The following is a 57,671-nucleotide window of genomic DNA, read 5'->3' on the forward strand; positions in this document are numbered from 1 at the left end:
AAACAAGCCGTATTTGATGCCGTGTTAGTGGCAAGTGATCAGATGGCATTAGGGGTTTTACGCGCGCTGCAAGAACTGCAGGTTCCAGTCCCTGATAAGGTTGCGGTCGTCGGCTTTGATGGAATCGAGGACAGTGCGTTTTTTAATCCACCATTGACCACCATCAAACAAGACTTCACCACGATTGGTCGACAAGCTGTGGTACTTGCAGAGAAGCTCAACGCTAACTCACAAGATGCTTTACTGCAGCACCATATCGAAACGGCATTACTCCCAAGAGAAAGCAGCCAACCTAAGGTGACGACTCACTATGAAAAACAAGAGATCGAGCAACTGCTAAAAAGAATTCAGACCCTTTTGCCAGAATCGACATAAAAGAAAAAGCGCTAGGGGGAGCTAGCGCTTTAAGACCAACTAAGTCCGTTTAGCCTGGTAGTTTTTTAAGCTATATCATGAGGATATAACCATTTTTTTACTTAGGTAAATCAAAAAGCCTATTCTTTACGACTGCTTTGAGTCGTAAATTAAGTATAGTCACGTTCTGGTAATTAACCGGATTTTTTTAGGAATAATTTGGACAAACTTAACGACAAATCGCAGCTAATAAATTTACTCACTAATCACAGATGAAATAGCTTTAGCAATCAACTTTCTAAGTAATTTATTTTTATCATCTAGATGCTTTGCCTTGCGGTAGACAAGCTGTATATCAAAATCTGGAACATCAATAGGTGGTTGCACCGCCAGTAAAGTATCTTCGGTATCAATATCATTACGCGCCACGAGCCGAGGAACAATACACAACAACTCTCGACCACGAATTAATCGTTTTACTGTCAAGAAGTTACTTGAAGATATAGCGACTTTCCGACTAAAACCTAGCTCAGCCAATCGAATATCAACACCCGTTTTTAGAGCCCCCGCAGGAGAAACCAATGCATGTTCTACAGACACAAACTGCTCTAAAGACATTGGCTGTTCAATAGATAAAACCGACTGGTCGAACAAACAGACATGTTGCTCTGTATACAAATGCTTTGTTCGATAAGGCTTTGCTACCTCGCCAAAACTACCGATCGCGATATCGAGCTTGGCATCTTCAAACACTCGTTGATAGTTGCTTCGATTGACATTGAATAACGTCACTTGAGAATAAGGCGAAGATTGCTTAATCAGATCAAACAACATTGGAGCGAACATCTGCTCTGCATAATCAGTAAGTCCGATCTTCCAAGTGCCTTTATAAGTTGCTACATCAAACGATTTAGACAACAGTACTTCTGACTGAATGGTATTGAGTAAGGCATCGACGGTGCTTGATAATTCAATCGCTCGGTCGGTCGCTTCCATCTTACTACCGACACGCTCAAACAAAGGGTCATCAAACAGCTTTCTCAGTCTTTGTAAGCTATGACTCATCGCTGATTGGCTGACATAACAACGTTCTGCCGCCTTACTAACACTGTTTGTTTTATACAGAGCTTGCAGTGCAATCAATAAGTTAAGGTCAATTCCTTTCCAGTTAAAATTAGCCACAAATCAATCCCATATTATTCATAGTTATAATTAAAACAATTAATTTGAATCATAGTTCAACTCCACCTAAATTACGCTAAACATTTATCTGGAATCGATCATGCTTTCAATTTTTAAAACCTTTTTCTGGCTTGGCTGGATTAGCTTTGGTGGACCAGCGGCACATATTGGCTACTTCCGTAAAACCTTTGTTGAGAAACTGAATTGGTTATCCGACGAAGAGTACGGGCAAATTGTCGCCCTCAGTCAATTTTTACCGGGCCCAGGCTCAAGTCAGGTTGGCTTCGCGGTTGGTTATAAAAAAGGTGGCTTAACCGGTGCGATTGCCGCATTTGTAGGCTTCACCTCCCCTTCTGTCATCCTAATGTTGATATTGGCCTTAGTGAGCAACCAGTTGTTGGAAGCACCGCTTTTCATTTCAATCATCCACGGACTTAAGCTACTCGCGGTCGTGGTTGTGGCTGACGCCACTTTCGGCATGTACAAAAACTTTTGCCAATCAAAGATAGCAACAGCACTGTGTGTGATAACCGCAATTGTTCTACTTTTGATTCCGGGGATCTGGCCTCAGGTATTAGTTCTATTGTTTGCTGCTATGGTTGGCAGTAAGTCCTTAACCTCACACGAATTAAAAACAACACCTTCGACGCACAAGATATCGTTAACACCACTCGTGATTTTCGTTGCTTTACTGGTTGGTCTGCCTCTATTCAGTGCTTACTCTCAAGGCATTGAAGTATTTGGCTTGTTCTACCAAGCAGGCAGCTTGGTATTCGGTGGCGGCCACGTGGTACTTCCGCTGCTACAAAATGGTATTGGCGATCAACTGTCTCAAGATGCCTTCCTAACAGGCTATGCCGCAGCGCAAGCGGTTCCTGGCCCGATGTTTACGTTAGCCACTTACCTAGGTTATGTATTAATGCCATCAGCACCGATCACAGGGGCACTGCTCGCAACGATTGCGGTGTTCTTACCGGGCTTCTTGCTGCTACTGGGTGTATTGAAGAACTGGCAGGCAATTGCGAGTAAGCCTCTAGTAGCTGGGGCGCTTACAGGTGTGAATGCGGCTGTAGTCGGCTTATTACTTGCGGCTCTATACCAACCCATCTTCACAAGTGCAGTGAGTAGCGGCTTAGACTTCGCTCTGATCATTGTTGGTGTTTGGCTATTGAAAACCGTGAAGATGCCGATTGTAGGTTTAGTGGGGATCTTCATGTTATTGGGTGCGATTACCGGTCTCGCAATCTAAGTAATAATTGAGAGTAAGAGGTAGGGGAGCTAGTCGCCTACTTCTGACTTTAATCAAAATCGTCATCACAGCAGCAACTATACAATTGCAACTCCACCTAGCACTTCAAGCACTTCAAGCACTCGAGTGCAGCTCCCTTGGCCAAAAACCTCTGCCTAATTATTTATCGTCCTTAAATCTTAAAATAGAGAGTATTCTCATCTCTCGCCTACCTCGTGATACGTTATCGAGTATCAAACCGCAGAAAAAAGACATCACAGCGATCAAAGCTATTGAGCTAGACAAAACAGCTGTAGGTAGCCTTGCCACTAAACCCGTGTCAACGAATTCAACAATAACGGGAATACCTAAGCTCAATGAAATAAGACCAAGCAATATCGAGAGCACGCCAAAGAAAAACATTGGTTTTACATCTCTCAATAAGAACAAGATAAAATTTAGTATCTTGAGGCCATCACTCAAGGTGTTCAGTTTACTGGAGGTCCCTTCCGGTCTAGATTGGTATTTAGTTGAGACTTCTTTGATTGGCATATTATGGTGTAACGCATGCACGGTGAGCTCTGTCTCTATTTGGAAGCCATCGCTGAAGATAGGTGCGGTTTTGACAAATCGATGGCTCATAATTCGATAGCCAGAAAATACATCATTCAATTGTGCATTGAATGCTAAGTTAATCAGTGATGAAAACATCTTATTCCCAAGGATATGTCCTTTTGGGTAAGCCATTGAAGTTCGCTCGCGACTGCCAATGATCATATCGAGCTTTTCATTATTTAATTGCTCGATCAACACCGGGCACACTGACGCATCGTAAGTGTCATCGCCATCAGCCATTACATAAACATCAGCCTCAACATCAGAGAACATCCGCCTCACGACTTCCCCTTTACCTTGGCGAGGCTCATGTCGCACAATCGCCCCAGCTTGTAACGCCTCGTTGACCGTGTTGTCGGTCGAATTGTTGTCGTAAACATAAATGGATGCATCTGGTAAGGCTTTTTGAAAAGAGGTAACCGTTTCGCCAATGGCTCCGGCTTCGTTATAACATGGGAGTAATATTGCAATTTTCACACTATTCATGAACTTCCCCTTACCCTAAAAACTCGATAACCACTTTCAATGTCATCGTGTATGACCTCCAACCAAGCAGGCGTATCTGAACTATAGAGTTTATTAATAAGCGCTCCCTCTCCCGCTGATTTTTTTAAAATTAACAAGTGAGGATCGTTGCCAACAACAATAACATCGATGTTTTTGTCTATAATCTTTCGTTCAGCCAACACAAGATCTTCTTCCAACATCACCTCAATCAAAAACTGGTTACCGACAATATTTCGGTGATAAGGCGCAGCAATAATACTGTTGCTGGTTTTCGCTAATACTGGGGCTCCCGTCTCCATACCTGAAAGTATCGTTTGTGAGTTAATGCCATTGTCCTTTAACACATCAAAGAGATTGGGCGGTTTACTACCATTTAATTGAGTTTTAACGTCGTCCATGGGTGACAAAACAAGAATGCTAAATGCAATCGCTAACGGCGTTGCTGAAAAAATAACGATTGCTTTCAATATTGAAAACTTGATGTATTCAGACACTCGAATAGCAACGTAGGCCTGTAAAGGAGCCGCTACAACAAAACATAATCTAATCACCCTGATCTGCCAAAAAACCGCAAGTACGAGATTAAACATAAGAATCAGATACAGAATGGTACAGTGGTGGTTTTTATACCTAAATAATGGATATAAAATTGCAGGAGTGAGTAGCAATACATAATTATCTAAAGACAAAAAACCATTCATTGCAATATATGTTGCGACAGATTTCGCTTCGGCAACTTGATCAAGCCAATACAGCTTAAGTATCGGTGGGTAATCTATTAAGAATGCACTGGTGAGTGATGGGTAAAGAACGGCAACAGGGGCTAAACATAACAAACTAAGGGGAAGTAATAATATTAATCTTTGGGTCGAGTTCTGTTTTTGATTCGACAATCGATTGTATAAGTTAACGAAGGTCCATCCACTAAATAATAGAATAACAAGAATAAATGAGACCTCGTCATACTTAAAAATAAAGAACTCATCGTACGGCCTATTCAATAGGACTGCAAAAGCACCAAAAACTGCACAGGTCAAATATAACCTAGATATATAGATAAAAAACTCACGACAAAAAAAGCAGAAATACACCGTATAAGAAACAAGGAATGCCATAAATAACAATACATTATCCACCCCCGTCCACAAAGATAAAGACAGAAAAACAGACTGAGCATACACTCGCCATGATTGTTTTAGGTTGTTGAACGTAATTGGTGTTATAGATAAGAAGAGAGTTGCTAAAACAAGCTGGATATTATGATGGTCAATAGAACCAGGTAGGAAGTGTATGATAGCAGGAGAAAAAACTGCGAACATCATACTTACAAATCGATACTTCTCTCCAAAGTAATGTTCGCATAGATAAAAGCATGAGAGCGCATACAAGAATAAGTAGAGTAAAGGGACAATGGAAATTGAGATTGCATACGCGATACTGTCATCAACCATAAATAGCAATGGGAAAGCGACTAAAGATAGTATTAGGTCAGGAAATCGAGACCAATGAACAATAATACCATCAGCGGCATTGAAGTTGCTCATCGGCTCTAGATACCAATGGCCGTTCTTCATCCACTCTTGAAACTGAACAAAACGCATATAGTCGTCATTGTCATTCAAGTTGAGTATTGAAACGCTTTCCCACTTATAAAAAAATATCACTGTGGCACAAACTAGCCAAAGAGCAGAAATTGCAATGATATCTCTATTAAAGCTTTCGCGTTTAGGCAATATGAATATCCTTTTCATTGAGCCAAAATCAAATCCCTATTGCTCCATCTCTCTCACTTCCGCTAGTGCTCTGTTTAAGTTTTCATTAGCCACTTTATAGTAAGATGATTTTTTATTGATAGCTTGTTGTAAATAAGGAACTGCCTGATCGGGCTTTCCTTGTAATATCAAGAAGTAGCCGACATTATTTAACGCCTCCGGAGCTTCCATATGCCTCATGAATACGTTGGTTGCTTTTTTTATATCCCCAGATGCTAAATAAATAAGCGCTAGGTTATTTTGAGCTTTTTCATTATTAGGGTCCAACTCTAAAGCTGAACGCGTGTATTGATAGGCTTCCTTGTAGTTACCGTACATGTAATTAGAATAGCCCATATTCAACAAAGCTTTGACTGAACTTTTATCTATCGTCAGTGACTTTTTAAAGTACTCTTGTGCAATCTGATGCTTCCCGTCAACATCTTCCAGTACACCAATCCCCATATAAGCCAATGCTGGAGACATACTATCGACCTTCAAACTGGCCACTTCACTTTGGCTCAACGCTTGGTAATTTTGGATAGTTTCACTGCTTTTTAAACGAACTTGATCTGAATTAATCGCTTTAAAGAAATAACTACGCCCTTCATCTGTACGACGTTGTTTGGTGTATAGAACGCCTAACTGTTCCAAAACTTCTGTGTGGGCGGGGTTAAAATCTAGTGCTGCAAGGTAAGCTTTCTCGGCCAACGCATAGTTACCGCGAGACGAATGTATTTGGCCAATAGTGAACAGGGTTTTATCGTGAAACTCTTTTTCAGGGAAAGACAAAGAGCGTATGTATTCATACAACGCCAAATCTATATTGTTGTCTCGCAGAGCAATGTCACCGCGCATAATTGCTTCTTTTTCATTTAGCGGTGGATCATCACTAGTCAAACTATCGATTGGTTTACCCGAATACAATTCGGCATCAAATTGGTTGGTTGGCTCATCGGAAGAAGCACAACCAAGTAGCAAAATTGGCAATAGTAGTAGAAGAAACTTATTGTATAAAATCATAAACTTGCTCCCGGCGCACTTAATGCGTCCATTACGATCAAGAGTCCAGGGCCAAGTGCAACAATGAAAAAGCAAGGCCAAATAAATATCAACATAGGGAATAACATTTTAGTCGGTATTTTCGCCGCTATTTCTTCAGCGGCTTGCTGACGCTTATCTCTAAAATCTTCAGTATAGTCACGGAGCGTTTGCGCTAAGCTTCCGCCCATTCTCGATGCATGAGAAAGTAAAGAAACCAAACCTTCCAATTCGACTAAACCGGTTCGTTCGATAAGCTGCCTAAGTGCGTCAGGCATGGTGACACCCGCTTGAATTTTAGCAAATACCGTCTCTAGTTCATCCGCGAGTTCAGGCTGAGAGACATAGAGCTCTGATGCAACACGACCAAGAGCCGCATTAAAACCAAGTCCAGACTCAGTACATACAACAAGAAGATCTAATGCATCAGGAACACCGTTTCTTATTTTTTTCTGACGCTCTTTTTGTAGCTTAGATAGAATAATATTAGGTGTGAATGTACCAAGAAAAACACAGATCATGATGAGTAAATTATTGTACTCTCCGCCCAACGCTATGTAATAAACCATAAAAGCAGCGACGATACCTATCAAGCTAGATAGAACCTTCAACGCATAGAAAACCGATAATGAACTCTTTTCATGAAACCCTGCATGCATCAACTTTTCCGAGTAGGTTTCATTATCTTTTTTATTACCTTTACTTAAAAAAGGGCTTAATGATTCGAGCGTATTAGAGAAGTTATAAGGTTTCCTGCCAGTCGGAGATCCGTCTTCTGATATTTGTCTCAGCTTCTTGTCCAAAGGAGAGCGGGCTCCTAAAAAAAGAAATCCAAGCGTTAGTGTTAACAAGACTGTTGTAAGCAAAATCATCGAATAGATAACCATCTGAGAGCTGACCCCAAAGTCTGCTAACATCTGCTTCCAAACTTCAATATTTAATAATTCCATAGGTTAAATCTCTATGCTGATGATCTTTTTAATCCACAAGGCTCCGATAGCCAAAAGAACTATACCGACACTCACCATAGAGAGACCGCGTGGATCTGTGTAAAGTGGCTCGATGTATTCGGGACCAGCTACCCGCATAGCAAAAAACAAACCAAAGGGTGATAACGTTAAGATCCATGCTGACAACCGACTCTCAGCCGAGAGCGTTTTGACTTTCCTTTCCAGTTTAAAACGCGCTCTAAGTACTTCAGATACCTTTTGCAAATTCTCGGATAAATTTCCCCCAGTCTCTTTCTGCAACATTACGGCGCTAGAAAAGGCTAGCATTGAAACGGTTGGGACTCGCTCTGCCATTTGTAAAATTGCCAAACGTAAGTCATAACCATAGTTGAGCAGGTTATAAGTGTTCTTAAACTCGGCACCTATAGGATCAGGGAGCTCTTCGCCAACCTCGTTAAATGATTGAACCAACGGTTGCCCGGCTTGCAATGCTCGTCGGATAACATCTAAAGCCTCGGGAAGCTGTTCCTCAAATCGAGCCATTCGGTTGGTCACTCGATTTTGCACAAATAGATAGGCAACAACCCAAGCAAAAATGAATGCCGCGACACTAATGAACCATACTTGGTTGGTCATTATCGCTATCAACGTGAGCGACACACCACAAAGAGAAACTATGAGTAAAAAGCGGCTCAATGCTAATTTAAAGCCGGCTAGTTCCAACATTTTCTTTAAGCCAGCAAAATATGGAATGACGATTAACTTGCGGTCTACTGGAGATAAATCTTTGTTATAGTGTTCTTTTAGTAATGACAAACTCTCTGCATCGATATTACGTTGCGTCTCTTTCAAGCGTCGAGACAACTCTTTGTGCTTCGCTTTTTTCCCTGCAGCAGGGAGCAACAAAGCTTGAGAGATAAAAAGCACCGCAATGAATAATAGACCTAATGAAACGCTTACATTGTCCATAATATATCCTTAGCCTTTGGTCTCACTAAAGAGCTCGAAAGGCAGGTCGAGTCCACGTTTGACTAACTGGTCATGGTATTGAGGCACAACCCCCGTTGCCGTGAAATAACCGATAATATTGCCGTCTTCATCAATACCTTTACGCTGAAAACGGAATATTTCCGACATCGTAATCACCTCACCTTCCATGCCGTTGATCTCTTGGATACTCACCATACGACGCTTACCATCTTCTTGGCGTTCCATTTGAACAACAAGGTGGATAGCCGAAGCAATTTGAGCTCGTAAATTTTTGGTTGATATGTTCCACCCTGCCATCGAGAACATGTTTTCGACACGACTTAAGGCATCACGAGGGGTATTAGCGTGAATGGTAGCAAGAGATCCATCATGACCGGTATTCATCGCCGCTAGCATGTCAACGGCTTCGCTACCACGCACCTCCCCAACCACGATTCGATCAGGTCGCATACGCAAGGTATTTTTAACCAATTCGCGCTGGCTGATTTCTCCCTTCCCTTCTAGGTTCGCAGGACGGGTTTCTAGGCGAATGACATGTGGTTGTTGCAGTTGTAATTCTGCCGAGTCTTCTATGGTAATAATTCTTTGGTCTCGCGGAATGAAACCAGAAAAGATATTCAGTGTGGTTGTTTTCCCTGACCCCGTCCCTCCTGAAATCAAGATATTCAGCTCACCTTTCACCGCAGCCTCTACAAATTTAGCCATCTGAGGCGAGACTGAGTCGTAACCAATTAAGTTATCCATCGTCAAACGATCGACGGCAAAACGACGAATCGAAACTGAAGGGCCATCGAGTGCGAGAGGCGGGATAATCGCATTAACACGGGAACCATCAACTAAGCGGGCATCTACCATAGGTGATGCTTCATCGATACGACGGCCAACCTGACTGACGATACGATCAATAATGTTTCTTAAATGGCGGTCATCAAGAAAAGTATAGGGCGTTTTTTCGAGTTTACCCCTTCGCTCAACGTAAACACTTTTTGGGCCGTTGACCAATATATCCGACACAGTTTGATCAGCTAATAAGGGCTCCAACGGACCAAGACCAAAAACTTCATCTTCTATCTGTTTGATAACCCGTTTACGACCTTCTGCGCTGAGTGCATGACTACCATCATCAGCCATCAACTGAACGATAGCTTCATGCAAATCTAGCTTGGCGCGCTCTTTCTCCAAGCTAGAAAGTAATCCTAAGTCTAACGTTTCAAGTAACTGCTTGTGAAAGAAGTGTTTGATTGATAATTCTTGCTCCAGTACTTTTCGAGCTTCATCGATCGCTTTCTCCCTTTCAACGCTAGCTTCTGTCCGAGAGTTACTGGACGTCTCAACACTTGATAAACGTTCAACAGGATTGGCATCTTCTGAATCATGCGAAATCTGTTCTACTTTTTTTTCAAACTCTGGATTTACATTTTTTCGTTTAAAGAACATCACAATCCCTCGTGTTTACTTTTCATCAACCCATTATGAAAACAACTTTTTCAGCCACCCTTTCTCTTCCTGCTCTGGTGGTGAAAGAACATGAGATAAGTCGATGATAGAGCGAGTAATAGAGCTTTTTTTTCTCGACTGAACTAACGGCTGCCCCAAGTTGGCACTCTCTAGCGCGACTTTAAAATCATTTGGCATAAGGTGTATGTCGTGGTTGCCCACTGCTTGCTCAATGTCTTTCAACTTAATTGAATGTCGCTTTTCATAACGGTTGAGAATGACCTCTATTGAGTCACTTTGTAAGCCGTACTCAAATTTCAGAGATTTAATTAGTCGGCTTGTGTTCTTTACTGACACTAAGCTCTGTTGCAAAACCAAAAGTACTTTAGTCGCAGGTGATATTGCTGATGCAAATACGTGATCTAAGCCTCTAGATAGGTCAATGATCACATAAGGGTAGAAACGACGCAGAATTGGAAGTAATCTGCCAATTTTCTGAGCCTGCTCGAAATCATCAGCGTTATTTTCATGTTTAAAGCTTAGAACATGAAGACCTGATTCGTGTTTATTTACCAAAGAGCCCAAAGACATTTCATCCAAATCATTAGAACTGTTGATCGCATCAGAAACGCTATAAGTCGGTACTATGTTCAAATAGTCTGGAATCACGCCAAACTGAAGATCGATATCGAGTAAAAGAACTTCATTAGGATGTTGAGTGGCCATCTCAATGGCAGTATTTAACGCCAAGGTGGTTGCCCCCATCCCTCCTTTGGTGTTCAAAAACAAGATAAACTCTCCGTAACTGGAGTTCTCAAGCTTTTCGGAAGCGGTTTTCTTCAATAATGGAAGTAAGTCCGATAGAGTCACATTGTGAGACAGAAAATCTGAAGCCCCTAAGCGAAGTGCGATTTTTAGTGACCCATTATCACTTTCATCACCAAGCACAACTAAAGACAAATCCTTGTCTTCTAAAGACAAATCATACCCTTGCAACTCAACCATTTTTTGAGCCCAATTCCCATTAGCTTCAACGAAAATAAGCTCTGGGACATCTGCACTTTTTAAGTATTCTTCACTCATTGCCGCAAGAGAAAATGACGTTACATGAACATTTCGGCATTTTTTTAGCTCTTGACTCATATGTGAATGAAAGGCGTCAGTGCTATAGACTAACCAAACCTTTAGGTTCGTTCTTAAACGCGTCATATCTTTATCGTTTTCATTAGGCGTTATTTTGATCGCTTCCCCCATACCGCTACTCCTGTAATAAATAACTTATGGACACCGATTCCTTTTTTCAGAGTCCGCCCTAACCACACCCAAGCTTTCAGCTGGTAATATTGTTTCAAACGCAGGGGCAGCAAGAAATCCATTCTCTCCTAGAAAGCTTAGGTTACTGATTAACTGAATGCCATAACCCGTAGCCCTAGCACGTACAAACTTAATACTGCCAAAGTTAGCTTCAAAATCAGAAGCAACCTCTCCCCCGCTCGCGTCTAAGTAAGCCACTTCTAAGTTAGCATTAGTAAATCCAACAAGAGGAATATCATCCACCACCATTCCCGCAATATTGTCTCTATCTAGGACGTAACATACCGTCGCTAACCTAGCCGCCTTCCTAGTCGCTTCACTGACCATTTGCAGCGAAAATATATAGGCACCTAACGCTAAAATGAGGAAGAGCAGCAGAAAAATTAATGATGAGACCAAAGTGAACTCAATAATGGCAAGCCCTTTGGTTCGTCTTTTAAGTCTTATCATCACAGCACCCTCATCACTGAAGTCACACTTAATGGAACAGCAAAACTCTCATTCGAAAAAGGGATAGACAAAAAGAGTGGAACATAATCATACGTCACACTAACTCGTACATAACTGTCGCCTGAAGGCGGGGTTACGGTCACATCCGATGTCGTCAATGAAGATAATACAGCTGTTCCTGCGCTGTTCTGACCATAGACCACGACATTCTGAATTTCAGACGTCGGTGCGATGGTTCCACCAATGGTTCCATACACTTCACTAACCGCATAACGAGCGCCATTCTGCACTGACTTCGATATCACATTGTAATGAACAAGAATATTGCCAAGCTCTAGAACTAAGACTAGAAAAAACAGTAAAACGGGAGTCGCGATGACCATCTCTACGGCAGCAAACCCCTGTTGAAATTGATTAGATGGCTTCATGATCAAGATTCCCCACTATTGGGGTCCTTATACAGAACAATCTTATAAGTCCCTTCCGTTGTCGACGTTGTACTACCAGATCCACCAGCAACACTGCAAGAGTGGATAAACTCACCAAAAACGGCGGGTGTACCTGAGTTGTTAGTTGGAGCTTTTTGTAACAAGAAAAAGCAGCCAATTTTGTTTACGGTAAAGTCAGTTGCACCACCACTTTTACCTGAGCAATCAACCATAGGAATGGGTAAAATACGACGCCAAGCAACACCATTAGATGCACACCCGGAACCACCGTTTGCTATACAGGCGTTGGTATCTGACTCATATTGAGCATAGGTATAACTTCCGTCAGAATCTATCTCTCCCGTACCTGCATCAATCGTTATTTCATTGGTAGGTTCTGTGGTTACATAATCTGAAGGGTAATCGGATGCCGATAAGCCACCACCATAATCGCCAAAACGAGTATTCAAACCATCGCCTGTGGGGCCAACCGTGCCACCAGGTTTCGTCGTGATATCTTCACCAATTTTGACTGGCTGGTCATAGCTACCACCTAAACCTTCTTTGACGGTTTTACCACCGGAACCGAAATCCAACAGATGATAATTACCGTTGCCCATTTCTGACAAGCTACTGTCACCCACCTTCAATGCGTGGACCGTTCCGACTTCATAGCCAAAGACATTAACTATCTCTTCGCCTGTCACATCGTGATAGCCATCTTCTGGGTCAATATCGTTATCCGAAGTGCCATCACCAATACACACCCCAATGGGTACAACGTTATTAACTACATCTTGCCCAGAGCTTGGCCCAGCAACGGCACTTGCCGATACTTCCTTATCAAGACCAAACATATGAATGAAAAATTCATCCATCTCTAGTGCATCTACGCGAACTCGCACATAAACATCATCACTTGCACCGAACGTCGCCGTGCCAGTAAAATCTTGTGGGTCATTCGAATAATCAATGCTTATAGAAGCGGTCGAGAAATCAATTTCTTGGTTCCCTGTTGAAGCCGCCATGGCATTGAGCGCCGTACCGACTTCTGCATCCACCGCGTCTTTATCTTTGCTATTGTCTAATATGGTTGCGGCAGCCAGCGCTGCAGAATCAACCGCATTTTGTAAACGCGTTTTATTTACAACCATATGGTTTATGTCTACAGCTAGCGCTGAGACCGCTAGAAAAACCAACAAGGCAGCAGTAATCATCACCACAACTAAGCCTTGTTGTTTTTTAGGGCTTTGTGATACTCGATACAACATATGAGTACCTCCAGATTTAGTTAAAATCTTCTAAGATCTGGCTACTACTTCCGGACAGATCGTTTTCACCTCTGCCAACATATCTGTCGTAACCAGTCTGCATCCGCTCCCCTGTACCATCAGGTACTTCGAGTAAATTCTCTTGGGTAGCATTAGGGTTATACGTTTGCTCTGTTTTCACTAGTGCTACCGAATGCCCTAAACGAGCATCGTTCGCACAGCCAACTAATAACATTGCGAGAAAGATCATCATTATTTTAGTCATATCTATCCCCTTATAAATCATGCCCAAATGAGCCTTCGCTACCACCATCGGTCGGTGATATATCCTGTGAAGCTTGAGATTGCTCTGAATCAGATTCAGACGGTGCAGCTATGTAAGCACTTCGGCCTAACAAATAGTATTCCAAGTCATTAGGGTCCACAAAGGCATCAGTTGGCAGTGTTACTTTACTTCGATCCACCGGTTTGGCGAGTCGAGGCGTAACAAGAATGACCAGCTCAGTTTCTCCAGACACATACTCTTGACTATTAAAGAGCTGACCTAAAATAGGAACATCACCAATACCCGGCATTTTGTTGCTGACATCTCTGACATTCTCACTGAGTAAACCCGCAATACCGATTGTTTGGCCGTCGGCTAGCTCAAGTGTCGACGAGGCACTTCGTCTAGTGATTGGAGGGATAACATAAGTGGCATTTGTGCTACCAGGATCAATGGTCAATGAGCTGCTATTAGCTATCTCGCTAACATCGACCGCTAGATTTAAGTTGATTTTCTTATCACTGAGTACCGTCGGGATGAACTTTAAACCTACACCGTATTCTTTGTATTCAATGGTAATGCCATCTTCGTCTGGCACAGGGATAGGAAATTCACCACCGGCTAAAAATTCAGCCTTAGAACCACTTAATGCGGTTAAGTTTGGCTCTGCTAATACCTTAGCGACCCCGTTTTGTTTTGCTACGTCCAGTGCGAAAGTAAACAAGGTATTACTATCAATGAAAGAACCTAAAATACCGTAATCAGTAGAGGTAGGAATATTGAAAATTGGGGTTGCACCTAACACACCCGCAGGGACTGAAGACGCTCCCCAAGAAAAATCCGAACCACTTGTTTGGAAGAAATGAAAATTCGCATCAAACTTTCTTACCAAGCTTCTCTGAACCTCTGCAACCGTCACCTCTAACATGACTTGTTGAGCACCACCAATAGACATTAGGTTAATAACACCTGTCGCTGCAGCTTGCTCACTTCCGCTTTCTTTTGATTCATCAGCAGCCTGCCCTGACGAATAGGTTTCTGCGATTCGCATCGCCACATTCATTTGTTGTTGGTTACTCACTTGACCACTTAACAGTAAGCGATTCTGCGCACTATGCACCTCGATAGTTTCATCAGGAAGGAACTCATACAATTTAGCTTTGAGGCTATTTAGGTCATGAGTAACCTCAATATTAATCGACTCAATCAACTGACCTCGTGAATCCCAAGCCATCAAATTTGTTGCCCCTAATTTTTTACCAATTAAGAACAACTCATTAGATTTCAAAATCACAATGTCTAAGACTTCAGGATCACCAAGAGAAACCTTCGCCGCTTTTCCCGACAGCACCACATGCGTAGATTTGTGATGTGGAACCGTGACCGTTTTTCCCGTCTGTAGTGCAGCAACACTGGCTGCCGAAAAACAAATCAGACTAAAAACACACGCTAATAATATTTTCATATCTCACCTCAATCCTTGACGCGCACACTAGATGTTTCTGTACCTTTGATAATGGTGACACTTGGTCTAGGCACATATCGACGAACCACTTTTTTCTCTACTTCGTGTGGGTTTCTCAAGGTCAGCTGAATACTGCCTTTGCTTTTAGCCGTGAGAAGCTTCTCGGCCTCTTTCGGCGTCATCTCAAGAGTTACCGCTCGTACAATAATCGGACTGTTTTCCTTCGTTTTAGCCGTTTGGTCTACAGCCAAAACCTTAATATCTTTAAGAACTGTTTGAGTCGCTGCAGAATTTTTTCCGTAAGAAACGGTATTGAGAATATCAACCTTATTACCCGGTAATAAGAAACCTGCCACACCAATAACATCATCAACTCGTATCGTTACCGCACGTTTATTTTCAGGGATAAGAGCAGCCAATGTTGACCCTTCTCCTGGTACAGTAAATCGTAACTTGTGAAGCACCTCTCCGGCATAGATAGTATTCGCAACAACCTTGCCAATCAGCTCCGCTTTATCTGAATAGTTATTTTCATTAATCCAATCAACTTCCATCAACTTGGTGGTTAAGAACTGATCCTCGATAATGGTTCCGGCTTCAATTTCTTGTGACGCCACAACAACGGGGTGGCGCTCGATCGTTTCAACTTCAACGGTTGGCTGAACTTGATCATCCATCCACTGCTTAGCAAAAAATACAGCCGCTAAGCCGAATACTACGGACAGTAAAAACAGTAGGAAAACTTGACTCTTATTCATTATTCTCTTCCTCGTGTCCATCAGAGGTAAAATAGACTTCCCATGCCATGGAAAGAATATCGAATGTGATAACAGGTGGGAGTTGCTCAAACGAAAGAATGTCTTTACTTATACCAACGAGATCTTTCGGTAAACAAGGGAAAAGTGGCACCTTGAGAAGCGTGTGCATTTGAGACAAACGCTCAAAAAAACCATCTTGAAGCTCTACCTCTTTATCAGCGACGACGCTCATCCATAAAGCTTCATAATCTCGCTGATTCAGCGGCTTGAATTCAATTTTGTAACCTAAACGACGTAAAAATGCAGGATCGCTTATTTTCTTGGGATTTAAGTTGGTTGAAAAGGCAAGCGTTAGAACAAACGGCATCGTGATTTGCTGGCCGTTAGGTAACGATAAATAATCAAAGGAATATTCCATAGGTACAATCCAACGGTTAAGAAGCGCATCCACAGGCATGGGCTGTCGACCAAGATCATCAATGATAAAAATCCCATTATTCGCCATCATTTGCACTGGAGCTAACCAGACACGACTGTTCTCAGAATGATTCACTTCAAGCATATCCATAGTGAGCTCTCCACCCACCTGGATATTTGGCCTTTCACAATTAAGCCAGCGCTTGTCGTATTGATCTTTGAGGGAAATACGTTTATCGCTGCCGTTGTTATCTAACGGTTTATGATGTTGTGCAGAAAACACTTTAATGATGTTGCCTAATGCATAAACGGCATAAGGAATGAAAACAGACGTATGCAGCGCATTGACAATACGTGAAGCTACAAATGTTTTACCCGTCCCCGCATGACCATACAGCAACAAGGCACGCCCAGAATTGATTGCAGGCCCCAATACCGAAATCATTCTATCGACACCATATACATCATTCAGTGCTGCTTCGACATGTGGCCGAGTCACTAACTCTACTCTTAGATCTTGCTGCTTTACCACATCACTATATTGAGTAAGTGAAACAGGTGCGGGGCCTAAATAAGCATCACGTTTAAAGGCAAGATCAGCATCTTCAAGTCCTTTCTCAGAAAGGGAGTAGCGGACGTGGCTATGAGATGTCGATGAGAGAGAAAGGTTAGAGGTTGGTTGAAAAACTTCAATCAATGACTTTGTTCTCAACACAGCCAACGCACTTTCAACAATATGTGTCACAACACACAAATAGTTAGAAAGCTCTAAAACATCCGACTTGGGATAGGCTGATAGGTGCTTCAGCACAAGGTTTTCAATAACGACTTCAGGAACACCCAGCATATCAATAGATGTAGGTACGGCTGGAGCTGAAATTTGAGGCTTCAAAGTTGTTGGAGCAGTACGCCCTATAATATCCATATATTATTCCTCTCCATAAGAACTAGCCAACAACATTTTTAAGTAAAGTAACTATACATAGCCAATCCTATAGCAACAGAAGGTGCAAAAGGCATCGTTACTTTATTTGAATACCTAGCGTGCAAACTCGCACTTTCATCTAATACTGGTGCAACTCCACCAAGCACAATTAACTTGTTTTCAAAATAGCCTTTGATACTAAGATTGTTCGAGTTGGAAAAGTTATATAGCAGGTAGAAAGTCCCAATCACTCCAGAAGAAAGTAAGATAAAGTACGACGCATCAAGTAATTGTCCCCACCCGAGATACATCCCTGCAATACCTAATAGCTTCACATCTCCTGCAGACATAGCTCTTAAAAAATATAAGAGTAATCCAAAACAAAAAAACGCCACGAATCCAACGAAGGACATTAAGAAAACGTCAAAGGTATAATTGCGGTTAAACATTGATAAAAAATACACAAACAAAAACATAATCAATATTTTGTTTGGTATGCGATGTTTCTCAACATCGCATACCGAGACTGCAATTAATAACACCCAAAAAGCAGAAGGTTCATTAATCATATATTCAACTCATATACTAGATAGAACGCTCTGGAGTTTATTGAACAAGGCTGTTCCCATCCCAGAAAAGACTAATACAATAAAAAGAACAAGCGAGGCTGCACCTATCACGTACTCAACAATTGTCAACCCTGCTTGCTTTGTCATGCTTTTAGTATTCATAGCGAAGCCATCCTTCACAGTTACGCGAAGCCACTAGGTACCATCACCAATATTTCCAATAATAGTATTCAGTTTGGCTGAAAGTTGTGTGCCTAAACTTGTAAATACGGTTGTTATAGCGAGAACCAACAACGCTGCACCGATTACATATTCGACAACTGTCAACCCTTCTTCATCATTCATGAATTCTTTACAATTATTCAAAAACTTATCCATGAGAACCTCTCCTTGATTTACGTATCAGGCTTTGTTTACCTGTAAACTAAATCTAGAGGTGAGAGATATATTCGGTTAGGATTTTTTTGCCATTCACTTGCACTTTTTTGTGGTACTTCTAATCTAATTGTTACGTATAGTAATTTAGCTAAATTTAAACCCACATTTAAATATGAAATAGAGTTGGTATTTATATGAAAGTAGTAACACCTTTATTATCAGATAAGGATAGCGACTTTAACGCTGTTATTATCAATAAAATAAGCCACTACTTTCCTATTGAAAACTTTGGACAAGATATATCTATAATCAGTAACTTAGATGTAAGGTTAGTGTTTTTCATATTGAATAAGCCAGATAAACTTCAACTACTTACAATGGCTTTAGCTATTTGCGAGAACCTAAATAAAAGAATAGTTCTTATTTGCTCAGACCCGTTACCTAATATCGTTCGAAATCATAAGAATATATTCTTTATTATCGAAACAAACAGTAAACATCTGACCAGTACATTCGAAGAACTTAAGAGTAAAACACAGCATATCTTCGAGCCTCATTTTGATCTCGACCGAGATACAAACAACAACAATCAATTACCTGCAAAGTTGTTTACCTCTGAAGTCGTTAACTTTGTTATGGACAACATCAACAAAGAAATCAGAGAAACAGAAATCGCAGAAAAGTGTCATTGTTCAACAACCTACTTTTCTAAGAAGTTTCATCTACACTTTGGGGTAAGCTTTAGAGACTTTGTGTGCGATAAACGAATCCTGTTAGCCAAAAAGTTAATCGAAGCCGATACCGAATCAAAAATAGCTGTTATTTCTTACCAATGTGGATACAAGGATGTGTCGTATTTTTCAAGAATCTTTAAGAAAAGGACCGGAGTAACACCCGCAAGTTACAGACGTGCCTGCACGGATAACAGAAAACGCTAATTTTACTCCCTAAAAGAAAAAATCATGGTACATTTAACATGATTTTAACAAAAATAACTTAGCGAAAAACATGGAGTTAGACAATGATTCAGCCTAACGAGTTTAGCCAAGAAAAAGCAACAGCTCTCCCTACACCCAATGACATGATTTTAAAATGGGCAGAAGAACGCCCAGATGAAGTCTATTTAAAACAAATCATCAACCGCCAATTTGTTGAATTTACTTATAAAGAAGTCGCCGACAAAGCACTAAAACTGGCGTCAGCATTAGAAGGACTCGGAGCCCAACCCGGCGATCGAGTCGCTCTCGTTTCAAAAAACTGTGCAGAGTGGTTTATCTGTGATCTTGCCATGATGTTAGGAGATTTTGTCAGCGTCCCAATCTTTCCAACAGCGGGTGCAGACACTATTCAATACTGTATTGAACACAGTGAAAGTAAGATTGTAATTGCAGGTAAGCTTGATGATCCTAAAGCCACTCAAAAAGTACTCGATGATAATCCGAGTCTAATTAGTATCTCGTTACCCTACGATACTGCCGCTAAGTGCCAGCACACTTTTGAGCAACTTATCGAGACACATGAACCCTCAACCAAACGACCTCAGCATCACGATGATAAGCTGATGTCGCTTGTGTATACTTCGGGTACGTCTGGGTTACCGAAAGGCGCAATGCTCACGTATGGTGCCTTTACATGGTCAGTTCAGAGGTTAATCGATCACATTGGTATCCAACCCGGCGATCGCCTGTTTTCTTATCTGCCGCTTGCCCATATAACCGAACGAGTGTACATCTTTGGTTCTTCAGTGATGGGTGGGGTGGTTACTGCTTTCCCTGAATCTTTAGACACATTTATTGATGATGTAAAAATGCATCGTCCAACTTTGTTTATTTCAGTTCCTCGTTTATGGACTCTATTCCAACAACGAATCCAAGATAAGCTTCCACAGAAAAAACTGAACTTCTTACTTAAAATTCCGTTCGTGAATAACCTCATTAAGAAGAAACTGGCTGATGGTCTGGGGTTAGACCAAGCTCGCGTTCTTGGCTGTGGCTCAGCTCCGGTATCACCAGCTCTACTTGCATGGTATGAGAGTGTTGGCCTACACATTACCGAAGCTTGGGGAATGACTGAGTCTTTCGCCTACAGCACGATTAACCACCCGTTTAGAGCAGACAAAATTGGCACTGTAGGTAATGCTGGTCCGGGCATTGAACTCAAAATTGCAGAAGACGAAGAGATTTTAGTTCGAAGCAAAGGCATGTTCTCTGGTTATTACAAAAATGACATTGCAACTCAAGAATCTTTTAACTCAGAAGGTTGGCTTCATACGGGCGATATTGGTGATATCGACAGCGAGGGCTATTTAACGATTCGTGGGCGTAAGAAAGATACCTTTAAAACCGCGAAAGGCAAGTTTGTCGCTCCTGTACCAATCGAAAATAAACTCTTTGAGTACAGTCGTGTCGAAATGATGTGTTTGATAGGCTTAGGCTTACCTGGCCCTATCCTGCTCGTGGTACCGCATGACTTCCCTAATTTTGATCGGGCTCGTTACGAAAGAACAAGCAAACGCGTCATTGAAAAAATGAACGAACAGTTAGCTTCGCACGAGAAGATCAAAGGCGTACTGATGATTAAGGAACCATGGAGCATCGATAATGGTGTTCTTACTCCAACTCTCAAGATAAAGCGACACATCCTTGAGCAGAAATACCATGAAGTCGGTCATAACTGGCCGAAAGATAAATTGGTAGTTTGGGAAGAGTAATCAAAATAGAGAAGGAGCCTGTACGGCTCCTTTTTTGTAAGCTCAACTTATAGGTATTTAGTGTAATCAGCCGCATCATTGCTCCCATAGTCCAGACCGATGTCCTCCCTCATTCGACTGCTCAGCGTTTCCGAACTAATAACTTGTCTCGATTTAGCCGTCTTACTCATCTTGGTTATATCATTAACTTTAAGCATCTGATTAACAAATCTGCCGACCCAACAGGTTATTGTTTTCATTTACTCTCTCTTGTATTCCTTGTTTATTTGTCGCTATTATGGAAATAACCTGTTCGATAAGCGAACAACCATTGTTAACAAGGACTATAAGCTGAGATTATGGACAGTAGACTGCGCCACCTTTCTGGTCTCCGTTATTTTGAAGTTGCAGCACGCTTAAATAGCTACAGTAAAGCTGCTGAAGAACTGTTTGTTAGCCAAGCAGCCGTCAGCCAAAAGATCCGCCAGCTAGAAGAACAGCTTGGATGTAAGCTTTTTATTCGTAAAGGACGCGTAATGGCCTTAACACAAGAAGGACGTACCCTTTTTAGGCATGTCTCGGACGGGTTCGAAGAGGTAATCGTAGGATTAAATAAGATCCAATCAGAGCCCCTTCAAGGCGTTCTTGTTGTTAGCAGCCCTCCTTCATTTGCTTCCCGCTGGCTGCTGCCGAGGCTTTGGAAATTCTCAGTCAAACACCCTGAGATTCCAATTAAGGTGCTAACAGCGTCTGATACCCCAAATTTAAAACATGGTGAGATTGATGTGGCTATTCTGCAAGGCGAGGACCTATGTGTTGAGGAAGGCTTGAGTCTTGAGATGCTAATCAACGAACCCATCTATCCTTTTTGTTCACCTGAACTGGCCAACTCTTTAAAGTTCACGTCACCTGAACAATTACTCAAATGTTGGTTAATTCAATTTAATAGCGGATGCTTCCCTTGGGAAGAGTGGTTCAAACAAGCCAACATATCCACTCAAGGCAAAACAATGCAATGGATGGAAGTAGGTACCTTCGATATGGGGTTAACGACTGTCATGGCTGGACATGGGGTCTGCCTTGCTACAGATAGCTTGGCTGGTGATTTTATCGAACGTAACCTACTCGTTAAGCCATTCAATATTGGGATGACACCCGGTGTTCAGGTCAATCTCTGCTTTGATCCTAGCTCTCCAAGAAAAGAGCGAGTGACTGCGTTTACTCATTGGTTACATGAAGAAGTAAACGAGGTATTGGAGAACTAGCTCTGCCTATCAGCTTCTGAAATAAACAGTTCCCCAATAACTAAATACAGAATAGCAACGTAACTCTTCTACGCCGACAAAGCTATGTTGAGTAAAAACTATGTAGGGTAAAAACAGCGTTAAATAAAATCCACCTTGAGTAAAAGCTACGCTGCCCTGACTCACTCCCAAAACGATTTCTTCAGTTCTTGATCGACTTGATCCTGCGTAATCCCGACATCTATTAATAAATACTCTGGTAACTCAGACAGCTGCTTTCTGGTTCTACGATTCTGAAGATAACGCTCAAAGTTAGAATAGAATTTCTTAACTGATAACGATGACAAAAATGAATGGTTGGTATTTTCGGTTGCTGTGATCGTATTCATAGCCTTTCTCCTGTTGATCTTTCGCTTTGTTATGGTCAATAATCGACCAACAGAGCAACATCGACAAACGATAGATACTGACATTCAGTTAAGGAAAACTAATGTGAGAGAACGAACCCCACCATTTCAAGGGATCTATTACTTTTACACTGCAGCTGAAACTGGCAGTTTTAAACTCGCGGCTGAAAAGCTGTTTGTCACGGCAGCCGCCGTCAGCCAACAAGTTCGCCAACTTGAAGAGTGGTTAGGTGCAGACTTGTTTATTCGCCAGCACCGAAAAATAGTACTCACTCACGAAGGTGAAGTACTTTACCTGCAAGCTAAGAAAGGCTTTGCCCACATTCAAGATGGTGTGAGGCGAATTAACCAAGACCCAAACCCTACTCAACTTTCTATTTCAACCGTGCCATCATTTGCCCAACATTGGTTGGTTCCTAGAATTGGTGACTTTCGCGATCGCCACCCTGACCTATCCATGCTGATTGAACCGACCAATAAGCTAGTCACGTTTGAAGATTCTAATGTCGATGTCTGCGTTCGGTATGGTCACGGTAACTACCCAAATATCGAGTCTCGTTGGTTAATGGACGAGGTGGTTTACCCAGTTTGTCACCCGATTTATCAAGAGAAGCATGGGATCCATGACATTGACGATCTGCATAAAGCTGAATTGATTGAAGATCGATGGCCAGATATGGATTGGAATCTATGGCTAGACATTGTTGGAGCGAAGGCTGGACGCTCATCATTGCAATTTGATGGCTCGCATTTTGTTTTAGAAGGTGCATTATCCGTACAAGGCGTTGCTCTTGTGAAGCACAGTTTGGTGTATCGGTATTTGCAGGAAAAGAAACTCGTTCGAATCGGTAACATCGCACTTAAGCCCAAATACAATTACTTCCTATGTGCGCCAGCTGGATACTTTCATCGCGAGAAAATCAAACGCTTTGAAGCTTGGATGCAAAGTCAGGTTCAGTTATTTGGAAATAAAGGTCGAGAAGAACTAACTATTATCGAGACAGATTACCAACTTAAATGGTCTGATAATTCATAAAGCGAAACTGGTATACTGAGCTCAAATAAATGGCGAGAACATCTCATGACACAAGAAAATAACCCGCTTCACGGCATAACACTGCAGAAGCTACTGACTGAATTGGTTGAGCATTACGGTTGGGAAGAGTTGAGTTATATGGTGAATATCAACTGCTTTAAAAAAGACCCAAGCATTAAATCTAGCTTAAAGTTTTTGCGTAAAACAGACTGGGCTCGAGTGAAGGTTGAATCGATTTACATTGAGCTAAAACAGAACCCTTAAGTCTTAGTCTTAGTCTTAGTCTTAGTCTTCCAAGAGTAAGATAACAAAAAGCCCCGCAAGCTTTCACTTGCGGGGCTTTTTTAGTTAATTTAGAAAAGAGCTAATTACTTACCAGCTTCTTTTTCTGCTTTAACTTTAGCGATTACTTCTTCTGCCACGTTCATTGGACATGGAGAGTACTGTGCGAATTCCATAGAGAATTGGCCACGGCCTGAAGTAATTGTACGTAGGTGACCGATGTAACCAAACATTTCTGAAAGTGGTACGTCAGCTTTAATACGAACGCCAGTTACGCCAGCTTGTTGATCTTTGATCATGCCACGACGACGGTTAAGGTCACCGATAACATCACCAACGTGATCTTCTGGAGTAAATACGTCAACGTTCATGATTGGCTCAAGAAGTTGCGCGCCAGCTTTAGGCATAGATTGACGGAATGCACCTTTCGCTGCGATTTCAAATGCGATTGCAGATGAATCGACTGCGTGGAAACCACCATCGTAAAGTTCAACTTCAACGTCTAGCGTAGGGAAGCCAGCTAGTACGCCGTTTTCCATCATGCCACCAAAGCCTTTCTCAACAGCAGGCCAGAATTCTTTAGGTACGTTACCGCCAACAACTTTTGAAGAGAACGTAAAGCCAGAACCAGGTTCGCCAGGCTTGATACGGTAATCGATCTTACCGAATTGACCAGAACCACCAGACTGTTTCTTATGCGTGTAGCTATCTTCAATTGCTTGAGTGATAGTTTCACGGTAAGCAACTTGAGGAGCACCAACTGTTAGGTCAACGCCGTAAGTACGCTTAAGGATATCTACCTTGATGTCTAGGTGAAGCTCACCCATACCTTTCAGGATAGTTTCGCCAGTTTCTTCGTCAGTTTCAACTTGGAAAGATGGATCTTCTGCAACCATTTTACCGATAGCGATACCCATTTTCTCAGAACCGCCTTTATCTTTTGGAGATACAGCGATAGAGATTACTGGAGTTGGGAATACCATTGGCTCAAGCGTTACTTGATCTTTAGGATCACATAGAGTGTGACCTGTTTGCACGTTCTTCATGCCAACGATCGCAATGATGTCACCAGCTTGTGCGCTAGTTAGTTCGTTACGGTCATCAGCTTGCATCTCAACCATACGGCCAACACGCTCAGTTTTACCTGTGAATGAGTTAAGAATCGTGTCGCCTTTGTTCAATTTACCAGAGTAAATACGAACGAAAGTTAGAGCACCGAAACGGTCATCCATGATTTTGAATGCAAGCGCTTTAAACGTTTCTTCAGTAGAAACGATAGCGTGGTTGCCAGTTTCTTCGCCGTTCTCGTCCATTAGAGGTTGAGGATCAACTTCAGTTGGAGAAGGTAGGTAATCTACAACAGCGTCAAGAATGATTTGAACACCCTTGTTCTTGAATGCAGAACCACAGTAAGTTGGGAAGAACGCTAGGTCACGAGTACCTTTACGGATACAACGCTTGATGTCTTCGATAGAAGGCTCTTCACCTTCCATGTAAGCTTCCATTAGGTCATCGTCTTGCTCTACAGCAGTTTCGATTAGCTCTTCACGGTATTGCTCTACGTCGTCTACCATGTCCGCAGGAACATCTAGAATTTCGTAGTTTTCAGGAAGACCAGTGTCATCCCAAACGTATGCTTTACGGCTTAGAAGGTCTACAACACCCACGAATTCATCTTCGCGGCCGATTGGTAGAACCATAACTAGAGGAGTTGCACCTAGAACGTTTTTAACTTGGTCAACAACGTTGTAGAAATCTGCACCCATACGGTCTAGTTTGTTAACGAAGATCAGACGAGATACTTCTGATTCGTTAGCGTAGCGCCAGTTAGTTTCTGATTGTGGTTCAACACCACCAGAACCACAGAATACACCGATACCGCCATCAAGTACTTTAAGAGAACGGTATACTTCAACTGTGAAGTCAACGTGTCCAGGAGTATCGATAACGTTTAGACGGTGACCGTTCCAGAAACAGCTTACAGCTGCTGATTGGATAGTAATTCCGCGCTCAGCTTCCTGTTCCATGAAGTCAGTAGTTGATTCGCCATCATGTACTTCACCAGTCTTGTGGATCTGACCAGTTAGCTTAAGGATACGCTCAGTGGTAGTTGTTTTACCCGCATCAACGTGCGCGAAAATACCAATGTTTCTGTATTTCGATAAATCTGCCATTGTCTTACTCTGTTAATAGGATATAAAATGCGCGCAGAGTATATCACAATCTGTGAAGACTGATAGCTTTGCATGCATTTGGGACTAAAAAACTTTGCCTTTTTCTAACATATAGAAAAAGGCAATCTGTAGAAACAATCTAAATGATTGTTAAGTTTAGTGCTAACTTAAAGCGAAAATAGCGTTTAAGTTAGACTGAATTTCTGCTGTATAGAGTAGCTGAAGTGAGCTCAATTACAACTCATCAAAAGCATTAATTGCTTCTGATAATTTTTTCACACCGTGGATCTGCATTCCTGGAATGCCCCCTTTTGGCATGTTGGCCGCCGGAACAATCGCTCTCTTAAAGCCATGTTTAAATGCCTCATTTAAGCGTTCTTGCCCGCTCGGTACAGGTCGAATCTCACCCGCGAGGCCTACTTCGCCAAAAACCACCACATCTTTTGGCAATGCACGGTCTCTGAAACTCGAAAGTAAAGCGATCACTAATGCAAGATCGGCACTGGTTTCGGTTACTTTAACACCACCGACGACATTCACAAACACATCTTGGTCAGCCATTTGTAAGCCACCATGTTTATGCAGCACGGCTAATAACAGTGAAAGCCTGTTTTGCTCTAGACCAACAGCAACACGACGTGGATTAGCGAGCTGGGAATAGTCCACCAGCGCTTGGATTTCAACAAGAAGTGGACGTGTCCCTTCCCACACAACCATGACCGAACTGCCCGAGGTTTCTTCTTCACCGCGAGACAAGAAAATAGCCGATGGGTTGCTGACTTCTTTTAGTCCTTGGCCTGTCATCGCAAACACACCAAGCTCATTCACTGCACCAAAACGATTTTTATGGCTACGCAGGGTTCTAAAACGACTATCCGTTCCGCCATCCAACAACACAGAGCAATCAATAATGTGTTCCAGTACTTTTGGCCCCGCTAATGTGCCGTCTTTAGTTACGTGTCCCACTAAGAACACCGCAACGTTGTTCTGTTTCGCATAGCGCGTTAATGCGGTTGCCGATTCGCGCACCTGCGCCACACTGCCCGGAGACGATTGAACATCAGCGACATGCATAACTTGGATTGAGTCGATAACCATGATTTTAGGTTGCTCTTTTTCGGCAATCTGACAGATCTTATCAACATTGGTTTCAGAGAGCATTTTGAGATGTTCTTTCGGTAAACCGAGTCGAGAAGCTCGCATCGCGACTTGTTGCAGTGATTCTTCACCAGTGACATAAAGTGTTGGCAACTGAGAAGAGAGCTGACACATGGTCTGCAATAACAGCGTTGATTTACCGGCACCAGGGTTACCACCAATCAGAATTGCAGCGCCAGGTACGACACCACCACCGAGCACGCGGTCGAGTTCTTTGAAACCACTGCTAAAGCGAGGGACTTCTTGCAGGTTAATTTCCGATAATGTCTGAACGCTCGATTCTGTTGCCCCACCCGCGTAACCACCACTGAGTCGTTCATTACGCGCAACTTGAGGTGAAGCCGCTAACCTAACTTCGGTAATCGTGTTCCAAGCACCACATGCATTGCATTGCCCCTGCCAACGTGGAAAGTCAGCACCACAGTCATTACACACATAAGCTCGTTTTGCCTTAGCCATAAAACCTCAATAATTTACTCTGTTACACAATGATGTTGTCAATTTGTGACTTATTTGACCGTACGGGTGAAAATAAAAGTTGCAGTCATACCAGTTATACTTAAAGATCGATTTAAACTAGTCGATAACATAAACGTACCGTCCATTCTAACAAGAAAAGTATGCAGCAATCTGAAATTCTATCTGTAGCAGAGCGACTCATCCCAGCCTACCACGCTGAGGATTTCGACTTCCTTCTTTCTCAAATGACAGAAGGTGAATCCCCGTCTCTGAAATTGCTCGTTAAAATGGAACTGAATCGTATCATGGCTCCGTGCACAAAGAGCATTGATTTACGCGGACGTATTGACACTGAATGCCGTCAATTTACGTTAGATGGTCGTAAACACTGGCTTGATGATATTGCTTTGAACGCGTATCAACGTGGTACTAAAAAGTTTAAAGGCTATACAGAGGGCGCGTGGGAGTTAGTGATGACTCCGCGAACTCAACCACTTCGTAATATCGTTAAAACCTCGTCTCAACATAATCAAGATCTCACTAACGCTAATAGCCCGTATGAAGCGGAAGCCATTAACCTCGGTTACGACTTAAAGCGTCAAGAAAACAGACTCAAGATTAGCTCACAGGTTGAGGTCACCACATCTAAAGGCCAAAGCCTACACGGTGTGACGGTTGATATTTCCCCGTCGGGTGCAAAATTCAAGGTACCGAGCGCCTTTAAGTACAACCTCGGTGAGATCATCAGCGTTAAGTTCACAGAGCTTATCGAAAAGTCGCAAGAAAACGATGTTTACCAAGCGGTCGAATTCCGCGTTCTGGGCATTGATGAGTCTTACGAGAATAATGCCGTCAAATTCTTAAGAACCATCAAGGTAAGCAATAACAATATTGTAGCCCGCTTGCTTGATGAGTCTTTGAATAGCTCAAGCAAGAAAACCAGCCATGAGAATCAAGATAGAATCATTCGAACTCGTACTCGAGGTATCGAACACACCTATCTCAAACACACCTGTAATCTTCCTCTTTTCTTTAGCGGCGGTGAGCTAAAGCTTGCTCTACTTACGGATAACAACCATCCGCTGTGGCAATACTGGCACGATGAGCGAAACCAACAAGCACTGGGTACCCTGTTCAACGAACAACGAATGAACTTGCTGGCTAAACCTGGCGTAAAGGGAACCAGTAACGTTATTTACTCGTTTACTCATGAGCATCAAGACAAGACCTTGTTCTACTCAATGATGCTTCCTGAAGCCTCTCGTGAGCAAAGACAGTTGTTCTGGCACATCGGTGGTAAACGTAAAAGCTGGAAGGCGTTCAAGTTCTCGGTGTTCGAACTTTCAGACACCGAGAGACAAGCCTTAGCCAAGCACTCGGATACGTTAGCTCAAAGCTCAGCACAACTGACGCATTGTGGAATCTTGCAAGAGATTGGCGATCACGAAAGTGCGGCTGACTATCTATTGAGTGAAAAACCTCGTATTCCAAGCAGTGAACTGAACCGCTTCCGTCATCCGCGCTCTGTAGTGGGGAATATTCAAAGTATCTACTTCGACTCTCAAACTCGTCGCAAAGAACCGAGGTATCAATTTAAGTCGCCGTTACAACTCACCTCACAAGATGGCGCCGCGGCTAACGGACATACCTTAGATATCTCTAAACGTGGACTCAGCATTTCCCTTGAGCATCCGATGGTACTCAAGATTAATGACCCGGTATTAGTAAACTTCAATGAACTGCAGCTCTACGACAAAAACCTGCCATTAAGCACCGTGCCTTACCACGTGATTCGAGTCAGCCCGAATGGTCGCAACGTACAGTTGGTTATCGCCGAGAACACAAAGACAATGCGTACTATCGCCTTTCTCAATGGGCTTATCGATCAAAACCAAAGCAAGTTGATTAAGAAGAAAGAGATACTGCCAACACATTCTCTGCTCGAGTCTCTACACAACATTTTGCTGAGCAAGATGGTCAGCAACCCAATATTCATTGATAAACCGGGCTCAACACTGCGTTGTAAGATCATTGGCGTAAACTTCCCGCTGAATAAACACTTAGCACTGCTCGCTAAGCTTGGCCACAACCAAAAGTTCTCACTCGAACCTATTTTCAAAGGGCACTCTAACTCGCTGTTGGCTGAACCACTGAAAAGAATTGAAGGTGCTGAACCTAAACACCATGACGTCTATATTGCTGCGGTTAAGTTTGGCGACAAGATCCAATCCGTACACACGAAGTTGGTCAAAGACTTCGCCTCGGCAAAGGAACGCATCTTATTCATCAAGAAAGCTCAGCATTTAGGTGACGTGTATGTACTACGAGTCACTACTGCACCTATTTTTAATCCGCTAACGAGTTTATTCCAGTCTGATTTAGAAGAGCTCTCACGCATCAGCATGCACCAAGCTAAGAAGCTAGAGAATGAGGTCACGGCTTTTATTGGTTATGGTGAGATAGAAGATATTACCGATGAAGTGTTGATTCGATTGGAGCTGACACGCTAGACTACAGCGGCGTCTTAACTTGAACATGAAATAGAAAAAGCAGGCTGATAGCCTGCTTTTTTGTACTCGTTATACCGCCCTAAATATGACTAAGGCTTCGCTTGCCAGCTGATTTTTTGCTGCTTAGCTAACACACCCGACAAGATGCAAAGTACCCCGCCTAAACCGGCATAACGCACAGCAGTTTGAGCTTGTTGCTCTACTTTTGGCTTCGCATGGTAGGCGATGCCTAAACCTGCAGAGCCCATCATAACCAAGTCATTAGCACCATCACCAACGGCAACAGTGTTATGCAATTCCAATTCGTACTCTTCAGCCAACTCTACCAAGATATCCGCTTTAGTCTGCGCCGAAACAACATCGCCTAAGACTTCACCCGTCAACTTACCATTGATGATTTCAAGCGTGTTTGACTGAGCGTGGTCAAGATCAAGCGTATCTTTCAGATAGTCAGAGAAGTAAGTAAAGCCACCTGAAGCAATTGCCGTCTTCCAACCAAGCTTATTCAGAGTATTCACTAGCTCAACCAAGTCTGGCATGAATGGCAATGATTGACGCACTTGCTCCAAAATAGATTCATCCGCACCTTTCAGTGCGCCTACTCGTTGACGTAGGCTCTGTTCAAAGTCGAGCTCACCTTGCATTGCTCGCTCGGTGATTTCAGAGACTAATTCCCCCACTCCAGCTAGCTTTGCAATCTCATCGATACATTCAATTTGAATCGCTGTGGAATCCATATCCATTACAATCAAACCTGGCTTAGATAGGTCTGGGACCTCGCTAAGGCAAGCATAATCAAGCTTTAAGGCCTGTAGGATTTCTTCGTGTGCTGGTGTTAGGTTGCCTGACATCAAAGCCACTTCATAATGCCCTACCTTCCACGTATCAAGAATGGTGTTGTAAGTGCCTGTGAAAAAATCGATGTCATCGAATGATTGTGGTGATAGATACTCACCGAATACAATCCAGTTGGCTTTGGCTTTAGCGAGTTGAGAAGCGAAACGAGTCTCGGGGAGTCGAGTTAATAATGTCGTATGCCTTTTAATCGGCAGATATTTCTGAGCGTCCATGTGTATGATTCCTAATTAACTATGCTAAACGTTAACCTATTGCAATTTGAAAACGCAAGTCTCAATATGTCTTAATCATAACATTTGTTTATTTCAGGCTTCGTGAAACATGAATGAATCATTGTTCTCAATACGTAACGCTTTACGAATGCTAGCCCTCATTTTGTTGGCTACTATGTTCGTTGTAACGATTAAAAATACAGTCGTGATCAGTAAAGGTAACGAGAAGATCCAAGCAAAGCAGCTAGAAACGCTGACTAAGTTGCTTATCTCTCAGGCATCACTTTCTGCCAGTAAAGCGATCACACAACAAGACCAAGAGCGACTGCTTGATCTCACCAATCAGCTGTCTCAAGATCGCTTGGTATTCGATACCACGATATACGATGCAGAGGGGATTCGACTGGCTTCGAGTGAAAAAGCACTCTCAGTACGCGAAGTTCTAGGCTTAGATACGCCACTTTCAACAGCAAGTATCGGCAGACAGCAATTAGTTGAACCTATCTACTCTCCAGAGAAAGCGATCATTGGATTCATTCGTGTGACCTTTGAAACAGGTAAGATGACGGCGATTTCTGATCACCATTATCGTAAAAGTGATCGCTACATGATCGGCATGGTGTTGATGGGGTTTGTCAGTGGCGTGCTGTTTGTCATGCTCATTCGTAGAAGAAAAACCAAGTCTGGTGAGAACTTGCTGCTTAAGAATGCAAACTCATAAGCTTTGTCATAGGGTCTTGGGTCTTGAAATCACTAAATAAAAACCTCGGATTAGGCAAGATGAATTATTTCGATTGAAATCACATAGCCTTCAGAATCCAAGAAATAGCGCTCAGTAATACATCATTACCAATAAAAAGCCCCGACGCTCAGGCAGCGACGGGGCTTTTTGTTATCTGTTAGTTTGGCTAGCTATAGGTATTCGAGAGCTAGAAACGACTTAAACCACAAAGTAACTCTTACTCTTGATCACCAAGAAGCACAGAGTCTAGTGCGATAACCATCATGTCGTTGAAGGTCGTTTGACGCTCATCTGATGTGGTTTGCTCACCAGTTTTGATGTGATCAGAAACAGTACAAATAGTCAGAGCTTTTGCGCCGTATTCAGCACACACACCATAGATACCTGCCGCTTCCATCTCGACGCCAACAATGCCGTATTTGTCCATCACTTCGAACATCTCTGGATCTGGCGTGTAGAACAACTCCGCCGAGAACAGGTTACCCACTTTTACGTCTACACCACGCGCTTTTGCTGCATCTTCTGCCGCACGCACCATTTTGTAATCTGCGATAGCCGCGAAGTCATGGCCTTTAAAGCGAATACGGTTCACTTTTGAGTCAGTACACGCGCCCATGCCAATCACCACATCACGCACTTTGATATCTTCACTCACTGCACCACAACTGCCGACACGAATGATCTTTTTCACACCAAAGTCTTTGATCAGTTCAGTCGCGTAAATAGAACAAGATGGAATGCCCATACCGTGCCCCATAACCGAAACCTTACGACCTTTGTAAGTACCCGTGTAACCAAACATATTACGAACATCACACACCTGAACCACTTCTTCTAAGAAGGTTTCAGCGATGTATTTAGCGCGTAGCGGATCGCCTGGCATTAGAACTACATCAGCGAAATCACCCATTTCAGCATTAATATGTGGAGTAGCCATTGAAAATATCCTTAATCTCAAAACAAAAAAGAAGAGAGAGGTTTCCCTCTCTCTTAGTTAACCATTACAGAAAGCTTGTACCGTATCCCATTGGCGATGTGCCAAAGTATGACGCTAAGCTTTGACCGATATCAGCGAAAGTATCACGACGGCCTAGAGAGCCTGCTGGAACCTTGTTACCGTAAACAATCACAGGGATATGTTCACGAGTATGGTCTGAACCCGGCCATGTTGGATCACAACCGTGGTCTGCAGTTAGGATAAGCACGTCATCTTCTTTCATCATATCGATGATTTCATTGATACGGCCATCGAAGTACTCAAGCGCAGCTGCGTAACCGGCAACATCACGACGGTGGCCGTATGCTGAGTCGAAATCAACGAAGTTAGTGAACACGATAGTGTTGTCGCCCGCTTCAGTGATCGCTTCTTTGGTTGCTTCAAATAGCGCTGGAATACCTGTTGCTTTGATTTTCTGAGTGATACCACAACCTGCGTAGATATCAGAGATCTTACCGATTGAGTGAACGTTGCCGCCCTTCTCATCAACCAGCTTCTGAAGTACCGTCGCCGCTGGTGGCTCAACAGAAAGGTCACGACGGTTACCAGTACGTTCGAATTGACCTTTACCTGCACCAATAAACGGACGAGCGATAACACGACCAATGTTGTAGTCAGCTAGCTCTTCACGAGCAATCTGACAAAGGTCTAATAGGTTTTGTAGGCCGAATGTCTCTTCATGACATGCGATCTGGAAAACAGAGTCTGCAGAAGTGTAGAAGATTGGCAGACCAGTCTTCATGTGTTCTTCACCTAGGTTATCTAGGATTTCTGTACCCGATGAGTGGCAGTTACCTAAGAAGTCAGATAGACCAGCACGCTCAAGGATGCGATCTGTCAGTTCTTTTGGAAAGCTGTTCTCTTTGTCAGTGAAGTAGCCCCAGTCAAACAATACCGGTACACCTGCGATTTCCCAGTGACCTGATGGCGTGTCTTTACCAGAAGACAGCTCAGCAGCATGACCGTAAGCGCCAATGATCTCAGCGTCTGCGTCCATACCAGGAGCAAAGCGACCTGTCGACTCTTTGTGAGCCATCGCTAAACCTAGCTTAGACAGGTTTGGCAGCGTTAGTGGACCTTTACGATCCGCGTTGTCTGCAAGGCCTTGATCACAATGGTCAGCAATGTGACCCATTGTATCCGAACCTACATCGCCGAATGTGTCAGCATCCGCTGTTTCACCGATACCGAATGAATCTAAAACTAAAATAAATGCTCTTTTCATTTTCTTCACCAACTTATTGCTCTTTGCACCAGAACTCTGTTTATCGGTATACACGAGGTATACCGATATCTGTTATTTACACGTCTTCAGAACGAATCTGACGGTAAACATCTGGCGTTGCTGTATATTCTCCGCCCACAGTGATTGCATTTTGTAATGCCGTCGCAGCTTCTTGCCACTGTTGTTCATTGCGAGCATGAATCATTGCTAATGGTTTATCGTCGCTTGCTACTTCGCCAAGGCGAATGAAGCTATCAAAACCGACTGCGTAATCAATGCTGTCTGTTGCTACGCGGCGACCACCGCCCATACCAACGACAGCCATACCAATTGCACGCGTATCCATCGCAGATACTACACCGCTTTCGATGGCGTACACTGGTTTAACAATTTCTGCTTTTTCTAGGTAGTTATCGTAGTTCGTTACGAAATCTACTGGACCACCAAGGCCCGCTACCATCTTACCGAAGCACTCTGCTGCTTTACCGTTATCCAGTACTGCCATCAGTTTTTCACGCGCTTCATCTGAATCTTTTGCTAGGTTACCCAGCACCAACATTTCCGCACACGACGCTAGCGTGATTTCCAACAAACGTGGATTACGGTATTCGCCTGTTAGGAATTGAACCGCTTCACGGACTTCAACTGCGTTACCCGCTGAAGAAGCCAGAACTTGGTTCATGTCCGTTAGGATTGCTGTTGTTTTAGTGCCTGCACCGTTTGCTACTGCAACGATAGATTTTGCTAACTCTTCAGATGCTTCATACGTTGGCATGAATGCGCCTGAACCGACTTTTACGTCCATTACTAGAGAATCAAGACCAGCGGCCAGTTTCTTAGATAGGATTGAAGCGGTGATCAGTGAGATGTTGTCTACTGTTGCTGTGATATCACGAGTCGCATAAACACGCTTGTCAGCAGGTGCTAGGTCACCGGTTTGACCGATGATAGCCACGCCAGCTTCTTTGGTTACGGCACCAAACACATCGTTGGTTGGTGTAATGTTGTAACCAGGGATAGATTCTAGCTTGTCTAGCGTACCGCCAGTGTGGCCTAAACCGCGACCAGAGATCATTGGAACGAAACCGCCACATGCTGCCACCATAGGGCCAAGCATCAGAGAGGTTACGTCGCCAACACCACCAGTAGAGTGTTTATCAACGATTGGGCCATCAAAGTTCATGTGGCTCCAGTCAATCACCATGCCTGAATCACGCATTGCACATGTTAGTGCGATACGTTCTGGCATCGTCATTTCATTAAAAAAGATAGCCATTGCGAATGCGGCAATTTGGCCTTCAGAAACCGTGTTTTTAGCGACACCTTGGATGAAAAAGTTAATTTCTTCTGTGGTCAGTACTTCGTTATCACGTTTTCTGCGAATAATTTCTTGAGGTAGATACATTAGTGCCTCCCAAACTCTAGTGAGTATGGTGTGTAGGGAAAGAGGTAATATGGAGTGACTTAACGCCACTCCATCAAACAGACTTAATTTTTATATACCCGAATGGGTAAATTAGTATGCTGCTGGATCAGCAGTCTGGTCTGTCACTTCTAATGTATTAAGAAGGTTAGTCAGTAGGCTTGAAGCACCAAAACGGTAGTGCATGTTGTCTGCCCACTCAGCGCCTAGTAGCTCATCAGCCATTGCTAGGTAAGCTTGAGCATCTTCAGCTGTACGTACGCCACCAGCTGGTTTGAAACCAACAGTTTTAGCCACGCCCATGTCACGAATAACTTCAAGCATCATGCGCGCGAACTCAGGAGTCGCGTTTACTGGCACTTTACCTGTTGAAGTTTTGATGAAGTCTGCACCTGCTTCGATACAGATCTGAGAAGCTTTCTTGATAAGTGCTTCTTCTTTTAGCTCACCAGTTTCGATGATCACTTTAAGCGTGATGTCACCACAAGCGGCTTTACATTGCTTAACTAGCTCAAAGCCAACTTCTTCGTTGCCAGCAATAAGAGCACGGTATGGGAATACTACGTCAACTTCGTCTGCGCCGTACGCTACCGCTGCTTTCGTTTCTGCAACAGCAATTTCGATGTCGTCATTACCATGAGGGAAGTTAGTTACAGTCGCGATGCGTACTTCTGGAGTACCTTGCTCACGCAACGCCTTCTTAGCGGCTGGGATGAAGCGAGGGTAAATACAGATTGCAGCGGTGTTACCAACTGCAGTCTTCGCGTCATGACAAAGCGCCACTACTTTTTCAGTAGTATCGTCATCATTTAGCGTAGTTAGGTCCATAAGTTTAAGTGCACGTAGAGCTGCTGCTTTTAAATCGCTCATTTCTATCTCCGATCAATATATTCAAATAGTTAACTACTTCGCCACCCATCCAGTATAGATGGATATTTTAGTAATGCTCAGTAGTCACAAATGAACGGACTTGGTTCCCTGAAGACTTGATAACTTTCGCTATCAATTGCAATCCTTGTCACCGCACAGTACCAGTTTGGTCTATGGCACAACAAATCAGTCATGTTGTGTCTAACATCTATAGCGTATCGCTAAGTTTGGCTTAATCCCAGAAGAATAACCTTTAGATAAATCCAAGCAGTTACTTTCTTGCCAACAAGAGACATCCTGTCCCTTAAGCTTATACATTATAGGTATCCATCAATAAATTGTAGTGCTCCTTAGAACGCAAACGGTTTGTATCTCAAAAAAACATTCTAGACCCATTTTCGACTCCAAGCATTCACTCATGCTAATGCTCAAAATCACTAGGCCCAAAAACAAAAAAGCCCCGCAGCAATTTCTTGCTACGGGGCGATATTATTATGGCGTCTATATATCGATTTCTAACTGATTAGAAAGACAGGAAGAAGCCAGCAATTGTTGCTGCCATCAGGTTAGATAGAGTACCAGCTACAACCGCTTTAACACCCATACGTGCGATGTCGTGACGACGGTTTGGAGCAATACCACCTAGACCACCTAGAAGAATCGCAATTGAAGAAAGGTTTGCGAAACCACATAGAGCGAACGAGATAATTGCTTGAGTCTTAACAGACATTACTTGACCAGTCGCTTCAACGATTTGAGCGTTGTCACCGATGTATGGTACGAAGTTTAGGTATGCAACGAATTCGTTAACAACTGTCTTCTGACCAATGAAAGAACCAGCAATAGTTGCTTCTTCCCATGGAACACCAATGATGAATGCTAACGGTGCGAAGATCCAACCTAGAAGAAGTTCTAGAGTTAGGTTTTCCATACCGAACCAACCACCGATGCCACCTAGGATACCGTTGATAAGAGCGATTAGACCGATGAATGCTAGTAGCATTGCACCAACGTTAAGTGCTAGTTGTAGACCAACTGACGCACCGCCAGCAGCTGCATCGATAACGTTAGCAGGCTTGTCGTCGCCACCGTCGATGTCTGAACCTAGGTTCTCGTCAACTTCATCAGTTTCAGGCTTGATGATTTTAGCGAATAGTAGACCACCAGGTGCTGCCATGAATGACGCTGCTACTAGGTACTCTAGAGGTACACCCATAGATGCGTAACCCGCTAGTACACCACCAGCAACAGATGCTAAACCACCACACATTACTGCGAATAGTTCAGAGTTAGTCATTTTAGGAACAAATGGACGAACTACTAAAGGTGCTTCAGTTTGACCAACGAAAATGTTTGCTGCTGCAGACATTGACTCGGCGCGAGAAGTACCTAGAGCTTTCTGAAGACCACCACCAAGAACCTTGATTACAACTTGCATCGCACCAATGTAGTAAAGTACAGAGATAAGAGCAGAGAAGAAGATTAGTGTTGGTAGAACTTGGAATGCAAAGATGAAACCGATACCGTCAACTGAGAAGTTAACAAGGCTACCAAATAGGAAGCCAGTACCATCTTTACCGTAGTCGATCACGTTTGCTACACCAGCAGAGAAACCTGCAAGTAGATCACGACCCCAAGGGATGTAAAGTACGAATGCACCAAGTGCGAATTGGATAGCGAAAGCGCCACCCACTGTTCTGATATTAATTGCTTTGCGGTTGTCGGATAGTAGTACTGCGATTGCAATCAGTGCAACCATTCCGACGAGGCTCATAAACAGGCTCATAGTTTATGACTTCCTTATTAGTTATTTATTGGCGTGTTACAAAATGGGGCTATAAAGCGGAAGCAATTATACTCATGCGACCACTAATAAAGTAATGCCGTCCTCACACTTTCGTACAAGATTCATGTACCATTCACACGCAAATGTGAACCAAATCACAAGCTCGGTGCAATTTACGCAAACGATAAACAAAAACCTTCGATTTTATTCACATATACCGAATGCTCGATGGCTATTTTGCCAAATTTGCGCTGCAACCGATTGCTTTGGCTCTTTTCTAAGCAAAAATAGTTCATTTAAGATCGTAACTAAATGTTTGGAATGATTAACATTTCCTTGATTTCCATACATGGGCATGTCCGGTGCATCCGTTTCTAATACCAGGCATTCAAGAGGCAGTTTTGCGATGGTTGTGCGTGTTTTTTGTGCTCTGGGGTAAGTAATCGTTCCACCGACACCAATATAGAAACCGAGCTTGATCCACGCCAAAGCTTGCTGTTCACTCCCTGAAAAACCGTGAATCACCCCACCAAAAGTGAACTTGTGCTGCTTTAATAGTTCAATGAGTCGGTTATAAGACTTCCTCTCATGGATGATCAAAGGCAGCTCAAATGCCTTCGCAAGCTCCATTTGTTGGATGAAAAAGCGTTCTTGTTTCTCCCGCTCGACATCGACAAAAAAGTCGAGACCACACTCTCCTATCGCAACGCATTGACTGTTTTTTGATGAGAGTAATTGGCGAAGCTCTGAGAATTGCTCGCCATTGGCTTGCTCTAAAAAGTAAGGGTGAAAACCTAAGGCGTAGTAAACATTAGGGTAAGATTTGGCGATTTTATCGAGCTTCGACCAGTTACTTTGGCCAATAGAAGGAATAAGAATCTTCTCGACTTGAGCTTGTTTCGCTTCTTTAAGATAGCTATCAATACTTTGATCCGGTGTAGCTCCCTGATCAATTACAATATTTTGCTCAAACGCCTTAAAATCCGCATGGCAATGAGTATCAAACAGCGGAAAGTCACTTATTTGCTGTGTCATCTTCCCTACTCTCTGTTTGTTTCCCTTGGGGATCACGACGATAAGCCACGCAGCTGCGCTTGTTCTCAGGCGTTAAACCAAGCTCCTCGCACCACTTATCGTATTTCTTAATCCAAGCTTTTATCCAACTGAACATCATTGCCTCTAACCTCAGCCTCTAAGCCTTAAATAAAACGCATTAAAAAACGCCTATTGCAGAACAATAGACGTTTTTGTTTAACTCGAATAGAGCGCGGAGAAATTAGTGCTCGCGCGTCGCTCGGAACTGAACGTCAGGGAAACGTTCAGAAGCTAGGTTCAAGTTCACCATTGTAGGTGCGATGTAAGACAGGTTATCACCACCATCTAACGCTAGGTTAGCTTGGTTCTTACGTTTGAACTCTTCTAGTTTCTTCGCGTCATCACATTCAATCCAGCGAGCTGTTGCAACGTTAACACCTTCGTAGATAGCTTCTACGTTGTATTCCGCTTTCAAGCGCGCTACAACCACGTCGAACTGAAGTACACCAACCGCACCAACGATCAGGTCGTTGTTCTGCATAGGACGGAATACTTGTACTGCGCCCTCTTCAGAAAGCTGAACCAAACCTTTTAGAAGTTGCTTCTGCTTTAGTGGATCGCGTAGACGAATACGACGGAATAGCTCAGGCGCGAAGTTGGGAATACCAGCGAACTTCAAGCTTTCGCCTTGAGTAAAGGTATCACCAATCTGGATTGTGCCATGGTTATGCAAGCCAATGATGTCACCAGCATACGCTTTTTCAGCTCGCGCACGGTCGCCCGCCATGAAAGTTACCGCATCCGAAATACTTACGTTCTTGCCAGTACGAACATGATTCATCTTCATACCTTGGTTGTAAGTACCCGAAACGATACGCATGAATGCGATACGGTCACGATGTTTTGGATCCATGTTTGCTTGGATCTTAAAGACGAAGCCAGAGAACTTCTCTTCTGTCGCTTCAACATCACGCTCGTTAGCTTGACGAGTTTGAGGACCCGGAGCCCACTTAGTCAAACCATCTAGCATGTGGTCAACACCAAAGTTACCCAATGCTGTACCGAAGTAAACAGGCGTTAGTTCACCAGCAAGGAACAAATCGAGATCAAACTCAGGACATGCGCCAATAACCAATTCAAGCTCTTCACGAACACTGCTCGCCAGATCTTCGCCAACAGCTTCGTCTAGTTCAGGGTTATCTAAACCTTTAATGATGCGAACTTCTTGGATCTCATGGCCATGGCCAGATTCGTACAAGATCGTTTCATCACGATGAATGTGATAAACACCTTTAAACTCTTTACCACAACCGATTGGCCATGAGATTGGAGCACAAGCCATACCTAGCTCGCTTTCCACTTCATCAAGCACTTCCATTGGGTCACGAACGTCACGGTCAAGTTTGTTCATAAACGTTACGATTGGAGTATCACGTAGACGCGTTACTTCCATCAATTTACGAGTACGATCCTCGACACCTTTCGCAGCATCGATAACCATCAAACAAGAGTCAACCGCTGTTAGTGTACGGTACGTATCTTCCGAGAAATCTTCGTGTCCTGGAGTATCGAGTAGGTTTACTAGGCAATCATTGTATGGGAATTGCATTACCGACGTAGTTACCGAGATACCACGTTCTTTTTCCATCTCCATCCAGTCAGATTTAGCGTGCTGGTTAGAGCCACGGCCTTTTACGGTACCCGCTTTTTGAATCGCGTTTCCGAATAAAAGAACTTTTTCAGTAATCGTGGTTTTACCCGCATCCGGGTGAGAGATAATTGCAAACGTTCTACGTTTGCTCACTTCTTGTTGGAAAGACATAGTCGCCCTTTGCTGATCTAAAGCGTAAAAAGGGCAAGTAGATAATACTTGCCCTTGAATTCTGTGTGCGGATTATACAGAAAGCGAATCACTTTCTAAAGGGTCAGTTTGCACCCTATTTATCGCTGATTCTGTGGTTAGCTATTTAGGGTTAGCTAAAAGACATAATATGATTAGCTAAACGACATGAAAAGATAGCTCATAATGATCGCATCTTCGTTGCCTTGCTTGGTTGGGTAATAGTTACGACGGCGATCGACTTCATTAAAGCCAGCCTTCTCGTAAAGATTAAAAGCATTCACATTACTTTCGCGAACTTCCAGCCAAGCACTTTCAGCGTCAGCCTGTTCACACATATCGAGAAAGTGCTCAACCAAAGCTTTGCCGTAACCTTTACCTTGCTGCTTGGGGTCAACCGCTATCGTCAGCAAAGTCACTTCACCGACAATGTTCTGAGCATAGAAATAGCCGACAACCTCTCCATCCACCTCAAGAACACGATGGCTGCCTCCGCGGCTATTAAGATCACGGATCATGTTTTCAGACCAAGGATGAGAATGCGCGGTCTGCTCAATTTGCCAAATAGCGTCGAGGTGTTGTTCTGAAGTCGGTAATAATTGATTAGTCATAAGCACAAATTTGTTGCCATAAGTCGCGGCGATGTTGGTTATTACCGTTAATGTCAGACAGTAATGGAGATTGAAGTGTTTTTGCCTTCAGTTCATAGGCAGATTCACAACCAGCAAACCATACCCATTCAACCGAACCTAAATCCACAGCAGACAAGTGTTGTGGTTGAAGGTGTAAAGCCTGAGATAAGTCGAGCTTGATACTTTTAAGTACGCGTTCAAACATCACGGCGAGATCTTCCTGAGGTTTTTCAGGCGAAACCAGTAGCAACTTGCAGTCGCTCGATAGTGGAATCAATTCAGATTCGTAGCCAACCAAACGCTCTGGGTGACTAAGCTCCCATTGGCTGATGCCCATCTCTTGCAGGTATTGTGCGTGTGTTTGTGACATATCTAGCGGTGTAACCTTAGGTTTGTTGGTATTGCTCTTCTTAGAGCGAACTGAAAAGGAGCTCATTGGGGCTGATACTAACAAAAAATAAAGGAGCATCAAGCTCCTTTATTTAGACTAAATCAGTTTGTATCGGATTACGTGGTAAATCAGCTTATAAGTCGTTGAACTCTGGGCTGTAAGCAATCTCACCAGAATGCCCAGCAAACACACCGTCTACCAACTCAATCGCTTGGAAAGCACCTTCAGGTACATCCCAAACACAACTCAGGCCAAACTCGCTCGCAGCCTTAAAACCAAAGCGGCCGTAGTAAGCAGGATCACCAAGCACAACACAAGCTGGGTAACCGAAATCTACTAATGTAGAAAATGCGTCTTCAACCAGTGATTTGGCAATACCTTGATTGCGGTACTCTTCTTTCACTGCGAGAGGCGCAAGTCCCTGCCAGTTATGATCGTCACCATGGAGAGTGATAGGGCTAAACATCAGGTGACCAACCACCTCGCCCTCATCAGAACAAGCCACCAGCGATAGCGTTAAATGGCTATTCTCACGCAAGCTCATAACCAAATTAGCTTCTGCATCTGTTTCAAAAACAGATTTCAATAAACGATCAATGACAAGTATATCTGCCGGTGCTTCAGTTCGAATAAGCATTCATTACCTCACTTTGTGTATCTGGGGATTGTACTCCCTTCTGCACAAAATCAGCTAATTGATTTAACAAAGTTTTCATAGGAGTCGGCAATACATCTAAATCTACGCTATCCATCAAGTTTTTGACTTCTAAACCAAGCTCTGTATCGCCCTCAATCGACAGTCTACGTTGAAAGAAAAGCGTATCTGGGTCTTCTTTACGCCCGGCAATCAGCACAAGATCGTTAAGGTTTCCGCTAAAGCTTACATCTTCAACAACCTCGTTATCAGCTACAACTAGTTGCTCATTTTGATAGCTAATACACCAACTTAACCCCATATCTTTTATTGAGACTTTAAGCCACTTGTCTTCTAAGAATTCAAAGTCACCGTCCTCTAAAGCTTCCTTAAAGACATTCTTAAGCGCCTCCAATAAGGCTCTTTTTTGTACTGTTTTAGGCAATAACTGGACTGGAGATCGCAAAATTGATGCGGCATTTTGAACTAGTTGAGTGCGAATCTTGTTTATCACGTGACTTATCCGTAACTTTGTCAATAATATGGAATGCATCATAGATGATGTTGAAATCTCAGTTACTGTTATGTATCAAATTAACTTCGGTTTGATACTCGACCTTTAATATCCTGAAAATCACAGTTATAGTAACTCAGGTCATGAGAATTACAGCGGATCGCTGCACTCACAGGTAAATATCGATAGCCACACAAAAAGTAATAAATATTTATCGATAGTGAATATTCAAGCTCTTGGAGAATTGGTAGTACTTTGATGCCTCCCCAGCAACTACAACATTGGTTTACCCAGCTAACAGCAAACAGTCCGTTCTTTTTTGCGGTACTTGACGCCCAACATAACTATTTTATGGTTAATGAGCGTTACTGCGATATTGCTGGTTTGAGTAAAACCGAGCTTGCTGGCATGAATGACCGCCAAACATTAGGTGAGCAATTCTACCAACACCTTAAGCCTTACTATGAGCGTGCATTCAATGGTGAAACGATTGAGGCCGAAGTCACGCTCAACGAAACTGACCTCGATACCAGCCTTCATTTCAGCCTATCTCCGCTGACGAATGGCAACAAAACCGACTACATTGTCTTTCATGCCTTCGACACATCAGAAAACCAAGTACTTGCTCGTTCTTTAGAAGAATCCGAAGCGAAATTCCACAAGCTATCTCACCTACTCCCTGACGGATTACTGTTAGTTGAAAGTGACTACATCTTGTCATCAAACCCAGCAGCAGCACGCTTGCTCGGCTTTAACTCCACCACCGAGTTAATTGGCGAAGAGTTGGGACGATTATTCATCGATGAACAAACCAAAACAGTCTTCAATAATAACCTCAGTTCTATTATTTCTGAGTCTGGTTTGGTTTGCTTAACGGGTGCCCGATGCGGCTTTGAACGTAAAGTTCAACTCAACATCGACTCCACCACTATTCTTGGAAGTAACACTCAGCTTGTGCTTATCCAAGATGCACAAGAGGCCACAAAGCAGTATACGCCTGCAAACAGTGAAGATGCCTACATCGATGCACTGACCAAGCTCTACAACCGAGTTGGGTTCACCAAACGTCTTGAGCAGTTCATTCAAAACGATACGCCAGTGGTAATGCTCTACTTAGATATTGATAACTTTAAGAATATCAATGATTCACTAGGTCATCACATTGGCGATAAAGTGATTAAAGAGGTTGCTTCACGCCTAAAACGTTTACTACCTCGCCAGGCCGTTATTGGTCATTTAGGCGGGGATGAGTTTGGTATTATCCTGCCAGAACCTGAACATCAGCGAACGCCTGAAATGCTCGCTGAAAAGATCATTTCCCTGATCAATCAACCCTTCGATCTTCACCACTTTAGTAAGCGCTTAGCCTGCTCGATTGGCAGCGTGAGCTTTCCTCAAGATGGCACCGATGCTCGTATCTTGCTGCAAAATGCAGACACCGCAATGTATGAAGCGAAAGATCGTGGACGTAACCGCCTGATCAAGTTCAACGAACAGATGAACAAAGAAGCCCGCATGCGATTGTGGCTGGAGATAGAGTTACAAAAAGCACTGCAACAGAATGGACTTGAGGTTTGGTATCAACCTAAGGTCAACGCGCGTGATTTCACCATCAACGGTGCAGAAGCGTTAGTACGCTGGAAGCACCCAGTAGAAGGCTACATCAGCCCTGCGGCATTCATCCCTGTAGCGGAACGAGCGGGCCTTATTGAACAACTTGGCCGAGTGGTGATGCGTGAAGTATTTGCGACGGTTAAGCGTTGGAAGATGCAAGGTATCCTGCCAGGTCGAGTGGCTATCAACTTGTCTCCAGAGCAATTTGGTAACCCGAAACTGATTGATTACGTTGAAAAGTTACTTCGTTCAACAGAGCTTGACCCTAGTGCTATTACGTTTGAGCTGACAGAAAGCGCGGTGATGAGTGATAGTGAACACACACTTCAAATGCTTAACGCTATAAAGAAACTCGGCTTTGCTTTATCTATCGATGATTTTGGTACGGGCTACTCTTCTCTGTCTTATTTGGCTCGCTTCCCAATTGATGAGCTTAAGATTGACCGTGCTTTCATCTCTGATATCGATACGCTACCAAAGCAAATCACTGTGATTGAAAACATCATCAACCTGGGTAAATCTCTCGATTTAACTGTAGTGGCAGAAGGCGTCGAAACCAGTGAACAAGCGACCCTGCTTTCTAACCTCAACTGCAGTTCAATCCAAGGCTTCCACTTCTATCGCCCACAACCGAAACAAGACGTCGAAGAGCTGTTTGCCCAAAATCGTCGCCATAAGAACTAGTACACGATTCAACTATCCCCCAGTCAAAAGCCACACCAAAGAACAAAAGCCTTACTAGTCAGTACCCCAAACGGAGTAAAAGCAGATTTATCCATCTAAACCTGCCTTACATCAATTCCGTCATTCATAATTCTTCATAAAATACTCGCTTCAATTTCATTCTACTGGTAGTGAGCAAATGGAACTCTTATGCCCAGCGGGTAACTTACCTGCTTTGAAAACCGCTATTGATTGTGGTGCGGATGCTGTCTATATCGGATTCAAAGACGATACCAATGCCCGACACTTTGCAGGCCTTAACTTTGCGGGTAAAAAGCTCGATCGTGCTGTGCAATATGTGCATGACCGCAACAAGAAAATTCACGTTGCCTTAAATACTTTTGCTCACCCAAATGGCTTCGAACGCTGGACAAATGCCGTAGACAACGCCGCAGCACTAGGTGTTGACGCGCTGATCATTGCTGATATCGCAGTGCTTGAGTACGCAGCAAACAAATATCCAGAACTAGAATTGCATCTATCGGTTCAAGCTTCTGCGACCAATGCGGCTGCAATCGACTTCTACCACAAGAACTTCAATGTAAAGCGTGTGGTATTGCCTCGCGTATTGTCGATTCATCAGGTCAAACAGCTTTCTCGTAATATCACTTCTGACGTTGACCTTGAAGTATTCGCTTTTGGTAGCTTGTGCATCATGGCAGAAGGTCGTTGTTACCTCTCTTCATACATGACAGGCGAATCACCAAATACCGTTGGTGCTTGTTCTCCAGCAAAATACGTTCGCTGGCAAGAAACAGAAACCGGTCTAGAGTCACGCTTGAATGAGATTCTTATCGACAAGTACGTAGCTGGCGAAAACGCGGGTTACCCAACGCTGTGTAAAGGCCGCTTTGAAGCAGAGATCGATGGTGAACGTAAACGCTATCACGCACTTGAAGAGCCAACTAGCCTCAACACGCTGTCTATGCTGCCTGAGCTATTTGCTGCCAACGTTGCCTCAGTGAAAATTGAAGGTCGCCAGCGTAGCCCTGCTTATGTCGAGCAAGTGACTCGTACTTGGCGCGCTGCTATCGACCGTTACTTAGCGAACCCAGAACAATACCAAGTGGAACAAGCTTGGAATGCGACACTGGCGAATGTATCTGAAGGTACACAAACCACGCTTGGCGCTTATCACCGTAAATGGCAATAGAGCCAAATGGAGAACTCAATGAAATACGCATTAGGCCCTCTTCTTTATTTTTGGCCAAAACAAGACGTTGAAAGCTTCTATGAGGAAGCGAAATCAAGCTCTGCTGATATCATCTACCTAGGTGAAGCCGTGTGTTCAAAGCGTCGTGAGATGAAAGCAAAACACTGGATGGATATTGCCAAAGAGCTGTCGGCTTCAGGTAAGCAAGTCGTACTTTCCACCATGGCATTGCTAGAAGCACCAAGCGAAGTCAACATCATGAAGAAGTACATTGATAACGGTGACTTTGCGATTGAAGCCAACGACGTATCTGCCATTCAATTAGCCAGCGAAAGCAAAGTACCGTTCGTGGTTGGCCCTGCAGTTAACACCTACAATGCACGTACTCTGAACCTGTTCTTGAAACAAGGTATGACGCGTTGGTGTATGCCTGTTGAGCTTTCTCGCGAATGGCTAAACAACGTAATGACACAGTGCGAAGAGCTTAATATCCGTAATAAGTTCGAAGTAGAAGTATTTAGCCACGGCTACCTACCACTTGCTTACTCAGCACGATGCTTTACCGCTCGCGCAGAAAACAAAGCCAAAGACGATTGCGAAACCTGCTGCATCAAATACCCTACCGGCCTACAAGTCGATAGCCAAGAAGGCCAGTCTGTCTTTAACCTTAACGGTATTCAAACTCAATCAGGTTACTGTTACAACCTAGTCAATGATCTACCTAGCATGCATGACTTGGTTGATGTGGTTCGTTTAAGCCCATTGGGCATCGATACCTTCTCTGAGATCAACAACTTCAAAGCCAATGAGCATGGCCAAAAACCAATGACCATTGAAAGCCGCCAATGCAACGGTTACTGGCACCAACTTGCAGGTTTAGACGTTAAGAACATCTAACTCCTCATTGAATCAATCAGTAACAGATACAAAAAAGGTCTAGCATTCGCTAGACCTTTTATCATTCAGTTTAAGAAAAGCGACCTACGCCGTCGCGGTTTCCAGCGGCGTAACATCGAGCTTCTTTACGTCTTTGTAGAGCATGATCATAACAACTACGCTTAACGCGATATTGGACAATGGATAGGCAATCCAAATCCCCGGCACACCGTACAATTTAGGCATGATGTACAAGAAAGGTAATTGGATAAGCATATTACCTATCGTCACAAACATTGCCTTACTGCCCTTGTTCACTGCCTGATAATAAGCACCAGCCACAACCAAGAAACCATCTAGAGCCAATGCAAACATATGAAGTCGAATACCCAGTACCGTGTATTCAATCAGTTGTGGTTCATCAGAACTAAACACTGAGACAAACTCTCTCGGGAATAGGTTCAAGAGCAACACAAAAGCGATACCAATCAATACTGAACTCACCATCGCAATCTTTAACAACTTACGAATATTGGCTTGATTACGAGCACCATGATTGTAGCTTACTAATGGCTGCATCCCGTTCGCGATACCTTCAGCTGTGAGGTAATAAACCGTCACGATGTAGCCTAATATAGCGTACGCACCAATCATCAATTGGTTACCATACTGTGCAAATAAAGCATTATGCAGAGCGACCATCATCGAGCCATAGGCATACATAAAGAAGCTTGAAGTACCGATTGCAAAAATTTGAGGAATCACATCGAGCTTCAGTCTTAGTTCGCTCCAACGTAAACGAAGATTTGCTCTACGAGAGAAGAAATACGCTAAGCCTAAACCTGTTACCACAAATTGAGCAATGGCAGTCGCCACTGCTGCGCCCATCAACTCCCAACCAAACAATGCGATAAACAAGTAATCAAGAACGATGTTAATCACCGCACCGACGATCATCAGTATTGTAGCTAAGTTGGGGCTGTCATCGTTTCGCAGCAAAAACGGCATAGCGATAGAGCCTAAGGTAAATACACTCGCTCCAATAAGAATGTGTAGATACTGCAACCCAAGATCAAACACCCTGCCTTCAGCACCCTGCCATAACAGGAAATTATCAGCAAACAAGAACAGCACTATAGATACAATTGGTGTTATCGCTAACAACAAAGTTAAACCCGTCGCTAAGATTTGCTTAGCACCTTGGGTGTCCTTTTCTCCTTGACGAATAGAGACAAGCGCACCAGTACCAACACCCACGAGCATGCCAATACCCAAGATCGAACCAATCACAGGCCACGCGACATTAATACCCGCAAGTCCATCGGCACCAACATAACGACCAATGAAAATACCATCCACCACTTGGTAGAGGCCATTCACTAACATAGCCGCAACAGTAGGAATTGTGTATCGCCAAAACTGACGACTAATTGAGTTACTCATTTCTTACTCTACTTTCATCTGTGAGCCACCTATCATTAAGATGCGGCTCGAAAATTAGTTAACAAGGCTAACTAAATATCTAAATTGTTTACTTCAAAGCTTTATCTAACAGCTGGTTTAATTGTAAGGATTCCTGCTCAGACAAACGACTTTCTAATATTTGTGCCATTACCTGATAGATCTTACTTTCTTCTTCCAACCCCACTTCTGCCTTATCGGTCAAAATTACCAATTTGGATCTAGCATCTTCTAGAGAAGCTTTACGTTCAACGAGACCTTTTCTTTCTAACCTTTGAACCATGGTAGTCGCTGAAGGCTTAGTCACTTGCATCTCAATGGCAAGGTCGGTCAACCTAATTGGCTCTGGCGCAGCCTGAATGACCTTCAAATAATCATACTCATTGAAACTCAACTGGCAGATAGGATCTTCATTAGTTTGAGTTCGCCATATCTTAGAAGCAAAGCGTTCAATTTTTTCTAGATTTTGGTCCAGCATAGATTTCCAACCACAGAATTCACATTTAGTTAGCAAGGCTAACTATTTTAATGTTGTTTAAATAAAAAGCAATCAAAAACGATCTCCCCGTTTATAAAAAAGGAGCATAAAAAAGGGCCATAAAAAAACCGCTGACAGGCAGCGGCTTTTCGGAATCAAAATGTATCGCTTTACTTAGCGTTAGCTTCTGCCAATTTAGCGGCCGCTAATTTAGATTGCGCCAAATGTTCGGCTTTAAGCGTAGTGAAGATACGGCTTAACTCTAAGAAAGAGTAACGGTGTTCTACGTATTCATACACGTTAAAAGAAACCGCTAACTTGTACAAAGAGATCGCATTCGCGTAATCACCATTCATGTGGTGACGCTTAGCAAGGTAGAAGTACGTTTCCGTCAGACGTTGAGCTAGGAGCGTATTGTCACGAGTCCCGGTTAGGATAGCTTTGAATGCCTGCTCTTCGGTAATATCGTCAAGCATGATCGCAACTAATACCCAGCCCCACTGTTCGTCACGGCTCTCGTAACGCTTTTGAAGATCAAGCTTTGCTTGTTCTGGCGTGAGTTCATGCTGAATGATGTAAAGCCACAGAGCGCGAAACGGATCGCTAGGATCATCAGCGTAGTGCTTCATCATCTCTTCGTTAGCTAAGTCATAACGCTCGCCATAGTAGAGAGCGATAGAGCGATTTCTTTCTGCATATGAGTTTGCAGGATCAAGCTCTAACGTAGAATCAAAAGATTCATAAGCGGCATCAAACTCCCCTACCTGCGTAAAGTAAACACCCAAAAGATTGAAGATATCAGGTTGAGCGGGGTTCAATGAAAGAGACTGATTGAAATCAAGACGCGCTAAATCGCGCAAGCCAACGCTGTCGTAATAATTACCACGCTCGAACAACATTTTAGCTCGAACTTCATCGTTCAAATCTGGGCGTTGTAATAGCTGACTAAGACGCGCTATTTGCACTTCTTGCTGAACACTTGGTTGAAGCGGCACAGCCATTGGTGGATAAACCCAACGAGAGGTGTTATCTGATGTTGTCGCACAACCAGTTAGTACAAGCAGTAAACACATACTCGCGGTTTGAAACCATTTCACAAATAATTACTCCTGTTATGACCGCAATAAAAAAGGGGAGCGATATGCTCCCCTTTATAACATGCTTTTTTACCAATGGGTTAGAAATCACTAAAAAGCGATAGTCCCATTAATAGGCTAAGAATCACTCAGCAGCAGGTGCTTCGCCTTCAGCTGGCGTTTCAACTGCTTCTTTCATGCTCAAACGTACACGGCCTTGACGGTCAATTTCAAGAACCTTAACTGGTACTTCTTGACCTTCAGTTAGGTAGTCAGACACTTTCTCAACACGCTTGTCAGCGATTTGAGAGATGTGTACTAGACCATCTTTACCTGGAAGGATAGTAACGAATGCACCGAAGTCAGCTAGACGAGCAACTTTACCTTGGTAAATGCGGCCAACTTCAACTTCAGCAGTGATCTCTTCGATACGACGGATAGCTTCTTGAGCAGCTGCGCCTTCAGTAGCAGCAATCTTGATTGTGCCATCGTCTTCGATTTCGATTGTAGTACCTGTTTCTTCACAAAGAGCACGGATAACTGCGCCGCCTTTACCGATAACATCTTTGATCTTATCAGAGCTGATTTTCATTGTGTGGATACGTGGAGCGAATTCAGAGATATCTTCACGAGCACCAGAGATAGCTTCATCCATTACAGAAAGGATGTGCTTACGTGCACCTTGCGCTTGGTTAAGAGCAATTTGCATGATCTCTTTAGTGATACCTTCGATCTTGATGTCCATTTGAAGTGCAGTGATACCAGCGTTAGTACCTGCTACTTTAAAGTCCATGTCACCTAGGTGATCTTCGTCGCCAAGGATGTCAGAAAGAACAACGAAATCGTCGCCTTCTTTAACAAGACCCATTGCGATACCTGCAACAGAAGCTTTGATTGGAACACCAGCATCCATAAGCGCTAGAGATGTACCACATACAGAAGCCATTGAAGAAGAACCGTTAGATTCTGTGATCTCCGATACAACGCGAACTGTGTATGGGAATTCGTCAACAGAAGGCATTACTGCTTGGATACCACGTTTAGCAAGCTTACCGTGACCAATTTCACGACGCTTAGGAGAACCAACGAAACCAGTCTCACCTACACAGTATGGAGGGAAGTTGTAGTGTAGAAGGAAGTTGTCTTTCTTCTCACCCATTAGGCTGTCGATGATTTGAGCATCACGTTGTGTACCAAGCGTTGCAGTAACAAGTGCTTGAGTTTCACCACGAGTGAATAGAGAAGAACCGTGTGTACGTGGAAGAACACCAGTACGTACGTCTAGCGCACGAACCATGTCTTTTTCGCGGCCATCGATACGTGGGTTGCCAGCAATGATGCGGCTACGTACTACGTTTTTCTCTAGAGAACCAAGCATGCCGCGGATTTCGCGCTCATCTAGGTTTTCGTCTTGTGCAATTAGAGCTTCAACAGTGTCGTTCTTGATTGCGCCAACTTGCTCGTAACGAGCCATTTTCTCAGTGATCTGGTACGCGTCAGATAGACGAGTTTCAGCTTGCTCAGCAACTTTAGCTTTAAGCTCAGTGTTAACTGCTGGCGCTTCCCAGTTCCAAGATGGAGTTGCAACTTCAGCAGCAAACTCGTTGATTGCTTTGATTACAACTTGTTGTTGGTCGTGACCGTAAACAACAGCTGAAAGCATTTCTTCTTCAGATAGGTTATCTGCTTCAGATTCAACCATAAGTACTGCGCCTTCTGTACCAGACACAACTAGGTCTAGTTTAGAGTTTTCAAGCTCAGTATTTGATGGGTTAAGAACAAGTTCGCCGTCGATGTGACCAACACGTGCAGCACCGATAGGACCATTGAATGGAGCACCAGAGATAGCAAGCGCAGCAGACGTTGCGATCATAGTGATCATGTCTGGGTTTACGTCAGGGTTGATAGAAACAACCGTAGCGATAACTTGAACTTCGTTTTTAAACGCACTTGGGAAAAGTGGACGAATTGGACGGTCAATCAGACGAGCTGTTAGCGTTTCGCCTTCAGAAGGACGACCTTCACGCTTGAAGAAACCACCAGGGATTTTACCCGCAGCGTATGTACGCTCTTGGTAGTTAACTGTTAGAGGGAAGAAATCTTGGCCTGCAACAGCTTCTTTCTTAGCAACAACAGAAACGAATACTGATGTATCGTCCATAGTCGCCATTACAGCAGCAGTAGCTTGACGTGCCATTACGCCCGTTTCTAGAGTAACGGTGTGGTTACCGTACTGGAACGATTTTACAACTGGTTTTTCAAACATTGTATATCCTTAGCTCTAAAGTCATGACTTTAGATTAAGTGAAGATTGACTCAAGATATTACCAATCGCGACTAGTGAAAAGAGACTTGGGAATGATGCTTCTTTGTATGAGTTCATACGCCGAATTAAGACCAAATCCGCCTTTGAATAGTCGCGACCTATTGGCCGACATCTGTGACTGTAACGTCTTGAGAGGTTGATTGCCCAGCGTTGAAAACGCATAGGCGGGCGTAGTATAAACTATTTTTATTAGGAGAGATATTTCCTATCAGAAAAAGCCAGATGATATTCTGTGCATCCGGCCAAACATTTTCTTACAGGCACAAAAAAAGGAGCATAAATGCTCCTTTTCTTCAAACTGTCTTTGCAGACATCGCTATTAGCGACGTAGGCCTAGACGCTTGATTAGGTCTTGGTAACGAGTAAGGTTTTTGCCTTTCAAGTAATCAAGAAGCTTACGACGGCTAGAAACCATACGTAATAGACCACGACGGCTGTGGTGATCGTGTTTGTGCGCTTTGAAGTGACCTTGTAGGTGGTTGATAGAAGCAGTAAGTAGTGCTACTTGTACTTCTGGTGAACCTGTGTCGCCTTCAGATTGTGCGTATTCTGCAACGATTGCTGCTTTAGTTTCTGCATTCAGAGACATAAATCTCTCCTGATAAGAGTAAGTTTATATTTGTAGCAGCCAATCTCTGATTCAGCCGCTACGCGAGCCGAGGATTATAGGGAAGTTTACGAGTTGGTGCAATAACAATCGAACTGATGGAAAACGAAAAAAGCGAACCATTAAAATTAAGGGCTCGCTTTCTATATTATTTACTCGTCTTTCACGACTCAGCGCTAATATCTGACTCGATTTAAACGTTACGCTTGTGGCTCTTCATCTCTGAAAACAACCAAACGTTTCGGTGCAACTCGGCCATCTTCAGCAATTTGAGCAACCCCAACAAACAGCTTCTCTTCACCGCTTGTCATGCGAACGGTACCTTCAGCAGGAGCGCCTGCGACTTGAACGGGCATACCGTGCTGAACAAGATCAGTCAGTTCCGCATTCAAGTTAACTTCAGGTAAGTCTTCTACAGCGGTGTCCATTGGCATTAACAATGGATCAAGCAACTCTTTAGGTGCAATCTCTTGCGCTTGTGCTTGCTCTAGAATTTCGTTCAGCTGTTCCAAGGTAACCATGCGTTCATACGGGTACTTTGCAACACCAGTACGACGAAGCATTGTCACGTGAGCACCACAACCTAGCATTTCACCAAGATCGTCGGTAATTGTGCGGATGTAAGTACCTTTAGAACAATGTACTTCCATCTCAACTTCATCACCTTCAAAGCGAAGTAGCTCAATAGAATACACAGTGATCTTGCGAGACTCACGAGGCACTTCGATACCTGCACGTGCATATTCATACAAAGGCTTACCTTGATACTTCAATGCTGAGAACATTGATGGAATCTGGTCGGTTTCACCTTTGAAGCTTGCAATGCAGCGTTCAAGTTGCTCTTGAGTAACGTTGATTTCACGCGTTTCAACCACTTCACCATCAGAATCTGAGGTGTTGGTACGCTCACCAAGCTTCGCGACAACAACGTAGCGCTTATCAGAATCTAGAAGAAACTGAGAGAACTTCGTTGCTTCACCAAGACAAATTGGCAGCATGCCAGTCGCAAGAGGATCCAGAGCACCGGTGTGCCCTGCCTTCTCTGCAAAGTAAATACGCTTTACTTTTTGCAGTGCATCATTAGATGAAATGCCTGTTGGCTTATCTAATAGAATTACCCCATTTATAGGGCGACCTTTACGACGGCGAGCCATTACTCTTCATCCTTAGACTGAGTTTCGTCAGTGCGGCCAGATTCTTCTTGCTTACGCTTGTCATCGTTCAGTACTTCACTTACTAGGTTAGACATACGCATGCCTTCTACCAATGTGTTGTCGTAAGTAAAACGAACTTCAGGTGTTAGACGGTGACGAATACGCTTGCCAAGAGCCATACGAACTGGCACTTCATGCTCTTTAAGAGCAGCAAGACATGATTCAGGTGTTTGCTCACCGATACATAGGAAAGTCACGAACACTTTTGCGTATGCAAGGTCACGAGACACTTCGACATCTGAAATAGTTACCATACCAATGCGTGAGTCACGAACTTCACGTTGGAGGATAAGTGCGAGCTCTTTTTGAAGCTGCTGAGACACACGTTGTGTGCGGCTAAATTCTTTTGACATTTTCTTTTCTCACTTAGAAAGATGGGGGGCTTGGTAATTACCAGCCCCCCATGGTGTATTCAACAACCGATTACTTATTACCTTTACAGGTAATGTTAGTAACCTTAGTCAATATGTCGAGTCGTACTGACTGATTAGTCTAGAGTACGTTTAACTTCAACAATTTCGAATACTTCGATCTGGTCACCAACGCGAACGTCGTTGTAGTTCTTAACGCCGATACCACACTCGTAACCATTTTTAACTTCTTGAACGTCATCTTTAAAGCGACGAAGTGACTCTAGTTCACCTTCGTAGATAACAACGTTTTCGCGAAGTACGCGGATTGGGCTGCTACGCTTAATCGTACCTTCAGTAACGATACAACCAGCGATTGCACCAAGTTTAGGCGACTTAAATACGTCACGAACTTGAGCAAGACCAATGATCTCTTGACGGAATTCAGGAGCAAGCATACCGCCCATCGCCTGTTTCACTTCGTCGATCAGTTGGTAAATGATTGAGTAGTAACGTAGATCTAGGTTTTCATTCTGAACAGTACCACGCGCAGTTGCGTCAGCACGAACGTTGAAACCAAGGATGATAGCGTTAGAAGCGGCTGCAAGAGTTGCATCAGTTTCCGTAATACCACCAACACCAGAACCTACGATGTTAACTTTAACTTCGTCAGTTGACAGTTTCAGTAGAGAGTCAGCAATTGCTTCTACAGAACCTTGAACGTCAGCTTTAAGTACAACGTTAAGTTCAGCAACTTCACCAGCCGTCATATTCGCGAACATGTTCTCTAGTTTCGCTTTTTGTTGGCGAGCTAGTTTAACATCACGGAATTTACCTTGACGGTAGTTCGCAACTTCACGCGCTTTACGTTCATCGCGTACAACCGTTGCTTCATCACCTGAAGCAGGAACGCCAGAAAGACCTAGAATTTCTACAGGGATAGATGGACCTGCAGTTTCGATGTCTTTACCGTTTTCATCACGCATTGCACGAACACGGCCGTACTCTTGACCACAAAGAACGATGTCGCCTTTGTTTAGAGTACCAGACTGTACTAGTACTGTTGCAACTGGACCGCGACCTTTATCAAGACGAGATTCAACAACAACACCAGATGCCATGCCTTCTTTAACCGCTGTAAGCTCAAGAACTTCAGACTGAAGAAGGATAGCTTCTAGAAGACCATCGATGTTTGTACCTTGTTTTGCAGAGATGTGAACGAAGATGTTCTCACCGCCCCATTCTTCAGGGATAACGTCGTATTGAGCTAGCTCATTCTTAACGTTGTCTGGGTTTGCACCCTCTTTGTCGATCTTGTTCACAGCAACAATCAGAGGAACACCTGCCGCTTTCGCGTGCTGGATAGCTTCGATTGTTTGTGGCATTACGCCATCATCAGCGGCAACAACAAGTACAACGATATCGGTCGCTTGAGCACCACGAGCACGCATAGCTGTAAACGCCGCGTGTCCAGGAGTATCAAGGAACGTGATCATGCCGTTGTCAGTATCTACGTGGTAAGCACCAATGTGCTGTGTGATACCGCCAGCTTCGCCAGACGCAACGTGTGCTTTACGAATGTAATCAAGTGTAGAAGTTTTACCGTGGTCAACGTGACCCATGATAGTAACAACAGGAGCACGACCTTCTGCGACAGCATCGCTATCACGGTCAGCTAGCACTGCTTCTTCTAGTTCGTTTTCTTTACGTAGGATAACCTTGTGGCCCATTTCTTCAGCAACAAGTTGTGCTGTTTCTTGGTCGATCACTTGGTTGATAGTCGCCATAGCGCCCATCTTCATCATTACTTTGATAACTTCAGTTGCTTTAACTGACATTTTGCTAGCCAGTTCAGAAACAACGATAGTTTCGCCAATAGCAACATCAGATTTAGCAACAGTTGCTGACTTATCGAAGCCTTGCTGCATTGAAGTTGGTTTAGCAAGCTTACCTTTACCGCCACGACCACGTTGGTTACGACCACCACGGTTGTTGCCAGGTTGAGCTGCTGGAGCAGGTTTCTTCTTGCGACGACGAGGAGCTTTCTCATCTTTTTTATCAGCCGCATCTTCTGCTTCACGAGCATAAGTAGAAGTAGTCACATGGTAATCCGCAGATTTCTCTTGCTCTTTCTTCTTCTTCTCTTCTTCAGACCAACGTTCTTGGTTTTCTTCTGCTAACTTACGAGCTTCCTCAACAAGCTTAGCTGCTTCAGCTTCGGCTTTACGAGTTGCTTCTTGCTCTTGACGAGTTTTAAGTTCATCCGCTTCTTTTTTCGCTTGTGCGTTAGCGTCTGCATTTTTTGAATTCATGTCTTTTTTAGCCTTTTCAGCTTGTGCGCGTTGAGCCTTCTCTTCAGAATCACGTTTTGCATCCGCTT

53 protein-coding genes (2 of these 53 running past the window's edge) are annotated in these 57,671 nt (G+C 43.4%); 12 read left to right on the forward strand and 41 right to left on the reverse strand.

From position 1 onward, the window contains the following. Positions 1-375 carry the end of a LacI family DNA-binding transcriptional regulator gene (locus AC3CID_RS12435; RefSeq protein WP_488526627.1) on the forward strand. Its footprint begins 699 nt before the window's first position, so 375 of the gene's 1,074 nt are visible here — the last part of the coding sequence; its start codon lies off the left edge, out of view; the stop codon is at positions 373-375. A 234-nt stretch (positions 376-609) separates the two neighbouring features. Here the strand turns inward: AC3CID_RS12435 and AC3CID_RS12440 are convergent, their stop codons facing one another. Then, a complete protein-coding gene (locus tag AC3CID_RS12440) occupies positions 610-1,536 on the reverse strand; it encodes a LysR family transcriptional regulator (RefSeq protein WP_488526628.1) in 927 nt (308 codons plus the stop codon). Positions 1,537-1,636: 100 nt separating this feature from the next. Here AC3CID_RS12440 and chrA point away from each other — a divergent pair, with 100 nt between their 5' ends. After that, a complete protein-coding gene (chrA, locus tag AC3CID_RS12445; protein ID WP_488526629.1) occupies positions 1,637-2,785 on the forward strand; it encodes a chromate efflux transporter in 1,149 nt (382 codons plus the stop codon). A 159-nt stretch (positions 2,786-2,944) separates the two neighbouring features. Here chrA and AC3CID_RS12450 read toward each other — a convergent pair whose 3' ends face one another. The 16 genes from AC3CID_RS12450 to AC3CID_RS12525 form a co-directional block, all read right to left on the reverse strand. Further along, a complete protein-coding gene (locus AC3CID_RS12450) occupies positions 2,945-3,865 on the reverse strand; it encodes a glycosyltransferase family 2 protein (RefSeq protein ID WP_488526630.1) in 921 nt (306 codons plus the stop codon). Continuing rightward, positions 3,862-5,637, reverse strand: coding sequence for a hypothetical protein (locus AC3CID_RS12455; RefSeq protein WP_488526631.1), 1,776 nt, complete (start codon positions 5,635-5,637; stop codon positions 3,862-3,864). The genes AC3CID_RS12450 and AC3CID_RS12455 overlap by 4 nt, the downstream gene beginning before the upstream one ends. 18 nt (positions 5,638-5,655) lie before the next feature. Continuing rightward, positions 5,656-6,660 carry a tetratricopeptide repeat protein gene (locus AC3CID_RS12460; protein WP_488526632.1) on the reverse strand — a complete coding sequence of 335 codons (1,005 nt, stop codon included), beginning with the start codon at positions 6,658-6,660 and terminating at the stop codon, positions 5,656-5,658. After that, the gene (locus AC3CID_RS12465; protein WP_017084215.1) at positions 6,657-7,628 is read right to left on the reverse strand and encodes a type II secretion system F family protein; all 972 of its coding nucleotides are present in this window, start codon (positions 7,626-7,628) and stop codon (positions 6,657-6,659) included. The genes AC3CID_RS12460 and AC3CID_RS12465 overlap by 4 nt, the downstream gene beginning before the upstream one ends. A gap of 3 nt (positions 7,629-7,631) precedes the next feature. Further along, on the reverse strand, positions 7,632-8,597 hold the full coding sequence (locus AC3CID_RS12470) for a type II secretion system F family protein (RefSeq protein ID WP_017084216.1): 966 nt from the start codon (positions 8,595-8,597) through the stop codon (positions 7,632-7,634). 9 nt (positions 8,598-8,606) lie between these two features. Then, complete coding sequence (locus tag AC3CID_RS12475) at positions 8,607-10,055, reverse strand: TadA family conjugal transfer-associated ATPase (protein ID WP_029224627.1); 1,449 nt, start codon at positions 10,053-10,055, stop codon at positions 8,607-8,609. Between the two features lie 33 nt (positions 10,056-10,088). Continuing rightward, on the reverse strand, positions 10,089-11,309 hold the full coding sequence (locus AC3CID_RS12480) for an AAA family ATPase (RefSeq protein ID WP_017084218.1): 1,221 nt from the start codon (positions 11,307-11,309) through the stop codon (positions 10,089-10,091). 24 nt (positions 11,310-11,333) lie between these two features. Further along, positions 11,334-11,819 (reverse strand): TadE/TadG family type IV pilus assembly protein, encoded by a 486-nt coding sequence (locus AC3CID_RS12485; protein ID WP_029224628.1) that lies wholly within the window; start codon positions 11,817-11,819, stop codon positions 11,334-11,336. Then, positions 11,819-12,247, reverse strand: coding sequence for a TadE/TadG family type IV pilus assembly protein (locus AC3CID_RS12490; protein ID WP_029224629.1), 429 nt, complete (start codon positions 12,245-12,247; stop codon positions 11,819-11,821). The genes AC3CID_RS12485 and AC3CID_RS12490 overlap by 1 nt, the downstream gene beginning before the upstream one ends. Before the next feature lie 2 nt (positions 12,248-12,249). Beyond that, the gene (locus AC3CID_RS12495) at positions 12,250-13,518 is read right to left on the reverse strand and encodes a TadE/TadG family type IV pilus assembly protein (RefSeq protein WP_017084221.1); all 1,269 of its coding nucleotides are present in this window, start codon (positions 13,516-13,518) and stop codon (positions 12,250-12,252) included. 16 nt (positions 13,519-13,534) lie between these two features. Continuing rightward, positions 13,535-13,831 (reverse strand): hypothetical protein, encoded by a 297-nt coding sequence (locus AC3CID_RS12500; RefSeq protein WP_017084222.1) that lies wholly within the window; start codon positions 13,829-13,831, stop codon positions 13,535-13,537. Continuing rightward, the gene (locus AC3CID_RS12505) at positions 13,794-15,248 is read right to left on the reverse strand and encodes a type II and III secretion system protein family protein (RefSeq protein WP_017084223.1); all 1,455 of its coding nucleotides are present in this window, start codon (positions 15,246-15,248) and stop codon (positions 13,794-13,796) included. The genes AC3CID_RS12500 and AC3CID_RS12505 overlap by 38 nt, the downstream gene beginning before the upstream one ends. 8 nt (positions 15,249-15,256) lie before the next feature. Further along, positions 15,257-16,006 carry a Flp pilus assembly protein CpaB gene (cpaB, locus tag AC3CID_RS12510; RefSeq protein WP_372157841.1) on the reverse strand — a complete coding sequence of 250 codons (750 nt, stop codon included), beginning with the start codon at positions 16,004-16,006 and terminating at the stop codon, positions 15,257-15,259. Beyond that, entirely contained in the window at positions 15,999-17,348 is a 1,350-nt protein-coding gene (locus tag AC3CID_RS12515; protein ID WP_488526633.1) for a P-loop NTPase family protein, read from the reverse strand. The genes cpaB and AC3CID_RS12515 overlap by 8 nt, the downstream gene beginning before the upstream one ends. A gap of 38 nt (positions 17,349-17,386) precedes the next feature. After that, positions 17,387-17,917: an A24 family peptidase gene (locus tag AC3CID_RS12520; RefSeq protein ID WP_488526634.1), complete on the reverse strand. Its 531-nt coding sequence runs from the start codon at positions 17,915-17,917 to the stop codon at positions 17,387-17,389. Between the two features lie 195 nt (positions 17,918-18,112). Then, entirely contained in the window at positions 18,113-18,295 is a 183-nt protein-coding gene (locus AC3CID_RS12525; RefSeq protein WP_488526635.1) for a Flp family type IVb pilin, read from the reverse strand. Positions 18,296-18,489: 194 nt separating this feature from the next. Here AC3CID_RS12525 and AC3CID_RS12530 point away from each other — a divergent pair, with 194 nt between their 5' ends. The 3 genes from AC3CID_RS12530 to AC3CID_RS12540 all read left to right on the forward strand — a co-directional run bounded on the left by AC3CID_RS12530 (position 18,490) and on the right by AC3CID_RS12540 (position 22,249). Further along, positions 18,490-19,233 (forward strand): AraC family transcriptional regulator, encoded by a 744-nt coding sequence (locus tag AC3CID_RS12530; protein WP_114633962.1) that lies wholly within the window; start codon positions 18,490-18,492, stop codon positions 19,231-19,233. Positions 19,234-19,316: 83 nt separating this feature from the next. Continuing rightward, positions 19,317-21,005 carry an AMP-binding protein gene (locus AC3CID_RS12535; protein WP_017084229.1) on the forward strand — a complete coding sequence of 563 codons (1,689 nt, stop codon included), beginning with the start codon at positions 19,317-19,319 and terminating at the stop codon, positions 21,003-21,005. A 338-nt stretch (positions 21,006-21,343) separates the two neighbouring features. Then, entirely contained in the window at positions 21,344-22,249 is a 906-nt protein-coding gene (locus tag AC3CID_RS12540) for a LysR substrate-binding domain-containing protein (protein ID WP_488526636.1), read from the forward strand. 161 nt (positions 22,250-22,410) lie between these two features. Here the strand turns inward: AC3CID_RS12540 and AC3CID_RS12545 are convergent, their stop codons facing one another. Next, positions 22,411-22,617: a DUF1127 domain-containing protein gene (locus AC3CID_RS12545; RefSeq protein WP_054547531.1), complete on the reverse strand. Its 207-nt coding sequence runs from the start codon at positions 22,615-22,617 to the stop codon at positions 22,411-22,413. A gap of 103 nt (positions 22,618-22,720) precedes the next feature. On the opposite strand from AC3CID_RS12545, the gene AC3CID_RS12550 reads away from it, so the two are divergent. Further along, positions 22,721-23,671 carry a LysR substrate-binding domain-containing protein gene (locus AC3CID_RS12550; protein WP_054547530.1) on the forward strand — a complete coding sequence of 317 codons (951 nt, stop codon included), beginning with the start codon at positions 22,721-22,723 and terminating at the stop codon, positions 23,669-23,671. A 45-nt stretch (positions 23,672-23,716) separates the two neighbouring features. Beyond that, positions 23,717-23,935 carry a VF530 family protein gene (locus AC3CID_RS12555; RefSeq protein WP_488526637.1) on the forward strand — a complete coding sequence of 73 codons (219 nt, stop codon included), beginning with the start codon at positions 23,717-23,719 and terminating at the stop codon, positions 23,933-23,935. Between the two features lie 104 nt (positions 23,936-24,039). Here the strand turns inward: AC3CID_RS12555 and fusA are convergent, their stop codons facing one another. Next, positions 24,040-26,127: an elongation factor G gene (gene fusA, locus AC3CID_RS12560; protein ID WP_004734469.1), complete on the reverse strand. Its 2,088-nt coding sequence runs from the start codon at positions 26,125-26,127 to the stop codon at positions 24,040-24,042. Between the two features lie 234 nt (positions 26,128-26,361). Then, positions 26,362-27,744, reverse strand: a complete 1,383-nt coding sequence (gene radA / locus AC3CID_RS12565) for a DNA repair protein RadA (RefSeq protein WP_017090138.1) — start codon at positions 27,742-27,744, stop codon at positions 26,362-26,364. 161 nt (positions 27,745-27,905) lie between these two features. Between radA and AC3CID_RS12570 the strand changes: the two genes are divergently transcribed. Continuing rightward, positions 27,906-30,254 carry a PilZ domain-containing protein gene (locus AC3CID_RS12570; RefSeq protein WP_488526638.1) on the forward strand — a complete coding sequence of 783 codons (2,349 nt, stop codon included), beginning with the start codon at positions 27,906-27,908 and terminating at the stop codon, positions 30,252-30,254. Between the two features lie 89 nt (positions 30,255-30,343). On the opposite strand, the gene serB is transcribed toward AC3CID_RS12570, so the two are convergent. Further along, positions 30,344-31,324: a phosphoserine phosphatase gene (serB, locus tag AC3CID_RS12575; RefSeq protein ID WP_004734472.1), complete on the reverse strand. Its 981-nt coding sequence runs from the start codon at positions 31,322-31,324 to the stop codon at positions 30,344-30,346. A 109-nt stretch (positions 31,325-31,433) separates the two neighbouring features. Here serB and AC3CID_RS12580 point away from each other — a divergent pair, with 109 nt between their 5' ends. Further along, on the forward strand, positions 31,434-32,045 hold the full coding sequence (locus AC3CID_RS12580; RefSeq protein ID WP_017080011.1) for a YtjB family periplasmic protein: 612 nt from the start codon (positions 31,434-31,436) through the stop codon (positions 32,043-32,045). A gap of 238 nt (positions 32,046-32,283) precedes the next feature. Here AC3CID_RS12580 and deoD read toward each other — a convergent pair whose 3' ends face one another. From deoD to ubiT, 12 genes are all read right to left on the reverse strand, one after another. Continuing rightward, on the reverse strand, positions 32,284-33,003 hold the full coding sequence (deoD, locus tag AC3CID_RS12585; protein WP_004734474.1) for a purine-nucleoside phosphorylase: 720 nt from the start codon (positions 33,001-33,003) through the stop codon (positions 32,284-32,286). Between the two features lie 64 nt (positions 33,004-33,067). Beyond that, on the reverse strand, positions 33,068-34,288 hold the full coding sequence (locus AC3CID_RS12590; protein WP_488526639.1) for a phosphopentomutase: 1,221 nt from the start codon (positions 34,286-34,288) through the stop codon (positions 33,068-33,070). 76 nt (positions 34,289-34,364) lie between these two features. Further along, the gene (gene deoA / locus AC3CID_RS12595; RefSeq protein ID WP_102534921.1) at positions 34,365-35,693 is read right to left on the reverse strand and encodes a thymidine phosphorylase; all 1,329 of its coding nucleotides are present in this window, start codon (positions 35,691-35,693) and stop codon (positions 34,365-34,367) included. Between the two features lie 111 nt (positions 35,694-35,804). Further along, a complete protein-coding gene (gene deoC / locus AC3CID_RS12600; RefSeq protein ID WP_004734477.1) occupies positions 35,805-36,581 on the reverse strand; it encodes a deoxyribose-phosphate aldolase in 777 nt (258 codons plus the stop codon). Between the two features lie 523 nt (positions 36,582-37,104). Further along, positions 37,105-38,367: a NupC/NupG family nucleoside CNT transporter gene (locus AC3CID_RS12605; RefSeq protein WP_004734478.1), complete on the reverse strand. Its 1,263-nt coding sequence runs from the start codon at positions 38,365-38,367 to the stop codon at positions 37,105-37,107. 204 nt (positions 38,368-38,571) lie between these two features. Further along, positions 38,572-39,402 (reverse strand): TatD family hydrolase, encoded by an 831-nt coding sequence (locus AC3CID_RS12610; RefSeq protein ID WP_488526640.1) that lies wholly within the window; start codon positions 39,400-39,402, stop codon positions 38,572-38,574. Beyond that, positions 39,383-39,538, reverse strand: a complete 156-nt coding sequence (locus tag AC3CID_RS12615) for a DUF5363 family protein (protein ID WP_157936365.1) — start codon at positions 39,536-39,538, stop codon at positions 39,383-39,385. The genes AC3CID_RS12610 and AC3CID_RS12615 overlap by 20 nt, the downstream gene beginning before the upstream one ends. Before the next feature lie 105 nt (positions 39,539-39,643). After that, entirely contained in the window at positions 39,644-41,224 is a 1,581-nt protein-coding gene (gene prfC / locus AC3CID_RS12620) for a peptide chain release factor 3 (protein ID WP_237290382.1), read from the reverse strand. A gap of 173 nt (positions 41,225-41,397) precedes the next feature. Next, positions 41,398-41,853, reverse strand: coding sequence for a ribosomal protein S18-alanine N-acetyltransferase (gene rimI, locus AC3CID_RS12625; protein WP_029222296.1), 456 nt, complete (start codon positions 41,851-41,853; stop codon positions 41,398-41,400). Beyond that, the gene (locus tag AC3CID_RS12630) at positions 41,846-42,244 is read right to left on the reverse strand and encodes a DNA polymerase III subunit psi (protein ID WP_488527294.1); all 399 of its coding nucleotides are present in this window, start codon (positions 42,242-42,244) and stop codon (positions 41,846-41,848) included. The genes rimI and AC3CID_RS12630 overlap by 8 nt, the downstream gene beginning before the upstream one ends. Positions 42,245-42,398: 154 nt before the next feature. Then, positions 42,399-42,902, reverse strand: coding sequence for a GNAT family N-acetyltransferase (locus tag AC3CID_RS12635; protein ID WP_102487626.1), 504 nt, complete (start codon positions 42,900-42,902; stop codon positions 42,399-42,401). Further along, positions 42,886-43,413: a ubiquinone anaerobic biosynthesis accessory factor UbiT gene (ubiT, locus tag AC3CID_RS12640; protein ID WP_004734485.1), complete on the reverse strand. Its 528-nt coding sequence runs from the start codon at positions 43,411-43,413 to the stop codon at positions 42,886-42,888. The genes AC3CID_RS12635 and ubiT overlap by 17 nt, the downstream gene beginning before the upstream one ends. Positions 43,414-43,671: 258 nt before the next feature. Here ubiT and AC3CID_RS12645 point away from each other — a divergent pair, with 258 nt between their 5' ends. The 3 genes from AC3CID_RS12645 (at position 43,672) to AC3CID_RS12655 (ending at position 47,800) form a co-directional block, all read left to right on the forward strand. Continuing rightward, the gene (locus AC3CID_RS12645; protein WP_171311791.1) at positions 43,672-45,711 is read left to right on the forward strand and encodes a sensor domain-containing protein; all 2,040 of its coding nucleotides are present in this window, start codon (positions 43,672-43,674) and stop codon (positions 45,709-45,711) included. Between the two features lie 178 nt (positions 45,712-45,889). After that, on the forward strand, positions 45,890-46,903 hold the full coding sequence (gene ubiU, locus AC3CID_RS12650; protein ID WP_004734487.1) for a ubiquinone anaerobic biosynthesis protein UbiU: 1,014 nt from the start codon (positions 45,890-45,892) through the stop codon (positions 46,901-46,903). An 18-nt stretch (positions 46,904-46,921) separates the two neighbouring features. After that, the gene (locus tag AC3CID_RS12655) at positions 46,922-47,800 is read left to right on the forward strand and encodes a U32 family peptidase (protein WP_488526641.1); all 879 of its coding nucleotides are present in this window, start codon (positions 46,922-46,924) and stop codon (positions 47,798-47,800) included. Between the two features lie 84 nt (positions 47,801-47,884). Here AC3CID_RS12655 and AC3CID_RS12660 read toward each other — a convergent pair whose 3' ends face one another. The 8 genes from AC3CID_RS12660 to infB form a co-directional block, all read right to left on the reverse strand. Further along, the gene (locus tag AC3CID_RS12660; protein WP_488526642.1) at positions 47,885-49,222 is read right to left on the reverse strand and encodes an MATE family efflux transporter; all 1,338 of its coding nucleotides are present in this window, start codon (positions 49,220-49,222) and stop codon (positions 47,885-47,887) included. An 88-nt stretch (positions 49,223-49,310) separates the two neighbouring features. Further along, complete coding sequence (locus tag AC3CID_RS12665; RefSeq protein ID WP_029224732.1) at positions 49,311-49,718, reverse strand: MarR family winged helix-turn-helix transcriptional regulator; 408 nt, start codon at positions 49,716-49,718, stop codon at positions 49,311-49,313. 170 nt (positions 49,719-49,888) lie between these two features. Then, positions 49,889-50,815: a lipoprotein NlpI gene (gene nlpI, locus AC3CID_RS12670; RefSeq protein ID WP_488526643.1), complete on the reverse strand. Its 927-nt coding sequence runs from the start codon at positions 50,813-50,815 to the stop codon at positions 49,889-49,891. Positions 50,816-50,939: 124 nt separating this feature from the next. After that, the gene (gene pnp / locus AC3CID_RS12675; protein WP_086048817.1) at positions 50,940-53,060 is read right to left on the reverse strand and encodes a polyribonucleotide nucleotidyltransferase; all 2,121 of its coding nucleotides are present in this window, start codon (positions 53,058-53,060) and stop codon (positions 50,940-50,942) included. A 379-nt stretch (positions 53,061-53,439) separates the two neighbouring features. Further along, entirely contained in the window at positions 53,440-53,709 is a 270-nt protein-coding gene (rpsO, locus tag AC3CID_RS12680; RefSeq protein ID WP_004734493.1) for a 30S ribosomal protein S15, read from the reverse strand. A 218-nt stretch (positions 53,710-53,927) separates the two neighbouring features. Then, positions 53,928-54,881, reverse strand: a complete 954-nt coding sequence (gene truB, locus AC3CID_RS12685; protein ID WP_004734494.1) for a tRNA pseudouridine(55) synthase TruB — start codon at positions 54,879-54,881, stop codon at positions 53,928-53,930. Beyond that, positions 54,881-55,294 (reverse strand): 30S ribosome-binding factor RbfA, encoded by a 414-nt coding sequence (gene rbfA / locus AC3CID_RS12690; RefSeq protein WP_004734495.1) that lies wholly within the window; start codon positions 55,292-55,294, stop codon positions 54,881-54,883. The genes truB and rbfA overlap by 1 nt, the downstream gene beginning before the upstream one ends. 134 nt (positions 55,295-55,428) lie before the next feature. Next, a protein-coding gene (gene infB / locus AC3CID_RS12695; RefSeq protein WP_004734497.1) for a translation initiation factor IF-2 crosses the window boundary here: on the reverse strand, positions 55,429-57,671 show its 3' portion. The gene runs 448 nt beyond the window's last position; the window shows 2,243 of its 2,691 coding nt (coding positions 449-2,691); its start codon lies beyond the right edge, outside the window; it ends in the stop codon at positions 55,429-55,431.

Source organism: Vibrio sp. QJM3NY_21, from assembly GCF_057785975.1.

Coding starts and splice junctions, on each gene's coding strand:
- chrA (WP_488526629.1), top strand. CDS start 1,637: ATGCTTTCAATTTTTAAAACCTTTTTCTGGCTTGGCTGGATTAGCTTT.
- AC3CID_RS12450 (WP_488526630.1), bottom strand. CDS start 3,865: ATGAATAGTGTGAAAATTGCAATATTACTCCCATGTTATAACGAAGCC.
- AC3CID_RS12455 (WP_488526631.1), bottom strand. CDS start 5,637: ATGAAAAGGATATTCATATTGCCTAAACGCGAAAGCTTTAATAGAGAT.
- AC3CID_RS12460 (WP_488526632.1), bottom strand. CDS start 6,660: ATGATTTTATACAATAAGTTTCTTCTACTACTATTGCCAATTTTGCTA.
- AC3CID_RS12465 (WP_017084215.1), bottom strand. CDS start 7,628: ATGGAATTATTAAATATTGAAGTTTGGAAGCAGATGTTAGCAGACTTT.
- AC3CID_RS12470 (WP_017084216.1), bottom strand. CDS start 8,597: ATGGACAATGTAAGCGTTTCATTAGGTCTATTATTCATTGCGGTGCTT.
- AC3CID_RS12475 (WP_029224627.1), bottom strand. CDS start 10,055: ATGTTCTTTAAACGAAAAAATGTAAATCCAGAGTTTGAAAAAAAAGTA.
- AC3CID_RS12480 (WP_017084218.1), bottom strand. CDS start 11,309: ATGGGGGAAGCGATCAAAATAACGCCTAATGAAAACGATAAAGATATG.
- AC3CID_RS12485 (WP_029224628.1), bottom strand. CDS start 11,819: ATGATAAGACTTAAAAGACGAACCAAAGGGCTTGCCATTATTGAGTTC.
- AC3CID_RS12490 (WP_029224629.1), bottom strand. CDS start 12,247: ATGAAGCCATCTAATCAATTTCAACAGGGGTTTGCTGCCGTAGAGATG.
- AC3CID_RS12495 (WP_017084221.1), bottom strand. CDS start 13,518: ATGTTGTATCGAGTATCACAAAGCCCTAAAAAACAACAAGGCTTAGTT.
- AC3CID_RS12500 (WP_017084222.1), bottom strand. CDS start 13,831: ATGGTGGTAGCGAAGGCTCATTTGGGCATGATTTATAAGGGGATAGAT.
- AC3CID_RS12505 (WP_017084223.1), bottom strand. CDS start 15,248: ATGAAAATATTATTAGCGTGTGTTTTTAGTCTGATTTGTTTTTCGGCA.
- cpaB (WP_372157841.1), bottom strand. CDS start 16,006: ATGAATAAGAGTCAAGTTTTCCTACTGTTTTTACTGTCCGTAGTATTC.
- AC3CID_RS12515 (WP_488526633.1), bottom strand. CDS start 17,348: ATGGATATTATAGGGCGTACTGCTCCAACAACTTTGAAGCCTCAAATT.
- AC3CID_RS12520 (WP_488526634.1), bottom strand. CDS start 17,917: ATGATTAATGAACCTTCTGCTTTTTGGGTGTTATTAATTGCAGTCTCG.
- AC3CID_RS12525 (WP_488526635.1), bottom strand. CDS start 18,295: ATGGATAAGTTTTTGAATAATTGTAAAGAATTCATGAATGATGAAGAA.
- AC3CID_RS12530 (WP_114633962.1), top strand. CDS start 18,490: ATGAAAGTAGTAACACCTTTATTATCAGATAAGGATAGCGACTTTAAC.
- AC3CID_RS12535 (WP_017084229.1), top strand. CDS start 19,317: ATGATTCAGCCTAACGAGTTTAGCCAAGAAAAAGCAACAGCTCTCCCT.
- AC3CID_RS12540 (WP_488526636.1), top strand. CDS start 21,344: ATGGACAGTAGACTGCGCCACCTTTCTGGTCTCCGTTATTTTGAAGTT.
- AC3CID_RS12545 (WP_054547531.1), bottom strand. CDS start 22,617: ATGAATACGATCACAGCAACCGAAAATACCAACCATTCATTTTTGTCA.
- AC3CID_RS12555 (WP_488526637.1), top strand. CDS start 23,717: ATGACACAAGAAAATAACCCGCTTCACGGCATAACACTGCAGAAGCTA.
- fusA (WP_004734469.1), bottom strand. CDS start 26,127: ATGGCAGATTTATCGAAATACAGAAACATTGGTATTTTCGCGCACGTT.
- radA (WP_017090138.1), bottom strand. CDS start 27,744: ATGGCTAAGGCAAAACGAGCTTATGTGTGTAATGACTGTGGTGCTGAC.
- AC3CID_RS12570 (WP_488526638.1), top strand. CDS start 27,906: ATGCAGCAATCTGAAATTCTATCTGTAGCAGAGCGACTCATCCCAGCC.
- serB (WP_004734472.1), bottom strand. CDS start 31,324: ATGGACGCTCAGAAATATCTGCCGATTAAAAGGCATACGACATTATTA.
- AC3CID_RS12580 (WP_017080011.1), top strand. CDS start 31,434: ATGAATGAATCATTGTTCTCAATACGTAACGCTTTACGAATGCTAGCC.
- deoD (WP_004734474.1), bottom strand. CDS start 33,003: ATGGCTACTCCACATATTAATGCTGAAATGGGTGATTTCGCTGATGTA.
- AC3CID_RS12590 (WP_488526639.1), bottom strand. CDS start 34,288: ATGAAAAGAGCATTTATTTTAGTTTTAGATTCATTCGGTATCGGTGAA.
- deoA (WP_102534921.1), bottom strand. CDS start 35,693: ATGTATCTACCTCAAGAAATTATTCGCAGAAAACGTGATAACGAAGTA.
- deoC (WP_004734477.1), bottom strand. CDS start 36,581: ATGAGCGATTTAAAAGCAGCAGCTCTACGTGCACTTAAACTTATGGAC.
- AC3CID_RS12605 (WP_004734478.1), bottom strand. CDS start 38,367: ATGAGCCTGTTTATGAGCCTCGTCGGAATGGTTGCACTGATTGCAATC.
- AC3CID_RS12610 (WP_488526640.1), bottom strand. CDS start 39,402: ATGACACAGCAAATAAGTGACTTTCCGCTGTTTGATACTCATTGCCAT.
- AC3CID_RS12615 (WP_157936365.1), bottom strand. CDS start 39,538: ATGTTCAGTTGGATAAAAGCTTGGATTAAGAAATACGATAAGTGGTGC.
- prfC (WP_237290382.1), bottom strand. CDS start 41,224: ATGTCTTTCCAACAAGAAGTGAGCAAACGTAGAACGTTTGCAATTATC.
- rimI (WP_029222296.1), bottom strand. CDS start 41,853: ATGACTAATCAATTATTACCGACTTCAGAACAACACCTCGACGCTATT.
- AC3CID_RS12630 (WP_488527294.1), bottom strand. CDS start 42,244: ATGTCACAAACACACGCACAATACCTGCAAGAGATGGGCATCAGCCAA.
- AC3CID_RS12635 (WP_102487626.1), bottom strand. CDS start 42,902: ATGCTTATTCGAACTGAAGCACCGGCAGATATACTTGTCATTGATCGT.
- AC3CID_RS12645 (WP_171311791.1), top strand. CDS start 43,672: ATGCCTCCCCAGCAACTACAACATTGGTTTACCCAGCTAACAGCAAAC.
- ubiU (WP_004734487.1), top strand. CDS start 45,890: ATGGAACTCTTATGCCCAGCGGGTAACTTACCTGCTTTGAAAACCGCT.
- AC3CID_RS12655 (WP_488526641.1), top strand. CDS start 46,922: ATGAAATACGCATTAGGCCCTCTTCTTTATTTTTGGCCAAAACAAGAC.
- AC3CID_RS12660 (WP_488526642.1), bottom strand. CDS start 49,222: ATGAGTAACTCAATTAGTCGTCAGTTTTGGCGATACACAATTCCTACT.
- AC3CID_RS12665 (WP_029224732.1), bottom strand. CDS start 49,718: ATGCTGGACCAAAATCTAGAAAAAATTGAACGCTTTGCTTCTAAGATA.
- pnp (WP_086048817.1), bottom strand. CDS start 53,060: ATGTTTGAAAAACCAGTTGTAAAATCGTTCCAGTACGGTAACCACACC.
- rpsO (WP_004734493.1), bottom strand. CDS start 53,709: ATGTCTCTGAATGCAGAAACTAAAGCAGCAATCGTTGCAGAATACGCA.
- truB (WP_004734494.1), bottom strand. CDS start 54,881: ATGGCTCGCCGTCGTAAAGGTCGCCCTATAAATGGGGTAATTCTATTA.
- rbfA (WP_004734495.1), bottom strand. CDS start 55,294: ATGTCAAAAGAATTTAGCCGCACACAACGTGTGTCTCAGCAGCTTCAA.